52 protein-coding genes (1 of these 52 running past the window's edge) are annotated in these 57,671 nt (G+C 69.0%); 30 read left to right on the plus strand and 22 right to left on the minus strand.

Features of this window, described 5'->3' with window-relative positions:
- Positions 1–36: 36 nt before the first annotated feature.
- The 6 genes from lspA to PV766_RS07210 all read left to right on the plus strand — a co-directional run bounded on the left by lspA (position 37) and on the right by PV766_RS07210 (position 8,074).
- Positions 37–657 (plus strand): signal peptidase II, encoded by a 621-nt coding sequence (lspA, locus tag PV766_RS07185; protein ID WP_016935470.1) that lies wholly within the window; start codon positions 37–39, stop codon positions 655–657.
- A gap of 14 nt (positions 658–671) precedes the next feature.
- Entirely contained in the window at positions 672–1,580 is a 909-nt protein-coding gene (locus PV766_RS07190) for an RluA family pseudouridine synthase (RefSeq protein ID WP_016935471.1), read from the plus strand.
- A 3-nt stretch (positions 1,581–1,583) separates the two neighbouring features.
- Positions 1,584–2,231, plus strand: coding sequence for a hypothetical protein (locus PV766_RS07195; protein ID WP_255161222.1), 648 nt, complete (start codon positions 1,584–1,586; stop codon positions 2,229–2,231).
- A 64-nt stretch (positions 2,232–2,295) separates the two neighbouring features.
- Positions 2,296–3,237, plus strand: coding sequence for an EamA family transporter RarD (gene rarD, locus PV766_RS07200; protein WP_371053742.1), 942 nt, complete (start codon positions 2,296–2,298; stop codon positions 3,235–3,237).
- A 38-nt stretch (positions 3,238–3,275) separates the two neighbouring features.
- A complete protein-coding gene (dnaE, locus tag PV766_RS07205) occupies positions 3,276–6,812 on the plus strand; it encodes a DNA polymerase III subunit alpha (RefSeq protein WP_129976185.1) in 3,537 nt (1,178 codons plus the stop codon).
- 122 nt (positions 6,813–6,934) lie between these two features.
- Positions 6,935–8,074 (plus strand): carboxylate-amine ligase, encoded by a 1,140-nt coding sequence (locus tag PV766_RS07210; protein WP_064062932.1) that lies wholly within the window; start codon positions 6,935–6,937, stop codon positions 8,072–8,074.
- A gap of 101 nt (positions 8,075–8,175) precedes the next feature.
- Here PV766_RS07210 and PV766_RS07215 read toward each other — a convergent pair whose 3' ends face one another.
- Positions 8,176–8,403: a hypothetical protein gene (locus PV766_RS07215; RefSeq protein WP_016935389.1), complete on the minus strand. Its 228-nt coding sequence runs from the start codon at positions 8,401–8,403 to the stop codon at positions 8,176–8,178.
- A gap of 122 nt (positions 8,404–8,525) precedes the next feature.
- Between PV766_RS07215 and PV766_RS07220 the strand changes: the two genes are divergently transcribed.
- Positions 8,526–8,999 carry a nitroreductase family deazaflavin-dependent oxidoreductase gene (locus PV766_RS07220; RefSeq protein ID WP_421096752.1) on the plus strand — a complete coding sequence of 158 codons (474 nt, stop codon included), beginning with the start codon at positions 8,526–8,528 and terminating at the stop codon, positions 8,997–8,999.
- A gap of 127 nt (positions 9,000–9,126) precedes the next feature.
- Positions 9,127–10,446, plus strand: a complete 1,320-nt coding sequence (gene ilvA / locus PV766_RS07225; protein ID WP_026003284.1) for a threonine ammonia-lyase IlvA — start codon at positions 9,127–9,129, stop codon at positions 10,444–10,446.
- Between the two features lie 35 nt (positions 10,447–10,481).
- Here the strand turns inward: ilvA and PV766_RS07230 are convergent, their stop codons facing one another.
- Together PV766_RS07230 and treZ are read right to left on the minus strand one after the other, a co-directional pair.
- Positions 10,482–10,757, minus strand: coding sequence for a hypothetical protein (locus PV766_RS07230; protein ID WP_016934122.1), 276 nt, complete (start codon positions 10,755–10,757; stop codon positions 10,482–10,484).
- Positions 10,758–10,843: 86 nt separating this feature from the next.
- A complete protein-coding gene (treZ, locus tag PV766_RS07235; RefSeq protein WP_421096753.1) occupies positions 10,844–12,592 on the minus strand; it encodes a malto-oligosyltrehalose trehalohydrolase in 1,749 nt (582 codons plus the stop codon).
- A 111-nt stretch (positions 12,593–12,703) separates the two neighbouring features.
- Here treZ and PV766_RS07240 point away from each other — a divergent pair, with 111 nt between their 5' ends.
- Positions 12,704–13,372: a TetR/AcrR family transcriptional regulator gene (locus tag PV766_RS07240; RefSeq protein WP_016934124.1), complete on the plus strand. Its 669-nt coding sequence runs from the start codon at positions 12,704–12,706 to the stop codon at positions 13,370–13,372.
- Between the two features lie 39 nt (positions 13,373–13,411).
- Here PV766_RS07240 and PV766_RS07245 read toward each other — a convergent pair whose 3' ends face one another.
- The gene (locus PV766_RS07245) at positions 13,412–13,825 is read right to left on the minus strand and encodes a YchJ family protein (protein ID WP_421096754.1); all 414 of its coding nucleotides are present in this window, start codon (positions 13,823–13,825) and stop codon (positions 13,412–13,414) included.
- Positions 13,826–13,983: 158 nt separating this feature from the next.
- Here PV766_RS07245 and PV766_RS07250 point away from each other — a divergent pair, with 158 nt between their 5' ends.
- Positions 13,984–14,469, plus strand: coding sequence for a TIGR00725 family protein (locus tag PV766_RS07250; protein WP_016934126.1), 486 nt, complete (start codon positions 13,984–13,986; stop codon positions 14,467–14,469).
- 149 nt (positions 14,470–14,618) lie between these two features.
- On the opposite strand, the gene treY is transcribed toward PV766_RS07250, so the two are convergent.
- The 3 genes from treY to PV766_RS07265 are packed head-to-tail and all read right to left on the minus strand — an operon-like array spanning position 14,619 to position 21,417.
- The gene (treY, locus tag PV766_RS07255; protein ID WP_421096755.1) at positions 14,619–17,021 is read right to left on the minus strand and encodes a malto-oligosyltrehalose synthase; all 2,403 of its coding nucleotides are present in this window, start codon (positions 17,019–17,021) and stop codon (positions 14,619–14,621) included.
- The gene (gene glgX / locus PV766_RS07260) at positions 17,018–19,291 is read right to left on the minus strand and encodes a glycogen debranching protein GlgX (protein WP_064062936.1); all 2,274 of its coding nucleotides are present in this window, start codon (positions 19,289–19,291) and stop codon (positions 17,018–17,020) included. The genes treY and glgX overlap by 4 nt, the downstream gene beginning before the upstream one ends.
- A gap of 47 nt (positions 19,292–19,338) precedes the next feature.
- Entirely contained in the window at positions 19,339–21,417 is a 2,079-nt protein-coding gene (locus tag PV766_RS07265; RefSeq protein WP_421096756.1) for an acyltransferase family protein, read from the minus strand.
- Between the two features lie 150 nt (positions 21,418–21,567).
- On the opposite strand from PV766_RS07265, the gene PV766_RS07270 reads away from it, so the two are divergent.
- The 7 genes from PV766_RS07270 to PV766_RS07300 all read left to right on the plus strand — a co-directional run bounded on the left by PV766_RS07270 (position 21,568) and on the right by PV766_RS07300 (position 28,714).
- Positions 21,568–22,857 (plus strand): adenosylmethionine--8-amino-7-oxononanoate transaminase, encoded by a 1,290-nt coding sequence (locus tag PV766_RS07270; RefSeq protein WP_064062938.1) that lies wholly within the window; start codon positions 21,568–21,570, stop codon positions 22,855–22,857.
- Positions 22,858–22,949: 92 nt separating this feature from the next.
- Entirely contained in the window at positions 22,950–24,089 is a 1,140-nt protein-coding gene (locus PV766_RS07275) for an 8-amino-7-oxononanoate synthase (protein WP_064062939.1), read from the plus strand.
- Positions 24,086–24,799, plus strand: a complete 714-nt coding sequence (gene bioD / locus PV766_RS07280) for a dethiobiotin synthase (RefSeq protein ID WP_064062940.1) — start codon at positions 24,086–24,088, stop codon at positions 24,797–24,799. Before PV766_RS07275 ends, bioD begins: the two co-directional genes overlap by 4 nt.
- Positions 24,800–24,875: 76 nt before the next feature.
- Positions 24,876–25,163 carry a hypothetical protein gene (locus PV766_RS07285; protein ID WP_421096757.1) on the plus strand — a complete coding sequence of 96 codons (288 nt, stop codon included), beginning with the start codon at positions 24,876–24,878 and terminating at the stop codon, positions 25,161–25,163.
- On the plus strand, positions 25,160–25,996 hold the full coding sequence (locus tag PV766_RS07290) for a hypothetical protein (protein WP_064062941.1): 837 nt from the start codon (positions 25,160–25,162) through the stop codon (positions 25,994–25,996). The genes PV766_RS07285 and PV766_RS07290 overlap by 4 nt, the downstream gene beginning before the upstream one ends.
- Positions 25,997–26,049: 53 nt before the next feature.
- Positions 26,050–27,966 (plus strand): fumarate reductase/succinate dehydrogenase flavoprotein subunit, encoded by a 1,917-nt coding sequence (locus tag PV766_RS07295; protein ID WP_064062942.1) that lies wholly within the window; start codon positions 26,050–26,052, stop codon positions 27,964–27,966.
- 1 nt (position 27,967) lies between these two features.
- The gene (locus tag PV766_RS07300; RefSeq protein ID WP_016935037.1) at positions 27,968–28,714 is read left to right on the plus strand and encodes a succinate dehydrogenase/fumarate reductase iron-sulfur subunit; all 747 of its coding nucleotides are present in this window, start codon (positions 27,968–27,970) and stop codon (positions 28,712–28,714) included.
- 19 nt (positions 28,715–28,733) lie between these two features.
- On the opposite strand, the gene PV766_RS07305 is transcribed toward PV766_RS07300, so the two are convergent.
- A complete protein-coding gene (locus PV766_RS07305) occupies positions 28,734–29,729 on the minus strand; it encodes an iron-siderophore ABC transporter substrate-binding protein (protein WP_421096758.1) in 996 nt (331 codons plus the stop codon).
- A gap of 23 nt (positions 29,730–29,752) precedes the next feature.
- Here PV766_RS07305 and PV766_RS07310 point away from each other — a divergent pair, with 23 nt between their 5' ends.
- Positions 29,753–31,444 (plus strand): MFS transporter, encoded by a 1,692-nt coding sequence (locus PV766_RS07310; RefSeq protein ID WP_421096759.1) that lies wholly within the window; start codon positions 29,753–29,755, stop codon positions 31,442–31,444.
- A 37-nt stretch (positions 31,445–31,481) separates the two neighbouring features.
- Here the strand turns inward: PV766_RS07310 and PV766_RS07315 are convergent, their stop codons facing one another.
- From PV766_RS07315 to PV766_RS07340, 6 genes are all read right to left on the minus strand, one after another.
- Entirely contained in the window at positions 31,482–32,639 is a 1,158-nt protein-coding gene (locus PV766_RS07315; RefSeq protein WP_255161206.1) for a VWA domain-containing protein, read from the minus strand.
- Positions 32,636–34,837 (minus strand): DUF5682 family protein, encoded by a 2,202-nt coding sequence (locus PV766_RS07320; RefSeq protein WP_421096760.1) that lies wholly within the window; start codon positions 34,835–34,837, stop codon positions 32,636–32,638. The genes PV766_RS07315 and PV766_RS07320 overlap by 4 nt, the downstream gene beginning before the upstream one ends.
- On the minus strand, positions 34,834–35,946 hold the full coding sequence (locus PV766_RS07325) for an ATP-binding protein (protein ID WP_064063028.1): 1,113 nt from the start codon (positions 35,944–35,946) through the stop codon (positions 34,834–34,836). The genes PV766_RS07320 and PV766_RS07325 overlap by 4 nt, the downstream gene beginning before the upstream one ends.
- A 77-nt stretch (positions 35,947–36,023) precedes the next feature.
- Positions 36,024–37,433: a DUF5691 domain-containing protein gene (locus tag PV766_RS07330; protein ID WP_421096761.1), complete on the minus strand. Its 1,410-nt coding sequence runs from the start codon at positions 37,431–37,433 to the stop codon at positions 36,024–36,026.
- Complete coding sequence (locus PV766_RS07335; protein WP_421096762.1) at positions 37,430–38,722, minus strand: SWIM zinc finger family protein; 1,293 nt, start codon at positions 38,720–38,722, stop codon at positions 37,430–37,432. The genes PV766_RS07330 and PV766_RS07335 overlap by 4 nt, the downstream gene beginning before the upstream one ends.
- A gap of 42 nt (positions 38,723–38,764) precedes the next feature.
- Positions 38,765–39,391 carry a TetR/AcrR family transcriptional regulator C-terminal domain-containing protein gene (locus PV766_RS07340; protein ID WP_129976151.1) on the minus strand — a complete coding sequence of 209 codons (627 nt, stop codon included), beginning with the start codon at positions 39,389–39,391 and terminating at the stop codon, positions 38,765–38,767.
- A gap of 161 nt (positions 39,392–39,552) precedes the next feature.
- Between PV766_RS07340 and bioB the strand changes: the two genes are divergently transcribed.
- Complete coding sequence (bioB, locus tag PV766_RS07345) at positions 39,553–40,566, plus strand: biotin synthase BioB (protein ID WP_421096763.1); 1,014 nt, start codon at positions 39,553–39,555, stop codon at positions 40,564–40,566.
- On the plus strand, positions 40,566–40,766 hold the full coding sequence (locus PV766_RS07350; protein ID WP_421096764.1) for a hypothetical protein: 201 nt from the start codon (positions 40,566–40,568) through the stop codon (positions 40,764–40,766). The genes bioB and PV766_RS07350 overlap by 1 nt, the downstream gene beginning before the upstream one ends.
- 13 nt (positions 40,767–40,779) lie before the next feature.
- Here PV766_RS07350 and PV766_RS07355 read toward each other — a convergent pair whose 3' ends face one another.
- A complete protein-coding gene (locus PV766_RS07355; RefSeq protein ID WP_064063029.1) occupies positions 40,780–41,346 on the minus strand; it encodes a DUF488 family protein in 567 nt (188 codons plus the stop codon).
- Between the two features lie 27 nt (positions 41,347–41,373).
- Positions 41,374–42,348, minus strand: a complete 975-nt coding sequence (locus PV766_RS07360) for an SDR family NAD(P)-dependent oxidoreductase (protein ID WP_421096765.1) — start codon at positions 42,346–42,348, stop codon at positions 41,374–41,376.
- A 110-nt stretch (positions 42,349–42,458) separates the two neighbouring features.
- On the opposite strand from PV766_RS07360, the gene PV766_RS07365 reads away from it, so the two are divergent.
- Both PV766_RS07365 and PV766_RS07370 read left to right on the plus strand, forming a co-directional pair.
- A complete protein-coding gene (locus tag PV766_RS07365; RefSeq protein WP_421096766.1) occupies positions 42,459–43,088 on the plus strand; it encodes a TetR/AcrR family transcriptional regulator in 630 nt (209 codons plus the stop codon).
- A gap of 62 nt (positions 43,089–43,150) precedes the next feature.
- Positions 43,151–43,291: a hypothetical protein gene (locus tag PV766_RS07370; RefSeq protein WP_016934221.1), complete on the plus strand. Its 141-nt coding sequence runs from the start codon at positions 43,151–43,153 to the stop codon at positions 43,289–43,291.
- Positions 43,292–43,306: 15 nt separating this feature from the next.
- On the opposite strand, the gene PV766_RS07375 is transcribed toward PV766_RS07370, so the two are convergent.
- Entirely contained in the window at positions 43,307–44,017 is a 711-nt protein-coding gene (locus tag PV766_RS07375) for an NUDIX hydrolase (RefSeq protein ID WP_064062953.1), read from the minus strand.
- An 82-nt stretch (positions 44,018–44,099) separates the two neighbouring features.
- Here PV766_RS07375 and nadA point away from each other — a divergent pair, with 82 nt between their 5' ends.
- From nadA to PV766_RS07395, 4 genes are all read left to right on the plus strand, one after another.
- Complete coding sequence (nadA, locus tag PV766_RS07380) at positions 44,100–45,131, plus strand: quinolinate synthase NadA (protein ID WP_064062954.1); 1,032 nt, start codon at positions 44,100–44,102, stop codon at positions 45,129–45,131.
- Positions 45,128–46,723 (plus strand): L-aspartate oxidase, encoded by a 1,596-nt coding sequence (locus tag PV766_RS07385; RefSeq protein WP_421096767.1) that lies wholly within the window; start codon positions 45,128–45,130, stop codon positions 46,721–46,723. Before nadA ends, PV766_RS07385 begins: the two co-directional genes overlap by 4 nt.
- Position 46,724: 1 nt before the next feature.
- Entirely contained in the window at positions 46,725–47,591 is an 867-nt protein-coding gene (nadC, locus tag PV766_RS07390) for a carboxylating nicotinate-nucleotide diphosphorylase (protein WP_064062956.1), read from the plus strand.
- A 197-nt stretch (positions 47,592–47,788) separates the two neighbouring features.
- A complete protein-coding gene (locus PV766_RS07395) occupies positions 47,789–49,231 on the plus strand; it encodes a WS/DGAT/MGAT family O-acyltransferase (RefSeq protein ID WP_421096768.1) in 1,443 nt (480 codons plus the stop codon).
- 70 nt (positions 49,232–49,301) lie between these two features.
- Here PV766_RS07395 and PV766_RS07400 read toward each other — a convergent pair whose 3' ends face one another.
- On the minus strand, positions 49,302–50,774 hold the full coding sequence (locus PV766_RS07400; RefSeq protein WP_421096769.1) for an MDR family MFS transporter: 1,473 nt from the start codon (positions 50,772–50,774) through the stop codon (positions 49,302–49,304).
- 115 nt (positions 50,775–50,889) lie between these two features.
- On the opposite strand from PV766_RS07400, the gene PV766_RS07405 reads away from it, so the two are divergent.
- Both PV766_RS07405 and PV766_RS07410 read left to right on the plus strand, forming a co-directional pair.
- A complete protein-coding gene (locus PV766_RS07405) occupies positions 50,890–51,504 on the plus strand; it encodes a TetR family transcriptional regulator (RefSeq protein ID WP_421096770.1) in 615 nt (204 codons plus the stop codon).
- 67 nt (positions 51,505–51,571) lie between these two features.
- Positions 51,572–51,865 (plus strand): DUF2470 domain-containing protein, encoded by a 294-nt coding sequence (locus tag PV766_RS07410; RefSeq protein ID WP_421096771.1) that lies wholly within the window; start codon positions 51,572–51,574, stop codon positions 51,863–51,865.
- Positions 51,866–51,902: 37 nt separating this feature from the next.
- On the opposite strand, the gene PV766_RS07415 is transcribed toward PV766_RS07410, so the two are convergent.
- The 4 genes from PV766_RS07415 to PV766_RS07430 all read right to left on the minus strand — a co-directional run bounded on the left by PV766_RS07415 (position 51,903) and on the right by PV766_RS07430 (position 55,858).
- The gene (locus tag PV766_RS07415) at positions 51,903–53,021 is read right to left on the minus strand and encodes an alpha/beta fold hydrolase (RefSeq protein ID WP_421096772.1); all 1,119 of its coding nucleotides are present in this window, start codon (positions 53,019–53,021) and stop codon (positions 51,903–51,905) included.
- Between the two features lie 68 nt (positions 53,022–53,089).
- A complete protein-coding gene (locus PV766_RS07420; RefSeq protein ID WP_129976137.1) occupies positions 53,090–53,500 on the minus strand; it encodes a hypothetical protein in 411 nt (136 codons plus the stop codon).
- Positions 53,501–53,608: 108 nt separating this feature from the next.
- The gene (locus tag PV766_RS07425) at positions 53,609–55,363 is read right to left on the minus strand and encodes a PHA/PHB synthase family protein (RefSeq protein ID WP_421096773.1); all 1,755 of its coding nucleotides are present in this window, start codon (positions 55,361–55,363) and stop codon (positions 53,609–53,611) included.
- 111 nt (positions 55,364–55,474) lie between these two features.
- Positions 55,475–55,858, minus strand: coding sequence for a helix-turn-helix domain-containing protein (locus PV766_RS07430; protein WP_129976135.1), 384 nt, complete (start codon positions 55,856–55,858; stop codon positions 55,475–55,477).
- A gap of 122 nt (positions 55,859–55,980) precedes the next feature.
- On the opposite strand from PV766_RS07430, the gene hisD reads away from it, so the two are divergent.
- The gene (gene hisD / locus PV766_RS07435; protein ID WP_064062959.1) at positions 55,981–57,303 is read left to right on the plus strand and encodes a histidinol dehydrogenase; all 1,323 of its coding nucleotides are present in this window, start codon (positions 55,981–55,983) and stop codon (positions 57,301–57,303) included.
- Positions 57,300–57,671, plus strand: the 5' portion of a protein-coding gene (locus tag PV766_RS07440) for a histidinol-phosphate transaminase (protein ID WP_421096774.1). Its footprint extends 756 nt past the window's final position; only the first 372 of its 1,128 coding nucleotides appear in the window; it begins with the start codon at positions 57,300–57,302; its stop codon lies beyond the right edge, outside the window. The genes hisD and PV766_RS07440 overlap by 4 nt, the downstream gene beginning before the upstream one ends.

Raw genomic sequence — 57,671 nt, forward strand, 5'->3', positions numbered from 1 at the left:
ACCGCCGCGGTCGTCCGGGTAGGGGATGATGGAACGGTGACGAACGAAGCTCCCCGACCCGACCGCGACGCGGATCCGCCGGTTCCCGGTGGTGCCGACGAACCGGCGCCGTCCCCGTCCACCGGCGTCGGCAGGCGCATGCTGCGACCGCTGCTGCTCGTGGCGCTCGTCGTCTACCTCGCGGATCTGGCGACGAAAGTGCTCGCCGTCCACTACATCGACCCGGCCGACCCGATCTCCATCGTCGGCGACACGGTCACCCTGACGCTGATCCGTAATCCCGGCGCCGCGTTCTCCATGGCCACGGGCATGACCTGGCTGCTCACGCTGGTCGCGATCGCTGTCGTCGTCGGTGTCGTGAAGATCGGCCGGACCTTGAGATCGGGGTGGTGGGCGCTCGGTCTCGCCCTGGTCCTCGGGGGAGCGCTCGGCAATCTCACCGACCGTCTGTTCCGCTCGCCCGGACCGCTCCAGGGCCACGTCGTCGACTTCGTGTCGGTCGGATGGTGGCCGGTGTTCAACGTCGCCGACTCGGCCATCGTGTGCGGAGCGATCCTGCTCGTCGCCCTGACCGTGTTCGGCATCGAACCCGACGGTGGTGCCTCGAAGGGCCGGGACGCGGCACCGGACGAAACGAGAAAGGAATCACACCAGTGAGGGAAACCCGCGCGATGCCCGTACCCGACGGGCTCGACGGGATGCGTGTCGATGCAGGCCTCGCGCGCCTGCTCGGTCTGTCCCGGACCGTGGTCGCCACGCTCACCGAGGAGGGCGCCGTCGTGGTCGACGGTGCGGCCGTGGGCAAGTCCGACCGATTGTCCGGCGGCTCGTGGCTCGAGGTCGAGCTACCCGAGCCGCCCCGCCCCCTGACCATCGAGGCCCAGCCCGTCGAGGGCATGGAGATCCTCTACGCCGACGACGACATCGTCGCCGTCGACAAGCCCGTGGGTGTCGCCGCCCACGCGAGCGTCGGATGGACCGGCCCGACGGTGATCGGCGGTCTCGCCGCCGCCGGATACCGGATTTCCACGTCCGGCGCCCACGAACGGCAGGGCATCGTGCACCGGCTCGACGTGGGTACCTCCGGCGTCATGGTGGTCGCGACATCCGAACGGGCCTACACCGTCCTCAAGCGTGCCTTCAAGGAGCGCACGGTCGAGAAGCGGTACCACGCGCTCGTCCAGGGGCATCCCGACCCGAGCAGCGGTACCATCGACGCGCCCATCGGCCGGCACCGCAGCAGCGACTGGAAGTTCACGGTCACCGCCGACGGGAAACCCAGCGTGACGCACTACGACACGATCGAGGCGTTCCAGGCCGCGAGCCTGCTCGACATCCACCTCGAAACCGGTCGCACCCATCAGATCCGCGTGCACTTCTCGGCGCTGCGTCACCCGTGCTGCGGCGACCTCACCTACGGCGCCGACCCGCGTCTCGCGGCACGTCTCGGTCTCGAACGGCAATGGCTGCATGCCTGCACACTCGGGTTCTCGCATCCCACCCGCGGACATTGGGTCGAGATCACCAGCAAGTACCCGCCGGATCTCGAACACGCACTCGCCGTGTTGCGCAGCGCCTGACCGATGGGACGCGTCCTGCCCTGGGCGGCGGTCGTCGCCCTCGTGGTCGCCGTGCTCGTCGCCGGGTGGACCGCCCCGCCCCGGCCGGCCCCGGTCGGCACCGACACCCTCGGCCCCGACAACGGTGAAGCGGTCGCCGACTACCTGACGCGAGCCGCCGACAGTCTGACCGAGGCGGACGCGGCCGGAGACCTCGAACACTGGGGACTGGTGTCGTTCGCCGACACCGTGGCCGTCGACCGGGTCGTCGAACTCGCCGACGAGGTGCGGGTGGGGCAGGTGCTGCTCCGCGTCCCGCTCGATCGTGTCCAGACACCCCTCGTGCCGGTCGCGGTGCCGGAGAATCCGGAGGCCGTGCGGCGCGCCCCCTCGGTCGCCGCAGGCCGGCTGGGCCTGGTGGAGTTCGGAACGGAACGCGCCGAGCGGATCGCCGCGGTCTCCGCAGAGCGGCTCGCCGCGGGATGCGAGTGCGTCGTCGCGGTGGTCCTCCGCGGTACCGCAGCACAGTTCCGGGCCGTCGCCGACGAACCGGACGTGCGCGCCGTGGAGGTCCTGCCCGCCGACGCGGTCGCGGGACGCTTCGCGGTGACCCCGCTGCTCCCCACCCATGTCGAGACGGTCGTGCCCGGCCCCGACGACGGGGAGGTGTGATGTCACCGCGGGACGACGGTCCCTTCGGGACGACAGTGCACCGGCGACTCCGTACGGTGATCCGGTGACCGACTCGGGGCGACACGGCGACCCGGGACAACGGAGCCTCGTGCGCACGGGCGTGCTGTGCGGACTCGGCGCCTACGGGTTGTGGGGACTGTTCCCCGCCTACTTCGGTCTGCTCGAACCCGCCGGCGCCGTCGAGATCCTCGCGCATCGCGTGCTGTGGACTCTCGTGCTCATGCTGGTCGTGCTCGGTGTCATGGGCCGTCTGGCCACCCTGCGCGGCCTGTCCGCCCGCACGTGGGGTCTGGTCGCCGCGGCCTCCACTGCGATCGCGATCAACTGGGGCGTGTACATCTACGGTGTGGTCTCGGGCCGGGTGGTCGAGACGGCGCTCGGCTACTTCGTCAACCCCCTCGTCAGCGTGGTGTTCGGGGTCCTGTTCTTCCGCGAACGACTGCGGCCGGCGCAGATCGCCGCGCTGGTGCTGGCGGTGTGTGCGGTGGTGGTGATCACCGTCGACTACGGCAGACCGCCGATCATCGCGCTGACCCTCGCGCTGTCGTTCGCGTCCTACGGAGTGATCAAGAAGATCGTGCCGCTGGACCCGCGGACGTCCCTGGCGGGGGAGGGAGTCGTCGCCGCTCCGTTCGCACTCGGATACGTGATCTTCCTCGCGGTGACAGGTACCGGGACCTTTCTCGGGCACGGGGTGGATCACACCGCCCTGCTCGTGTCGACGGGTCTGGTGACCGCGGTGCCGCTGCTGCTCTTCGGTGCGGCCGCGCAACGGGTCCCCCTCGCCACGCTCGGCATGCTGCAGTACCTCACGCCGAGTCTGCAGATGGCATGGGGTGTATGGGTGCTCGGGGAGGACATGCCCGCCTCGCGGTGGATCGGTTTCGGACTGATCTGGATCGCGCTGGCGGTGTACAGCACGGACGCACTCGTGCGGGCCCGTCGTCAGCGTGCCGTGGTCACCGCGGAGCCCCGCGCGGCTTAGACTCGTCTCTGCCCACAGACATCCCGGGAGAGGCACGCGTGGCTGACTCGTTCGTTCATCTGCACACCCATACCGAGTACTCGATGCTCGACGGTGCCGCCAAGGTCGGACCGTTGTTCAAAGAGGCCGAACGGCTGGGGATGACGGCCGTCGGCATGACCGACCACGGGAACATGTACGGCGCCAGCGAGTTCTACAACGTCGCGAAGAAGTTCGGTATCAAGCCGATCATCGGTATCGAGGCGTATGTGGCGCCGGAGTCGCGGTTCTCCACCAAGCGTGTGCTGTGGGGCGACCGCAGCCAGAAGTCCGACGACGTCTCCGGCTCGGGTGCCTACACCCACATGACGATGGTCGCCGAGAACTCGACGGGTCTGCGGAACCTGTTCAAGCTGTCCTCGCTCGCCTCGATCGAAGGTCAGCTCGGCAAGTGGGCGCGGATGGACGAAGAGCTCATCGCCCGGCACCACGAGGGCATCATCGCCACCACCGGCTGCCCGTCGGGCGAGATCCAGACGCGTCTGCGCCTCGGCCACGACCGCGAGGCGCTCGAGGCCGCCGCGAAGTGGCAGGAGATCTGGGGCAAGGACAATTTCTTCCTCGAGCTGATGGATCACGGCCTGTCGATCGAGCGTCGGGTGCGTGAGGGTCTGCTCGAGATCGGCCGCAAGCTCGACATCCCGCCGCTGGTGACCAACGACTGCCACTACGTCACCAAGGATGCGGCCGCGAACCACGAGGCGCTGTTGTGCATCCAGACCGGTAAGACGCTCTCCGATCCCACCCGCTTCAAGTTCGACGGCGACGGCTACTACCTCAAGTCGGCCCGGGAGATGCGCGAGCAGTGGGACCGCGAGGTGCCCGACGCGTGCGACAACACGTTGCTCATCGCCGAGCGTGTGCAGTCCTACGACGAGGTGTGGGCCCACCGCGACCGGATGCCCGTCTTCCCGGTGCCGGAAGGGGAGACACAGGCGAGCTGGTTGCACAAGGAGGTCATGCGCGGCCTCGACCGGCGCTTCCCGGCCGGCCCGCCCCGCGAGTACGTCGAGCGCGCCGAGTACGAGATCACGGTCATCAACCAGATGGGCTTTCCGGCGTACTTCCTCGTCGTCGGCGACCTGATCAACCACGCCCGCGAGGTCGGTATCCGCGTCGGACCCGGTCGTGGTTCGGCCGCCGGTTCGCTCGTCGCCTACGCGATGGGTATCACCAACATCGACCCGATCCCGCACGGTCTGCTGTTCGAGCGGTTCCTCAATCCCGAACGTGTGTCGATGCCCGATATCGATATCGACTTCGACGATCGCCGCCGCGGGGAGATGGTGCGGTACGCCACCGAGCGGTGGGGCAACGACAAGGTCGCCCAGGTCATCACGTTCGGCACCATCAAGACCAAGGCCGCGATCAAGGACTCCGCGCGGGTGCAGTTCGGTCAGCCCGGTTTCGCGATCGCCGATCAGATCACCAAGGCGCTGCCGCCGCCGATCATGGCCAAGGACATTCCGGTCTCGGGCATCACCGATCCGAGTCACGAGCGGTACAAGGAGGCCGCCGAGGTCCGTCAGCTGATCGAGTCCAACCCGGACATCAAGAAGATCTACGACACCGCGCTCGGCCTCGAGGGCCTGATCCGCAATGCGGGCGTGCATGCGTGCGCGGTGATCATGTCGTCCGAGCCGCTCATGGACGCGATCCCGCTGTGGAAGCGCGCGCAGGACGGCGCGATCATCACCGGCTGGGACTATCCGTCCTGCGAGGCCATCGGCCTGCTGAAGATGGACTTCCTCGGTCTGCGCAATCTCACCGTCATCGGCGACGCGATCGAGAACATCAAGGTCAATCGCGGGATCGATCTCGACCTCGACACCCTGCCGCTGGAGGATCCGGCGACCTACGAACTGCTCGCGCGCGGCGACACGCTCGGCGTGTTCCAGCTCGACGGCAGCGCCATGCGCGACCTGCTGCGCCGCATGCAGCCCACCGGCTTCGAGGACATCGTCGCCGTGCTCGCGCTGTACCGCCCCGGCCCGATGGGCATGAACGCGCACAACGACTACGCCGACCGGAAGAACGGGCGGCAAGAGGTCAAGCCGATCCACCCCGAACTCGAGGAACCGCTGAAGGACATCCTCGCCGACACCTACGGCCTGATCGTCTACCAGGAGCAGATCATGCAGATCGCTCAGAAGGTGGCCGGGTACTCCCTCGGGCAGGCCGACCTGCTGCGTCGCGCGATGGGCAAGAAGAAGAAGGAGATCCTCGACGAGGCCTACGACGGCTTCGCGCAGGGCATGAAGGACAACGGCTTCTCGCAGGCGGCGATCACGGCGCTGTGGGACACCGTTCTGCCCTTCGCCGGTTACGCGTTCAACAAGTCGCACGCCGCCGGCTACGGCCTCGTGTCGTTCTGGACCGCCTACCTCAAGGCGAACTATCCGGCCGAGTACATGGCCGGGCTGCTCACCTCCGTCGGCGACGACAAGGACAAGGCCGCGGTCTACCTGTCCGACTGCCGCAAGATGGGCATCACCGTACTGCCCCCGGACGTCAACGAGTCGCACACCAACTTCATGTCGGTGGGTGAGGACATCCGGTTCGGCCTCGGCGCGGTCCGCAACGTGGGCGCGAACGTGGTCGCCTCCATCATCAAGGGACGGGAGGAGAAAGGCCGCTACACCGACTTCTCCGACTACCTCAACAAGATCGACACCGTCGCATGCTCGAAGAAGGTCACCGAATCCCTCATCAAGGCAGGAGCTTTCGACTCGCTCGAACACCCGCGTAAGGGATTGATGCTCGTCCACGCCGACGCGATCGACGCGGTGATGAGCACGAAGAAGGCCGAGGCGATCGGCCAGTTCGACCTGTTCGGCGGGGCCGACGCCGACGAGTCCGTCGCCGCGGTGTTCAACGTCCGTATCCCCGAGGAGGAATGGGACACCAAGCATCTTCTCGCTCTCGAACGGGAGATGCTCGGTCTCTACGTCTCCGGGCACCCGCTCAACGGCGTCGAACACGTCCTCGCGTCCCAAGCCGACACCCAGATCCCGGCGATCCTCGAAGGCGCGCTCAAGGACGGCACCCAGGTCACCGTCGGCGGCATTCTCGCCTCCGTGAACCGCCGCATCAACAAGAACGGTCTCGCCTGGGCGTCCGCGCAGCTCGAGGACCTCACAGGTGGCATCGAGGTGCTGTTCTTCCCGCAGTCCTACGCCGTCTACGGTATGGACGTGGTGGAGGACTCGGTGGTCCTCGTCAAGGCCCGGGTGTCCATCCGCGACGACCGGATCTCCCTGATCGCCAACGATCTCGTCGTCCCCGACCTGTCGCAGATCGGGGTGGCGAAACCGGTCTCGGTGTCCATGCCCACCCGGTTGTGCACCCCCGACAAGGTCGGTGCCCTCAAGAACGTGCTGACGCGTCATCCCGGTTCGTCCGACGTGCATGTGCGGCTCATCACCGGCAGCAAGGTCACGGTTCTCAAGCTCGACGACAGTCTGCGGGTCGAAGCGTCGTCGGCGCTCATGGGCGACCTCAAGGCGCTGCTCGGGCCGGGTTGCCTGGCTACCTAGCGGTCTCGCCGCGCGGTCCGAGCACCTCGGCCGGCCGATACGGTTCACACCGAGCACCCTGTACACCCACGCCGAACCGTTGTCCCTTCGTAGAGTGAAAGATCTCGAGTGGGGAGAACGCCATGACCGCCACAGGACCGACGATCACCCCCGCCGTGCGCGGTGGGGCGGCGGCAACGATCGGCGTGGAAGAGGAATTCGTCCTGGTCGACTTCCGTACCGGCCGTCCCCACCTGCGCAGTCTCGAGGTGATCGAGGCCGGACGCGAACTCGGCATCGACCTCACCGTCGAGCTCTCCCGATGCCAGATCGAGACCGCCACCGCGGTGTGTACCCATCCGCAGGACCTACGCGCACAGTTGCACCGCACTCGCGCGGCCGCAGCCGATGCCGCAGCGCGCGCCGGATGCCGGCTGGTCGCGGTCGGAACACCGATTTTCGAGCCTCCGGCGGGATCGATCACCGCCACGCCGCGCTATCAGCGCATGGCACAGCACTTCGGGGGCATCGCCGACGGCGTGATCTGCGGATGCCACGTGCACATCGGTGTCGATGATCGTGACCGCGCGGTACAGCTCATCAACCATCTGCGACCGTGGCTCCCCACCCTGCTGGCGTTGACCGCGAACTCCCCGATCGCCGACGGCCGGGACACCGGCTATGCCAGCTGGCGATACCTGCGATGGGGGCGCTGGCCGAGCGCGGGAGTGCCCCCGCAGTGCACCTCGGCCGCGGATTACGACGCGGCGGTCGAATCGCTGCTCGCCACCGGCACGATCCTGGACCCCCGCATGGTCTATTGGGATGCGCGGATCTCCGCTCGTCATCCGACCGTCGAGATCCGCGTCGCGGATGTACCTGCGACCGTCGAGGAAACCGTCACGCTGGCCACCTTGGTCTATGCGCTGGCCGCCCGGGCGACAGCGGCGATCGAGCGCGGTGAGGCGGCGCCCTCGGTCGGCCGGGAGTTACTGCGCGCAGCGTGCTGGAGAGCCGCCCGGGACGGTCTGGCCGGGCGCGGCGTCGATGTTCACTCTGCGCAGCTGGTTCCGGCTGCGGAATTGATCCGCCGACTGCTCGTCCAGGCAGGGCCGGTCCTCGAGGAACTCGACGCCTATCGATCCGTGCACGACACTCTGGCATCGATCCTGGACCGCGGCAACGGCGCGATCCGGCAACGGCGCATCCGCGAGCATGGCGGCTCCTTCGCGGATGTGATCGCCGATGCGGCACGGCGCACCGTCGAGGGCTGTACGTCCTGATCCACCTCGGACGGTCGGGGATCTCGGGTACTCGGGGATCCAACCGATCGGGCTGCACGAAGCCCGGCCGGACGTCACGGGTGCAGATGGGGACGGTTCGTTCACGAACGGAACACGCGCCGCTGGAACCGGCGGACCCACCACACGGCGACGGTGACCGCGGCCGCGCCGAGCACGGCACTCTGTGCGCTGGCGGTGACGACGAGGACCACGAGCAGGGTGAGGACGCCCATCGCGAGAGCTTCGAGCTTGTACAGGGGCCAGATCGTCCCGGCGATGTCGACACCGTCGGTGCGCTCGCGAGGGACCCGGGTATCGAGCACGGACATCGCGGTGCACCTCCTGAAGGTCGAGCGGAATACTTCTTCAGGATAGACGCAGGGAAGAGTTCGGGCCACCGAACTCGGCAATCGAGCGGCGACCGTCACCACGAGCGTGTTGACTGATCGGCATGCCACTGCACGGAGAGTACGAACCGAGTCCCGTCGAATGGAGCGCGAAGCAGGTCGAGGAGTACGAGTCGTCGGGCGGTACCCGCGGCACGACCCTCCAGGGTCGGCCGGTGATCATCCTGACCACGGTCGGGGCGAAGTCCGGCAAGCTCCGCAAGATCCCTCTCATGCGCGTCGAGCACGAGGGTGCCTATGCCGCCGTCGCGTCGCTGGGCGGCGCTCCGAAGCATCCGGTCTGGTACCACAACGTCCTGGCGAATCCGCACGTCGAGTTGCGGGACGGCACCGAGATACGGGACATGATCGCTCGCGAGGTCCACGGCGACGAGAAGGCGCAATGGTGGGAACGTACCGTCGAGGCGTTCCCGCCGTACGCGGAGTATCAGGAGAAGACCGACCGTGAGATCCCGCTCTTCGTCCTCGAGCTCGCCGAAGACCCGGAATCGATCGCCGGGGGTGCTGCGGGCGCGTAGCCGATCACGGCGAAGAATCCGAAGATGCTGCCGTCCCCGTGAGGCGGGTCCCGCCGTGGTGGGCGATTCGGGGGAGTGGCAGCATTGACGGGTGACCTCCACTTCGCGAACAGCAGAACCGACGACTGTGACTGCCGTGCCCGGCGCGGCCGACATCGATGCGGCTGCCGAGCGAATTTCGGAGGCGGTCGCCCCGACCCCGCTCGAGCTCAGCCCCCGGCTCTCGGCCCTCGTGGGTGCGAACGTCTACCTCAAGCGTGAGGATCTCACTCGCGTGCGGTCTTTCAAGCTCCGCGGCGCATACAACGCGATGGCACAGCTCGACGCGGCCGAACGCACCGCAGGTGTGGTCACGGCGAGCGCAGGAAACCACGCCCAGGGTGTGGCCTACGCGTGCCGGGTGATGGGAATCCAGGGCCGAATCTACGTGCCCACCCGCACGCCCAAGCAGAAGCGCGACCGGATCCGCGTGCACGGCGGGGACAGCGTCGAACTCATCGGCGTCGGCGACACCTTCGACGCCGCGGCCGCGGCGGCAGCGGACGATGCGCTCCGTACCGGAGCGACGATGATCCCGCCTTTCGACGACGCCCGCACGGCCGCCGGGCAGGGCACGATCGCGCGCGAGATCCTCGAACAACTCGACGGCGATCTCGATGTCGTGCTCGTCCCCGTGGGCGGGGGTGGCCTCGTCGCCGGCGTTGCCGCGTATCTGCGCGAGCGGTCCCCGCGCACGTCGATCGTCGGCGTCGAGCCGGCGGGAGCAGCATCGATGACGGCCGCGCTGGTCGCGGGCGGTCCGGTGACGCTGCCGGAGGTCGAGCCGTTCGTCGACGGCGCCGCGGTCAAACGGATCGGCGACGTTCCCTACGCGGTCGTGTCCGAACTCGGCGCGGAGGTCGTGTCCCATTCGAGCCTGCCGCTCGTGGCCACGCTGCGCCGCGAAGGGCTCGGCCGCGCACCGTTCGGGATGACCCAGATCGACGAGGGTGCACTGTGCACCACGATGCTCGACCTGTACCAGAACGAAGGCATCATCGCCGAGCCCGCCGGCGCGCTGTCCGTCGCCGCCCTCGACGCGATCTCGGTGCAGCCCGGAGCGAACGTGGTGTGCCTGGTGTCGGGCGGCAACAACGACGTCTCACGCTACGGCGAGATCATCGAGCGGTCGCTCGTCCACCGCGGACTCAAGCACTATTTCCTCGTGGACTTCCCACAGGAGCCCGGTGCGCTGCGCCGGTTCCTGGACGAGGTCCTCGGGCCGGACGACGACATCACCCTGTTCGAGTACGTCAAGCGCAACAACCGGGAGACCGGTGCCGCCCTCGTCGGTATCGAACTGGGTGCTGCAGAAGGCCTTTCGTCGCTGCTCCATCGCATGGACGCATCGCCGATCGACGCGCAGCGACTCGAGCCGGGGTCGCCGGCCTATCGTTATCTGACGTAACCGGACGCCCCGGCCGCGTCAGGGGTGATGTGCGGTCACCAGTGATTGCACACCCACCACGGGCCCCACCAGTAGCAGTCGGGCCGCCAGTAGTTGTCCCGGTGATGGTCGCGGTCGTAGTTCTTGTCGTGACGGTTGTAGTACTGGTCGTGATCGTGGTGGTCGTAATTTCCGTGGTCATCGTGTCCGCCGCCGACATTCACGATCCCGGGTGCGGTGTCGACGGTCGGGGACGCCGATGCGACTCCGGCGGGAACGAGAACGAGGGCGGTGCCGAGAAATGCGCTCGCCAGAATCTTCCTGGTCTTCATGGGGATTCACCTCGAGAATTCGACGGTACCCGAGACGGTACTCGCTCACTCGTGGCATAATCAACGACTTTTTCGCTCGACAAACGTTATCGCTGGGGCGTGTCCGGAGCCTCGAGGACGGCGAAGGACCAGCCCGGGACGAGCACCGCGGATTCGGTGCGGTTGACGACCGGTTCGTCCCACCACAGCAGCGGCTTCCCGCCGACCGGCACGGTGACGGGATCGGGTCCGAGATTGCAGGCCACGCGGAGCGCCCCGCGGTGCACGACGAGCCACTTCTCCTCGTCGTCGTAGGTCACGTGCACGTGCTCGAGCCAGGGATCGGTGAGCTCGGCGCGGGCTCGCCGGAGCGCGATGAGCGCCCGGTAGCACTCGAGCAACCGGGCGTGCCCGTCCTCGCCGCGTTCGTCCCAGCGCAGTTTCGATCCGACGAAGGTCTCCGGATCCTGCGGGTCGGGTACGTCGGCGGCGTCCCAGCCGTGTTCGGCGAACTCGCGTCGGCGACCCTCGACGACGGCCGCGGCGAGTTCCGGTTCGGGATGCGACGTGAAGTACCGGAAGGGTGTGCTCGCACCCCATTCCTCGCCCATGAACAACATCGGTGTGAACGGTGAGGTGAGTACGAGCGCGGCCTTCAGGGCGAGCTGTCCGGGTTCGAGATAGGCCCCCGGCCGGTCGCCGAGTGCCCGGTTGCCGACCTGGTCGTGCGTGCAGGTGTAGGCGACCAGTCCGCTCGCCGGCGTGCGCCGGGTGTCGAGCGGACGTCCGTGGACGCGTCCGCGGAAGGTGGAGTACGTCCCGGCGTGGAAGAAGCCGTGCCCGAGGGTGTACGCGAGGCAGTCCAGGGAGCCGAAGTCGCCGTAGTAGCCCTGTCGTTCACCGGATACCGCCGCGTGGATCGCGTGGTGGACGTCGTCGGCCCACTGCGCGTGCAACCCGTAACCGCCACCGGGCCGCGGGGTGATCATCCGCGGATCGTTCAGGTCCGATTCCGCGATCAGCGACAGGGGACGACCGAGATGGGCGGACAGGCGGAACGTCTCGACCGCCAGTTCTTCGAGGATGTGCGTCGCAGTGTGGTCGACCAGCGCGTGCACGGCGTCCAGGCGGAGCCCGTCGATGTGGAAGTCGCGGAACCAGCGCAGCGCGTTGTCGAGAATGTACTTGCGCACCTCCCCGGAACCCGGACCGTCGAGGTTGATGTTGTCGCCCCAGACGCCCGGTGCCGCGGAGAGATAGGGACCGAAGCGGCCCAGATGGTTCCCGGACGGGCCGAGATGGTTGTAGACGACGTCGAGGACGACCCCGAGACCGCGCGCATGAGCGGCGTCGACGAAACGCTGCAGCGCGTCGGGGCCGCCGTAGGGCTCGTGGACCGCGTACCAGAGCACCCCGTCGTAACCCCACCCGTGGGTGCCGTTGAACGCGTTGAGCGGCATGAGCTCGACGAATTCGACCCCCAGTTCCACGAGTTCGTCCAGTCGGCCGATCGCGGAGTCGAGGGTGCCCTCGGGGGTGAAGGTCCCCACGTGCATCTCGTAGACGATGCTTCCCGTCAGTTGCCGACCGGTCCAGCCGCGATCGGTCCACTTCGCTCCGTCCACCACGTGCAACTGCGACGGCTCGTGCACGCCCTCGGGCTGCCGGGGCGACCGCGGGTCCGGGAGGACCGCCCCGGTGTCGTCGTCGAGCACGAAACCGTATCGGGCGTCAGGGGCGACATCGACGGTGGCACGCCACCAGCCGTCGTCGTCGCGTTGCATGTCGTGGAGCGTTCCGTCGGCGAACAGGCGGACGGACGACGGGATCGGAGCCCAGACCTCGAAGGTGTGCACCCGACCAGCATGCCGTGTCGGCGGCCCCGGTGCAGCGGATGAGGCCGTCGGGAGCCAGGGCTGCGGTGCATCAAATTTTGCTGCAGCTGCAATGCACTCGATACTGGGGAAGTGAACCCGAATCCCGAGCGAGCCCGCCGACGGTACATCTCACCGTTGCGGGAGGAGTCGGCGCGTCGTACCCGCGAGACGATCCGCGACGCCGCGGCGCGCCTGTTCGTCCGCGACGGCTACGTCAGCACCACCGTCAAGAACATCGCGGACGAAGCAGGTGTCGCCGTACGGACCGTATTCACCGCCTTCCCCGGCGGCAAGGCGGAGATCTTCCGCGAGGCACTCGACCACGCGGTGGCCGGCGACGGCGACCCGCGGGCGGCCACATCGGATCCGGAGCCCCACAAGGGAAGCGGCACGGTCTCGCACGTGGATCTGGTGGTCGAGCAGCTGGTCCGCTACGGCACCGCGATGCTCGAACGTGCGGGTGGGCTGCTCATGACCTCCGTGGAATCGTCGGGGGCCGACCCCGACATGCGTCGATTCGCGGCGGACGACGCGAAGGCGACGGCCGAGAACGCCCGTACCCTCGCCGAAGGGCTCGAACACGCCGGCTGGCTGCGCGAGGACGTCACCGTCGAACACGCCGCCGACGTCCTGTTCACCCTGAGTTCCCCGCAGGTACATGCCCTGCTGCGACGCGAGTGCGGATGGGATGTCGATCGGTACCGGCAATGGCTCTCCGGCACTCTCCGCACGACGTTGCTGCGCACACCCGCGCCGTGACGTCGGTGCTCTGCCCGATCGCACCGTGACGGAGTCGATTCAGTCGTCGCCGTGATCGTCGAGGTAGAGCCACTCGCCGTTCTCCCGCACGAACCGGCTGTGTTCGCGCACGGAGTCGGGCATGCCGGACGTCGTCCAGTGCGCGCGGAAGTCCACCCTGCCGGTGGTGTGCAGGAATCCGCCACCGGTGGTGTGCACTATCTCGAGCCCCGTCCAACGCTGCTCGGGGTCGAACTCGATCGAGCGCGGGCGCGTGGTCGGATGCCAGGTCCGCATCAGGTGCGCCGCATCGCCCACCGTGAATGCCGTGTACCGCGAACGCATCAGCCGCTCCGCGGTCGGGGCGTTCGCGCCGGCCAGCAGTGGCCCACAGCATTCGGACAGGGGTACCCCGCGACCGCACGGGCACGGGGAATCCGGGCGGGTCTCGGCTCGGCGCTCGGCTCTGCTCATGGCCACAGTGTCCCCCAGCCGGTCGCTCGGCCGGCTTCGGGGCGGTGGCTGCGGAGGATCGCCACTGCCGGCGACGAGCGCGGTGTTGTGGAGCGACCGATGCCGGATCGCGAATGATGTTCTCGGACCGCGCGCTCCGGAGCGTTCCATGATGCACAATGCCGAACATGAACGCGCAGCGCTATGTCGGGGTCGTGGGTCCGGGTGAAGCCACGCCCGAACAGCGACGTATCGCCCGGCAGGTCGGGGGGCTCCTCGCCGGCCGCCGGGCCGTCGTGGTCACCGGCGGCCTGGGTGGGGTGATGGCGGCGGCCTGTCGCGGCGCTGTGGAAGCCGGCGGGACGACCCTCGGTCTGCTACCCGGGGACGACCGTGCCGAGGGCAATCCCTATCTGACGGTGGCCGTTCCCACCGGTCTCGGAGAGATGCGCAACGCGCTGCTCGTGCGCAGCAGCGACGCGTTGATCGCGGTGGGCGGCAGCTGGGGCACGATGAGTGAGATCGCGCTCGCGGTCCGGATCGGCGTTCCGGTCATCGCCATCGGGGGCTGGAAGATGCCCGCTGCGGGAGTGCTCGACGTCGAGTCGCCCGCCGAGGCCGTCGAGTGCCTGCACGCACTGTTGTGGCGTAAGGATCCGGTGTGATCCGACCGTGGACACGACGAGGGGCGCGAATCTACGAGTCGGCGTCGGCGGGTTCGTACCGTCGGCGGGTTCGCCTGGAACCGGCGGCGGACCCGCCGGCGCCAGGCCGAAGAAGACGCGCGCGACGCCCTCGACCCTGAACGGCACCTCTATCCGGAATTCCGAACCCGCACGAGCGCTGCCACCGGCAGGGGATCGAGCAGATCGACGATCCGGACCGGCCCGGTGAAGGTGCGTCCGGTCAGGGCATCCGACCATTCGCCGTCCGGCAGGTGAAGAGCCGTGTCCTTCCATCCGGAACGCGACAGCGCCACGGTGTGGCGAGCGGACACCGCGAGCACGTCGAGATCGTCCGGTGCGGGACCACGGCCGAACGCGAGAAGATGCTCGGCGGCCGGGCCGGTGGCGAGTATCGGCACGTAGGCCCCGCCGACGAAGCTCTCCGGACGTTCGCGGCGCAACCGGAGCGCCGTGCGCACGAGCGTGAACTTCGCCGGGGCCGAATCGGGGGCGTCGAGCAGTCGCCGTCGGGCGTCGAAGTCCACCGGCCGCCGATTGTCCGGGTCGACGAGCGAGTCGTCCCACAGTTCGGTGCCCTGATAGACGTCGGGTACACCCGGACCCAGCAGCTGCAGCAACTTCTGGCCGCACGAGACGGCCGCGACGTGCGGTTCGACCTCCGCGACGAACGAGGTCAGCTCGCCCGCGACGGGTCCGTCGAAGATCGCGTCCAGCCAGCCGTCCACGGCGGCCTCGAACTCCTCGTCGACCTGGGTCCACGTGGATCGGGTCCCGTTCTCCCGCAGCGCCTTCTGTGCGTAGGCGTGAACCCGGTCGCGCAGTTCGGCGGTCACCACTCCGTCGAGTGGCCACACCCCGAACAGGGTCTGCCACAGGAACAGTCCGATCGCCGGATCCGGCGCGGGCGCACGGTCGTTCCACGACCCGAGCCGCCGCGACCACTCGTCGGCGACCTGCGAGAGCACACCGATCCTCGCCCGGACGTCCTCGCTGCGCTTGGTGTCGTGGGTCGACAGGGTGGTCATCGCCCGCGGCCAGTGCCGAGCCCGCTGGGTCCATGCAAGGTGGAATTCGGCCGGGGAGAGGGAGAAACGGCCGGGTTGCCCGCCCACCTCCTGCAGCGAGATCAGCCGCGCCGCACGGTAGAACAAGCAGTCCTCGACCGCCTTGGCCGTCGCGGCCCCGCACACCTGGCCGAAGCGGGTCGCGGATTCGTCCCCGAAGGCCATCGCCCGGGCGAACACCGCGAGCGCGGGACCGAGCGAGGGGTGCGAACGGGCGAGATCGCCGACGATGCGCGGCACCAGGGTCGCGAGCGGCGCGTAATCGGCACGATAGACGGGAAGCTGTGCGGCGACGGCGATCACGGCCTCGTGCAGCGTCCCGTCGTCGCATTCGGTGTCGCCGGTCTCACGCCGGATCGCCCGCACGAGCCGGCGTACCTCCGGTGCGAGCCCGTTCCCGAGCACCGACCGCTTGAGGTCGTGTTCGCGTGCGTGCAGCCACGATACGTCGCCCTCTGCGCCGGTGAACCTGCGCGACAAGGCGTTCAGTTCCGGCTCGCCGGACGGATCGACGAAGACCGCCGACAGTTCGCCGAGCGCGTCGTAGCCGGTGGTGCCGTCCACCGGCAGGGTGGCGTCCAACGGCTCGGCGTCGCCGAGGATCTTCTCGATCACGAGCCACCGCTCGGGGCCGATCACCTCGCGCAGACGCGCGAGATAGCCGGCGGGATCGGCGAGACCGTCCGGATGGTCGACGCGGATCCCGTCGACGAGATCGTCGGCGATCCACGACGCGACCTGCTCGTGCGTCGCGTCGAACACCTCCGGATCCTCCACCCGCACGGCGGCGAGATCGTCGACGGTGAAGAAGCGGCGATATCCGATCAGCCCCGAGTTCCACGCCACGAGACGGTAGGCCTGTCGCGCGTGGACCTCCTCGCCGGTGCCGGCGTCGGTTCCGGGGGCGATGGGAAATCTCTTGTCGTAGTAGGCGAGCAGAGGTTCGTCGCCGGAACGGTCGACGGTCAGGTCACGGATGTCGTCGTCGGACCCGAGCACCGGCAGGGCGATCCGTCCGTCCGCGCCGTTGTCGTCGGCGAGGTCGAGATCGAAGAAGGACGCGTACCGGGACCCGGACCCGTGTTTCAGGACGTCCCACCACCAGGCGTTCTGGCGCGGGTCGCTCACACCGACATGGTTGGGGACGATGTCGACGACCAGTCCCATGCCCCGCGCGCGCGCCTCCCGCGACAACCGCTCCAGCCCCTCGCGGCCCCCGAGCGACTCGGAGACCGTGCCGGGATCGACCACGTCGTAACCGTGGGTGGACCCGATCGTCGCGCTGAGGACGGGGGAGAGGTAGACGTGCGAGACCCCGAGGGCGTCGAGGTAGTCGAGCACGGCGACGGCGTCGGCGAAGGTGCACTCGTCGCCGCGCATCTGGAGTCGGTAGGTGGACAGCACCGACGCAGGGTTCCCCGCGCCGCCGCCGCTCACACCTGCCGACTCCGTGACATCCGAGGTCACCGGGTTCTCCGGAGCACCAGCACCGAACGCGCCTGCACCCGCACCGGTTTACCGGCGACGACCGTCTCCTCCCGCAGACCGTCGGGGACGTCGGTGTCGAGCGCGACCGTCCACTCCTCGGCGTGCGGGCCGTCGGGGGTGACGAACTCGATCGGTTCGTGATGGGCGTTGAAGCACATCAGGAACGAGTCGTCGACGACGCGCTGCCCCCGCTGATCGGGCTCGGGGATGCCTTCGCCGTTGAGGAAGACCGCGAGGGACTTGCCGAAGCCGCTGTCCCAGTCCTCCGGCATCATCTCGTCGCCGGCCGGGGTGCGCCACGCGATGTCGCGGGACTGATCACCGCTGCGGATGGGCCGGCCCTCGAAGAACCTGCGCCGCCGGAACACCGGGTGCTCGGTCCGCAGCGCGATCACATGGCGGGTGAACGCGAGCAGTTCGGCGTTGGACTCGGCGAGCGACCAGTCCACCCACGACAGTTCGTTGTCCTGGCAGTACACGTTGTTGTTGCCCTGCTGGGTGCGACCGAACTCGTCGCCATGGGCGAGCATCGGCGTGCCCTGGGACAGGATCAGCGTCGCGAGCATGTTGCGTTGCTGGCGCCCGCGCAGCGCGAGGACCTCGGGATCGTCCGTGGGACCTTCCACCCCGCAGTTCCACGACCGGTTGTGCGACTCGCCGTCGCGATTGTCCTCACCGTTGGCGTCGTTGTGCTTCTCGTTGTACGACACCAGATCCGCGAGGGTGAAACCGTCGTGGGCGGTGACGAAGTTGATCGACGCGCCGGGGCGGCGGCCGGTGTCCTCGTACAGATCGGACGAGCCGGTCAGGCGCGACGCGAACTCACCGAGGGTGGCCGGTTCGCCGCGCCAGTAGTCGCGGACCGTGTCGCGGTACTTGCCGTTCCATTCCGTCCACTGACCGGGGAAATTGCCCACCTGGTAGCCACCCTCGCCGATGTCCCACGGCTCGGCGATGAGCTTGACCTGCGAAACCACCGGATCCTGCTGGACGAGATCGAAGAAGGCCGACAGGCGGTCGACGTCGTGCAGCTCGCGCGCCAGAGTCGACGCGAGGTCGAAGCGGAAACCGTCGACATGCATCTCGGTGACCCAGTAGCGCAGGGAATCCATGATCAGCTGCAGGGTGTGCGGGTGACGGGCGTTGAGGCTGTTGCCCGTTCCCGTGTAGTCCATGTAGTAGGCCTTGTCGTCGTCGACGAGGCGATAGTAGGCGGCGTTGTCGATGCCGCGGAAGCTGATGGTGGGACCGAGATGGTTCCCCTCGGCGGTGTGGTTGTAGACCACGTCGAGAATCACCTCGATGCCGGCCTCGTGGAAGGTCCGCACCATCGCCTTGAACTCGGCGACCACCGCGCTCGGCTTGTTCGACGACGAGTACTCGGCGTGCGGCGCGAAGAACCCGAAGGTGTTGTACCCCCAGTAGTTCCGCAGGCCCTGGTCGAGCAGCACCTGGTCGTGCATGAACTGGTGCACCGGCATCAGCTCGATCGCGGTGACCCCGAGGTCGAGGAGATGGTCGATGATCGCCGGATGCGCGAGCCCGGCGTAGGTGCCCCGCATGTGCTCGGGGACGTCCGGGTGCGTCGCCGTCATGCCCTTGACGTGAGCCTCGTAGATGACGGTCTCGTTGTAGGGACGCCGGGGCTGGCGATCCATCGCCCAGTCGAAGAACGGGTTGATCACCACCGTCGTCATGGTGTGGCCCAGCGAGTCCAGTGCGGGCAGATCCGCGGCCGCGTCGGAGGTCCGTCCCGTCGCGATCGCCTCGGGTTCGGCGGTGTCGTCGGGCGCGGTGGCGCCGCCGTCGGTGTCCTCCGATGCCTCGTCCGTGGCCGGGCCGGTCTCGGGCTCGGCGCCGGGCAGCGGGTAGGAGAACAGCGACGGATCGCCGTCGAACGAGCCGTCGAATGCCTTCCCGTACGGATCGAGGAGCAGTTTGCTCGGATCGCATCGGTGTCCGTTCTCGGGGTCGAACGGGCCGTGCACGCGATAGCCGTAGCGCTGGCCGGGTGAGACCGTGGGAAGGTATGCGTGCCAGACGTATCCGTCGACCTCTTCGAGAGGGATGCGGGTCTCCGTCCCCTCGCGTGAGATGAGGCACAGTTCGACCTTCTCGGCGATCTCGGAGAACAGCGCGAAATTCGTGCCGGCCCCGTCGTAGGTCGCTCCGAGGGGGTACGGGGATCCCGGCCACACTTCCAGCGTCTCGGGCATCTCGTCGGTAGCACTCGCTTCGGTGGACTCCATGCCCGCCAACAGTAGTCTTCCGGCGGCCCGGGCACCGGGTGAGCGCGTCACCACCAGCCGGTGGCGGGACCGAGTTGTCTGCCGAGCTCGGGCGTCAGCGTGCGGACGTAGGTGGTGGTGAGGTGGTTCTCGTCGCGGTAGATGAGGATGTTGCCCTCCACCGCCCGGCACAGGTCCGGGCGGCAGAACTGGTCGGACAGGTCGAGCAGCGACACGGTGGGCAGGTGCGCGGAGGCGGCGATGGCCGGGTCGACCGGGTCCAGCGCCTCGCCCCGGGGCACCCCGCACGTCTCGGCGTTGCCGCCCCCGGCGAGGCAGTCGGCGGCCCGGTACGCGACATCGTCGCGGAAGAGCCACGGGTTGTCGCGGATCGCGATCACCGGGATGCCGTAGTCGGCGAGCGTCTGCCACAGGTCGATGTACCAGAACGGAACGAAGTCGCCCGGCCCTTCGCCCTGATCCTTGGTGCGCGTCGAGGTGGTGAACACGTAGTCGGGCGGATCCGCGCGCAGTTCCGCGAGCACGGCGGTCGACCACGTGTCGCACTCGATCGTCGGGGACTCCTCGACGAGCGGGGCGAGCGGATCGGACAACGGGCACCCCACCTTGAGATAGGTGTCGAGGCGGAAACCGTGTTCGATACCGAGCGCGTCGAGCGCGGCGAGCCAGTGCTCCGAATGCGACCCACCGGCGAGCACCATGCGGCGCGTCGCGAGCGGATCGCCGTAGGTGCAGGTCAACGGCGTGCGATTGGTGTGCTGGGCGATGCAGTTGTCGAGTGTCGCAGGAGGCAGGTCGCGATGGGCGACCAGTAGCGGTGGTTGCACCGGCTGCGGCTCGGTGGAGACGGCGGGATCGAAGACGGCGGCGCCCGGATACAGCTCCGCCGGCAACGCCGAGGTGCGCTCGACCGTCTCGGCCGAGCGGTCGACGTAGGTGTGCCAGAGATTGCCGGCCCCGACGAGCGCGACGGCCGCGACCGTCACGAGACCGAGCACGGCCGTCCGGGACGGCCGAGGAGGGGCGACGCGACGGAGAGGCTCCTCGAACCACCGGGTCGACGCCTCGGTGAGCAACAGCGACAGGACGATCACACCGAGCCCGCCCACGAGACCGACCGACGGGTGCCCGCGCACGATCAGGTAGCCGATGAGGAGCGGCCAGTGCCACAGGTACAGCGAGTAGGCGATCGCCCCCAGACGCACCATCGGTGCGGACGCCAGCAGTCGCGCCGACGGGGTGTCGTGGTCGGGACCGGAGCCGACTCCCGCCACGACGAGAGCCATCGCCGCGCCGACGGGCACGAGCGCCCACGGACCGGGGAACAGGGCGTTGCCGTCGAGGACGAAACCGCACGCGAGCAGCACGACGAGTGCGAGCCCACCGAGCACGATCCGCAGCACACGCGGAACCCGCAGCCACGGTGACAGGCACACGAGCAGTCCGCCGAGGGTCAACTCCCAGGCGCGGGCGGCACTGTCGTAGTACAGCCACGACTGCGCCCGGTCGGACAGCACCGCGTACGCCAGCGAGGATGCGGTGAGTGCCGTGAGCAGCACCGTCAGCGGGATACGCACCGGCATCGACATCCGGCGCAGCAGCCATGCGAAACCGAACACCACCACGAGCGCCGCGACGTAGAACTGGCCCTGCACCGCGATCGACCACAGGTGCTGGAGCGGGCTGACCATGGGATCCGCGGCCAGATAGTCACTGGCGGTGAGGGCGAGGTACCAGTTCTGGACGAAGAGCAGCGACGCCCCGGTCTGGTCGGCCACCGCGAGCCACTGTGTGAACGGCTGCAACACGACCGTGGCGACGGCGACGGCGCTGAGCACGAGGACGAGCGGGGGCAGCAGACGCCTGCCGATCCTCCGCAGGACGGGACGCGGGTCGAGCGGCGCCGGGGATTCGGCGGTCCGCAGCAGCGAGCCCACGAAGAAGAAGCCGGACAGTGCCAGGAAGACGTCGACCCCTCCCGAGACGCGGCCGAACCAGACGTGGAAGATCACCACGAGCGCGATCGCCAGTCCGCGCAGTCCGTCGAGATCGGCGCGCCGCGCGGGGCGGGTGCCCGCCGTCCGCGCGGCACTCTCGAGTTCTCGTCCCGAGGTGTGGACGGACATGTGACGGATACCCCCGGTGTCATGCGTGTTCGGCTGTACTGTCGCCCGGCGCCGATCGGTGCACCGGACGATTGCCGTGAGTGTTGTTCACGGCAACTCGGCAGACTACGCGGCTGCGGTGGGGGGCGGCCAACCGCCTACAGTCTGGGCGTGAGCAACTCCTCCCTCTCTCTCGAACGGATTCGCACTCTCGACAGCCGGCACCTGTGGCATCCCTACGGCGCGTTTCCGGCGCCCGCCGAATCGCTCGTGGTCGACCGCGCCCACGGTACCCGGCTCGTTCTCGCCGATGGACGCGAGCTGATCGACGGGATGAGTTCGTGGTGGGCGGCAGTGCACGGATATCGCCATCCGGTTCTCGACGCCGCGGTCCGGGACCAGCTCGAACGGATGAGTCACGTGATGTTCGGCGGCCTCACCCACGAGCCCGCCGCGCGGCTCGCGGAACTGCTCGTCGACATCACCCCCGAGGGTCTCGACACGGTCTTCCTCGCCGATTCGGGCTCGGTGGCGGTCGAGGTCGCCGTGAAGATGGCGGTGCAGTACCAGCGCGCTGTCGGCAGGCCCGGACGGCGTCGTCTGCTCACCTGGCGGGGCGGCTACCACGGCGACACCTTCGCCCCGATGAGCGTGTGCGATCCGGAGGGCGGCATGCATGCGCTGTGGACCGACATGCTGGCGCGGCAGATCTTCGCTCCCGCCCCACCGGCGCATTTCGATCCCGGCTACGTCGCGCAGTTCGAGGCGGTCCTGCTCGAGCACGCCGACGAGCTCGCGGCGATCGTCGTCGAACCGGTCGTCCAGGGCGCCGGCGGTATGCGCTTCCACGACCCGCTCTATCTGCGTGAGCTACGCAGGATGTGCGACGAGCACGGACTGGTGTTGATCTTCGACGAGATCGCGACCGGTTTCGGGCGCACCGGGGAACTGTTCGCGGCCGACCACGCGCAGGTGAGCCCGGACGTGATGTGCGTGGGCAAGGCGCTCACCGGCGGGTACATGACACTCGCCGCGACGCTGTGCACCCGGGCCGTCGCCGAAGCGATCAGCGCCGGCGAGGGCGGCGGCGTGATGCACGGCCCGACCTTCATGGGCAACCCGCTCGCGTGCGCCGTCGCGGTCGCGGCGGTCGAATTGCTGCTCTCCCGCGACTGGCGCGCCGAGGTGGGGGCACTGAACGCGGGCCTGACGGAGGGGCTCGTCCCGGCCCGCGAGCTGCCGGGGGTCACGGATGTTCGGGTACTCGGGGGTATCGGTGTGATCGAACTCACCGACCCGGTGGACATGCGTGCGGCGACCGACGCGACGGTCGCGGCCGGTGTGTGGCTTCGTCCGTTCCGCAATCTCGTCTACGCCATGCCTCCTTACGTGTGCTCCACCGCCGACGTCGCGGAGATCACGTCGGGGATGATCGCTGCGGCGGGCGCCCAGGTCGGGTAAGCCGCCGCGGGGGCATGCCGCGGGACGTTCGACGCGGCATCGACGCGGGCTGCCGCGCCGACTTGAACAGCGTTCAAGTATGGTTACCGTTCATGACCGCACATCCCGCCCTGGCGTGGCTCGACGACACCGCGGCGGCGCGACGCGCAGCGGGTCTGCACCGGGAACCCGTCGTCCGAACCCCCGGCTCGGCCGTCGTCGACCTCGCGTCCAACGACTATCTCGGTCTGTCCCGTCATCCGGAGGTCCTCGCGGGGGCCACCGCCGCACTGCGGCGCTGGGGAGCCGGTGCCACCGGATCGCGGCTGGTCACCGGCACCACCGCCGAACACGAACTGCTCGAACGCGAACTCGCCGACTTCGTCGGGGCGGACAGCGGTCTGGTGTTCTCGAGCGGATACGCCGCGAATCTCGGTGCTGTCGCCGCCCTCGGCGGCAAGGACGCGCTGATCGTCTCCGACGCCGGGGGGCACGCGTCGCTCGTCGACGCGTGCCGGCTGTCCCGCTCGAGAATCGTCGTCACTCCCCACAACGACGTCGGCGCGGTCGCGCACGCCCTCGCGACCCGCACCGAGGCGCGCGCGCTCGTCCTGACCGACTCGGTGTTCAGTACCGACGGAGACCTCGCCCCGTTGCGGCGGCTGCACCGCATCTGCCGCTCGCACGACGCGTTGCTCCTCGTCGACGAGGCCCACGGTGTGGGAGTCCGCGGCGCGGGGGGCCGCGGACTCGTCCACGAAATGGGTCTCGCCGGCGAACCCGACGTGGTCGTCACCGCGACGCTGTCGAAATCCCTTGCGTCCCAAGGAGGAGTGGTGCTGGCCGACCGGCGTGTGCGCGAACACCTCGTGGACACCGCCCGAACGTTCATCTTCGACACCGGCCTGGCACCGGCCGCGGTCGGTGCCGCCCGGGGAGCGTTGAAGGTGTTGCGCGCCGAACCCGCCCGTGCCGCGGCCGTACTCGAGCAGGCCGCGCACCTCGCGCGCGTCACGGGCGTCGACGCACCGCCGTCCGCGGTGGTGTCGGTGATCCTCGGCGACCCGCATGTCGCCGCCGATGCTGCTGCGCAGTGCCGCGAACGCGGTGTGCATGTCGGCTGCTTCCGGCCGCCGTCGGTACCGGCCGGCACCTCGCGGCTGCGGCTGACCGCCCGCGCGAACCTCACCACCGACGAACGCGCACTCGTCGACGAGGTGCTCACCGATGTCCTCGCGGGGGCCCGGGCGTGAGCATCCTCGTCGTCACCGGTACGTCGACCGATGTGGGAAAGACCGTCGCGACCGCCGCGCTGGCCGCGAGCGCCGTGGCGGCGGGGCTGCGGGTCGCGGTGTGCAAGCCCGCCCAGACCGGAGTGGCGGACGACGGCCCGGGCGACCTGCAGGAAGTCCGCCGGCTGGTCGGGGGCTCCGTCCACCTCGTCGAACTCGCTCGGTACCCCGACCCGCTCGCACCCGATACCGCCGCGCGGCGCAGTGGACGCCGGTTGCTCGACCTCGACGAGGTCGTCGACGCCGTCCGGAGTCTCGACGCCGGATACGACCTCACCCTCGTCGAAGGCGCCGGCGGCCTGCTCGTCCGCCTCGGCGCCGGGGGCTTCACTCTCGCCGACGTCGCTGCGGCGCTGGGCGCACCCGCGGTGGTCGTCGCGGCGGCAGGGCTGGGCACGCTCAACCACACGGCGCTCACCGTGGCCGCACTCCGCGCGGCGGGGATCGCCTGTCCGGGAGTGATCATCGGATCCTGGCCCGCCGCACCGGATCTGGCGGAGCAGTGCAATCTCGACGACCTCCCGGCCGTCACCGGCGTCCCCGTGGTCGGCAGGATCCCGGCCGGCAGCGGGGCGATCGACGCGGCCCGCTTCGCTGTCCGGGCCTCCGAGTGGCTGGCGCCGCCGCTCCGGACGAAACGGCATGCGAGCGAAGCTTCCGCTGTACTGTGATGGATGCCACACTGCAACGGCCTGTCCCATCGTGTCGGCCGGCGCGACATGCCGACCGCTCGGCCCGGAGGTACGGATGTCCACCAGCGAAGTGCAGGAACTCCAGCGCACCGCCGCCCACCTGCGCCACTGCCTCGGATCACTACGATCGCGCTACGGGGACGCAGCCCCCGTCCGGAGGCTGGCGAACGACTTCGAACGCCTCGACATCGACATACGCGACTTCGCCGAACATCCTCCACGCGAGGCCGTCAACAGTCTCGGTGAACGCATCCCGATCCCCGACACGCCGTACGACGACTCGTTGTTCCGCGGAACGGATACGGACGACGAAGGTCTCGGCGGGCTGCACGGCTCGCGGTGAGCACGTCCGAGGCGTCACCGGCGGCCCGCGGCACACCCGCGACCGGCGTGCGCTCCGCGGGCCGCGCACGGATCGCCGCACGTACGCTGCGGAACGACCGCTGGTGGCAGACCCCCGCACTCACCGTGCTCGGCCTCGGTGTGTTCGTGGTGTACGCGACGATCCGCTCGTTCGTGCGCAGCGCCTACTACGTCGAGGACTACCACTATCTGACGCCGTTCTACTCTCCGTGCGTGAGCGCGTCCTGCGTGGACGGTGCCCGCCATTTCGGAACGTGGGTCGGCGAACTCCCGATGTGGATTCCGCTCGCGTTCCTGTCGCTCCCGCTTCTCCTCGGTTTCCGACTGACCTGCTATTACTACCGCAAGGCCTACTACCGCTCGTTCTGGTTGTCGCCGCCCGCGTGCGCGGTGGCCGAACCCCACCGGCGCTACACCGGCGAAACGCGGTTGCCGCTGATCCTGCAGAACTCGCACCGCTACTTCTTCTACGCCGGTTTCGTGGTGTCACTGATCAACACCTACGACATGATCGCGGCCTTTCGTAGTCCGAGCGGATTCGGCATCGGGCTCGGCAACCTCATCCTGCTGATCAACGTGATACTGCTCTGGGGATACACGCTCTCGTGCCATTCGTGTCGGCACGTCACCGGAGGGCGGCTGCGGCACTTTTCGAAACATCCTGTGCGGTACAGGATCTGGACGTTCCTGTCGAGGCTCAACGTCAGGCACATGCAGTTCGCGTGGATCACGCTGGGCACCCTGATCCTCACGGACTTCTACATCATGCTCGTGGCGAGCGAGACCATCACGGATCTCCGGTTCGTCGGCTGACGGACCCGAGCAGTACGGCGGAAGGGCAGGCGACCGGAAGAGGGGAAGCTCAGATGGTGGATGTCGAACGGCACAAGGTCGACGTCGTGGTGATCGGAGCGGGTGGCGCCGGACTCCGCGCGGTCATCGAGGCGCGGCAACGCGGTTTCTCCGTCGCCGTGGTGTGCAAGTCGCTGTTCGGTAAGGCCCACACCGTGATGGCCGAAGGCGGGTGCGCCGCCGCGATGGGCAACGCCAATCCCCGCGACTCCTGGCAGATCCACTTCCAGGACACGATGCGCGGCGGCAAGTTTCTCAACAACTGGCGGATGGCCGAACTGCACGCGCGCGAAGCGCCCGACCGGGTGTGGGAACTGGAAACCTACGGAGCCCTGTTCGACCGGACACCCGACGGACGGATCAGCCAGCGCAATTTCGGTGGCCACACCTATCCACGACTCGCCCACGTCGGCGATCGCACCGGACTCGAACTCATCCGCACGATGCAGCAGAAGATAGTGTCGCTGCAGCAGGAGGACCACGCCGAACACGGGGATTACGAGGCGCGGGTGCGGGTCTTCGCCGAATGCACCATCACCGAACTGGTGAAGGACGCGGAGGGTCGCATCGCCGGAGCGTTCGGATACTGGCGTGAGACCGGGCGATTCGTGTTGTTCGAGGCGCCCGCCGTCGTCATCGCCACCGGCGGCATCGGCAAGTCGTGGAAGGTGACGTCGAACTCGTGGGAGTACACGGGCGACGGTCATGCGCTCGCCCTGCGCGCCGGTGCCGCCCTGATCAACATGGAGTTCGTCCAGTTCCACCCCACCGGGATGATCTGGCCGCCCAGCGTCAAGGGCATCCTCGTCACGGAGGGCGTCCGCGGCGACGGCGGGGTGCTGAAGAACTCCGAGGGGGAGCGGTTCATGTTCTCCTACATCCCTCCGGTGTTCAAAGGCCAGTACGCCGAAACCGAGGAGGAGGCCGACCGCTGGTACGACGATCAGGAGAACAATCGCCGTACCCCCGATCTGCTCCCGCGCGACGAAGTGGCCCGCGCCATCAATTCGGAGGTCAAGGAGGGCCGCGGCACCCCGCACGGCGGAGTCTTTCTCGACATCGCCTCGCGGATGCCGGCCGCCGAGATCATGCGGCGGCTGCCGTCGATGCACCACCAGTTCAAGGAACTCGCCGACGTCGACATCACCGCCGAAGCGATGGAGGTCGGCCCGACCTGCCACTACGTGATGGGTGGAATCGAGGTCGACCCCGACACCGGCGCGGCCTCCGTGCCGGGACTGTTCGCGGCCGGGGAGTGCTCGGGCGGGATGCACGGGTCGAACCGCCTGGGCGGAAATTCGCTGTCGGACCTGCTGGTCTTCGGCCGCCGGGCCGGTATCGGCGCGGCCGACTACGTCCAGGGCCTGACGACGCGACCGGCCGTGATCGAAGCCGACGTCGACGCCGCGGCACGCGCGGCACTCGCTCCCTTCGATCCGGCCGAGGCCGACCGCGCCGAGAACCCGTACACCCTGCACACCGATCTGCAGCAGGTCATGCAGGATCTCGTGGGCATCATCCGCCGCGCGGACGAGGTCGAACGCGCGCTCGCCGAACTCGACGGGCTACGGTCCCGGATCCGAAACGTCGCAGTAGAGGGACACCGCCAGTTCAACCCGGGCTGGCATCTCGCCCTGGACCTGCGGAACATGCTGCTCGTGTGCGAATGCGTCGCACGAGCTGCGTTGCAGCGCACCGAGAGTCGCGGAGGGCACACCCGCGACGACTATCCGTCGATGGATGCGCAGTGGCGTCGCACACTGCTCACCTGCCGCCTCGACGGGGGCGACCCGTTCGTCCCGGACGTCTCGGTCACCGCCGAGCGGCAGGAGCCGATGCGCCCCGACCTGCTGGAACTGTTCGACATCGACGAACTCGGCAAGTACTACACCGACGAGGAACTCGCGGATCATCCCGGACGGAGGGGTTGAGATGGGATATCGGGCGGCGTTCAGGATCTGGCGGGGCGACGCCGACGGTGGACAGTTGCGCGACTACACCGTCGAGGTCAACGAGGGTGAGGTCGTCCTCGACATCCTGCACCGCCTGCAGGCCACCCAGGCACCGGATCTCGCCGTGCGCTGGAACTGCAAGGCGGGCAAGTGCGGATCCTGCTCGGCGGAGGTCGACGGCCGCCCGCGCCTGACGTGCATGACCCGCATGTCGCTGTTCGATCCCGACGCGACCGTCACGGTGACGCCGATGCGCACCTTCCCGATCATCCGCGATCTCGTCACCGACGTCTCGTTCAACTACCGGAAGGCACGCGAGATACCGGCCTTCGCGCCGCCCCCGGATCTCGCGCCGGGGGAGTACCGGATGCAGCAGGTCGATGTGCAGCGCTCTCAGGAGTTCCGCAAGTGCATCGAATGCTATCTGTGCCAGAACGTCTGCCACGTGGTGCGCGACCACGAGGAGAACAAGGAGGCCTTCGCCGGTCCCCGCTATCTCATGCGCATCGCGGAACTCGAGATGCACCCGCTCGACGTCGCCGATCGGCGCGACGTGGCGCAGGACGAGCACGGCCTGGGCATGTGCAACATCACCAAGTGCTGCACCGAGGTGTGCCCGGAGAACATCCACATCACCGACAACGCGCTGATCCCGATGAAGGAACGCGTCGCCGGCCGCCGCTACGACCCGATCGTCTGGCTCGGCAACAAGCTGTTCCGGCGCTGAGCCACAAGCAGAGAGGGGCTCAGTTCACGCGTTCGGCGACCAGCGGAACCAGCTCGTCGAGCGCGAACGGCACCGACAGCACCGAGTTCGTCGAGAACGCCGCAGAGATGTCGGAATCACTGTCGAGCACGAGGAACCGGCCGTCGCGCACCGCCGGGATCTGCCGGAAGACCGGATTGTCGGTCACCTCCGCCGCCGGTACGTAGATCGGCAGCACGATCAGTAGATCCGCATCGAGCAGGTTCAGGTTCTCGTCGGAGACGGTGATGAAGAAGTCGTCCGACGCCGCGGCCTGCACCTGCGGATTGTTCACGAAGCCGAGTTCGGTCATGAAGTCCACGCGCGAATCGCCGACGACGTAGGCGCCCCACCCCTCCGACGTGTACGAGGCGACGGTGACGGTCCTGCCCGCGAACTCGGGATTGTCGGCCGCGGCCTGCTCGAAATCCGCATCGATCTGCGACAGCAACTCGGCACCCTTGTCCGGGACACCGAGAGCCGCTGCCACGGTGGTCACCTGGTCGTCGAGCGACGTGAGGTAGGCGTCGCTGCCTTCCGGGCCGGCGACGGTCGGGGCGATCCCCGAGAGCGTCTCGTAGCGGGCCGGCTCACCGGAGCTCTTGGTGTCGAGGATCAGATCGGGCTCCTGTGCCGCGAGCAGCTCGAAGGACGGCTCGATCGTGCCGATGAGCTCCGGCGGCGAGTCGTACAGCCCCTGCGCCCACGGCCCGACGCCGTCGCCACCGAAGTCGAGCCAGTCGCTCGCGGCCACCGGCCGAACACCGAGTGCCAGTGCGGTTTCCGCGTCGCCCCAGCCCAGAGCCGCGACACGCTCGGGGGCGGACTCGACGGTGACCTCCCCGAACTTCGTGTCGACGGTGACGGGGAAGGCGCCGTCGGACGCGGCCGAGCCGGACTCCGTCTCCGTGTCGGACGATCCGCACGCGGTCAGCGCGATCGCGGTGGCCGTGAACAGGGCGGCGGAACGGAGCAGCGCGGCGGATCGGCGTGTCATCGGGGCCTCGAGTCTGTCGAACAATGAGTGAGGTGATCCTAACCCGGCAGGATGGGCAAGGTGAAAACCCGTCGGAAACCGCGCAGGACAGCGGCCCGAGCGCGCACTATGTGTCCGTGACCCCACCCGAGGACGGTCGTCCTGCGCAGGCGAGCCTGGTGCTGGCCTCGCTGATCCTCGTCGCCGCAGTGGCGAACCTGAACCTCGCCGTCGCGAACGTGGCGCTACCCGACATCGGGAAAGCGTTCGACGCGAGCCAGACCGAACTGAATCTCGTCGCGGTCGGCTATTCCGTCGGCCTCGCTGCGTCGGTGCTGTACTTCGGGGCCGTCGGCGACCGCTACGGGCGCAAGACGATGCTCCTTATCGGCATGGCGTTGTCGGTGCCCGCCTCGGCGGTCGCCGGGTTCGCACCGAACGTCGATGTACTGTTCGCCGCCCGGGTGCTCGGCGGCGTCTCCGCCGGTCTGGCGTTCCCCACCACCCTGGCGCTGATCACCGCGTTGTGGTCGGGCGCAGCACGGACCCGCGCGATCGCACTGTGGTCGTCGATCGGGGGTGGTCTCACCGCATTGGGCCCGCTCGTCGCCGGCACCCTGCTCGAACAGTTCTTCTGGGGATCGGTCTTCCTCGTGACGATCCCGCTGGCGTTGATCGCCCTTGTGTCGACCTGGGTGTTCGTGCCGAGTCACGTCAACGAGTCGACCGAGCCGGTCGATCATCTCGGCGGGATCGTCTCGGTGGTGCTCGTCGGCTCGCTCGTCCTGGGCATCAATTTCGTGCCCGTCGACGGGATGGAGACCATCGCGGTGTCCGCCCTCGTGATCGCTCTCGTCGCGGTGATCCTCTTCGTGATGCGCCAGCTGCGCGCGGCGAATCCCCTGTTCGACCTGCGCGTCGCGCGGCGCCGGGTGTTCTGGGTCGCGGCCGTGGCGGGCATCATCGTGTTCGGCACCCTCATGGGAACGATGTACATCAGCCAGCAGTACCTGCAGAACGTGCTCGGCTACTCGACGCTCGCGGCCGGATCGGCGGCGCTGCCCGCCGCATTCGTGATGGTGCTGGTGGCACCGCAGTCGGCGAAACTCGTCGGGTCTCGCGGTTCTCGTTTCACCCTGCTGTCGGGTTACGTCGCGATCGTGGCCGGACTCGTCGTCGCGCTGATTCTGTGGGACGAGGACGCGCACTACTGGGTGATCGCCCTCGGATACATGTGCCTGGGAGCCGGTGTCGGTCTCGCCGGTACCCCGGCCTCGCATTCGCTCACGGGATCGGTGCCGGTTTCCCGCGCCGGAATGGCCTCCGGCACGGCCGATCTGCAACGCGACCTCGGTGGAGCGATCGTCCAGTCGATCCTCGGCGCGCTGCTCACGGCCGGATACTCGGCCTCGCTCGCGGCGACGATCGCGGCGAGTCCGCAGGCCGCGTCGGTCGACGAGCAGACCGAGACCGCGTTGGAGAAGTCGTTCGCGGGCGCCGTCGGCATCAGCGAGCACTATCCGCAGTACGCGCCACAGATCATTGCGGCCGCCCGCACGGCGTTCCTCGACGGCGACACCCGCGCCTACACCGCCGCGATCGCCATCGTGCTGATCGGAGCGGCACTGGTGGCCTTCGCCTTCCCCTCCCACACGGCCGAGACGGCGCTGCTCGCCCGGTACGCCGAGGAGGACGGTGACGCGCAGGCCGATTCCTCCGGCGAACCGGCCCGCTGATCCCGGGCCGTCACGCCGTTCGGGGCCGGTCCGGCGTTCACCTCGACTGCGACCAGCGCCCGACGTCGCCCCGTTCGAGCGCGACGGCGAGCAGCTCCGGGAAACGGTCGGGTGTGCACGCGAAGACGGGCACGCCGAGTGCGGCGAGCGCCGCCGCGTTGTCGCGGTCGAAGGACGGCGCCCCGTCGTCGGACAGGGCCGGCAACACCACGACCTGCACACCTGCCCCGACCATCTCCCGGATACGGGAGAGCATCTCGGCGCGGATACCGCCCTCGTACAGATCGGAGATGAGCACGAACAGCGAATCGGCCGGCCGGGTGATCAGCGACCTGCTGTAGGCGATCGCCCGATTGATGTCGGTGCCGCCACCGAGCTGGGTGCCGAACAGCACATCCACCGGATCGGCGAGCATGTCGGTCAGATCCACCACGGAGGTGTCGAAGACGACCAGCGACGTGCGCAACGCCCGCATCGAGGCCAGGACCGCCGCGAACACCGACGCGTACACGACGCTCGACGCCATCGACCCGGACTGGTCCACCGCGAGCACCACATCGCGTTTCACCGCCCGGGAACGACGCCCGTAGCCCACCAGCTTCTCGGGCACCACCGTGCGATGCTCCGGCAGGTAGTGGGCGAGGTTCGCACGAATCGTGCGGTCCCAGTCGATGTCGCGCGGCTTCGGATTCGACGTCCGCGACGACCGGTCGAGTGCACCCGTGACGGCGGTACGGGTGTGCTGCTCGATGCGGGCCTCGATCTCACGCACGACCTTCTCGACGACCGTGCGTGCCGTCGCCTTGGTGGTCTCCGGCATCACACGGTTCAGGCTCAACAGCGTGCCCACCAGGTGCACGTCCGGTTCGACGGCCTCGAGCATCTCGGGTTCGAGGAGCAGCCGGGTCAACCCGAGCCGATCCACCGCGTCGCGCTGCATCACCTGGACGACGGACGTGGGGAAGTAGGTGCGGATGTCGCCGAGCCAGCGTGCCACCCGGGGCGCGGATGCGCCGAGACCGGCGGTGCGCGGCGCGGTGCCGTCGCCCGGCGCGGTGTCGTACAGGGCGGCGAGCGCGGCGTCCATGGCGGTGTCGTCGGCCGAGGACAGGGAGCCCGTGGAGTCCTCGGCGGCCTCACCGAGTGCGAGCCGCCATCGGCGCAGACGTTCGGTGTCTCCGGATTCGGTTGTCATGCCGACACTCCCAGGATCGACGCGGTGGCGGTCAGGGCGATCCGGCCGCGGTCCACCGCGGGCGGTGCCTCCGTGCGACGGGTGCGTTCGCCGCGCACCGTCTGCCCGAGCAGGCGTCGCTCCCCGAAGGCGAAGGACCCGAAGGTGCGTCGGAGGACGGGCAGGACGTCGACGAAATCGTCGTCGGTGAGTCCGCTGATCCAGCCGTCCACGAGATCGAACAGGGCGCCGTCGTGGACCAGCAGGAGCCCGCCGCCGCCGAGGAAACCGTCGATCCAGCGCGCTTTCGCGGGCGCGGGTGACCCCACGGACAACGCTCGCGCGACCCGCACGGCCGCATCGTGCTCGCCGAGCCGGCCGGCGTCGCGCAGCATCCGGGTGGTGCGGCCGACGAGCAGACCGTCGACGTCGTCGCGTTCGCTCACCGATGTCAGCGTGTCCAGCCACCGGACGGTCGCGGTCGGGTCCTCGCGCAACGCGAGCGCGAGATGCACGCCGTCGATCGCGGTGCGCAGCGCATCGGCGGCGTCGTGGTCGAGACCGGTGACCGCCGCCGGGAGGCCGGCGCAGACACGCGCGAGCAGAGCGTCGCAGACGTGGTCCAGGGAGGACAGATCGGTGCCCCGCACGTCGCCGTAACGGACGGTCCGCACGAGGGTCGGTAGTGCGCTCATCAGGTGCAGCACATCGTGATCGAGAGCGGCCGCCGCGTCGATCGCCCTCACCAGCGACGGGATCGTGGTGCGTAGGTCGGCGAGCAACGCCCGTTCGAGGAGTTCGGTGAGGTCGGCGAGCGCGATCCCGGAGCGAGCGGCACGGTCGGCCACCGTGGCACCCGCGGCGGATCCCACCGTCGTGCCCCACCGGGACGCCTCGACGATCGCCACCGACAACTCGGGCTCCCACCGCAACGTCCAGGTTTCGCGGAACGTGCCGGTCGAGCGCACCTCGCTCTGCGTGGGCGTACCCCAGTCGATCCCGAGCAGCGCCAGCCGGTGCAGCAGTCGCGACCGCGCAACGTCGATTTCCCGGCGCAGGTCCAGATCGAGGTTCTTCGCTTCGCTGGACCGCTTGAGACGCAACGACTTCGCCTGTCGCTGCAGGTCGGTGTCGAGCGGGACGGTGGGGGTGTCCTCGGAGACGGATCCGAGTGCCTCCCCGACGACGAGCCGCCGCGTGACGAGGTCGAGCAGGACGTCGTCGCCGTCGCACAGCACCGATCGGGTCGCTTCGACGACCTCGTCGAGTCCGGCCACCGCGCGACCGCGCAGCGCAGCGAGCGTGTCGGCGAGGCGCGTCGCCTCGATGACGTGGGCACTCGAGACGGGCAGATCCTCCTCGCGCAGAACACGGGCCACGCGGGTGAACCAGCGCGCGGTCGTGTCCGCGGGCTGGGTGAACAGGTGGTGGTACCAGCCGGGTGAGGTGATGCCGGCGCCGTAGCCCGACGACAACGACAACCGGGAGTGGCTCCACGGCACCCAGGTGAGGGTGGTCTTCACTTTGGGTAGGCCCTTGAGCAGACGCGCGTCGGGCGCGGCCGGCCCGAGCCGGCCGGTGAGTGCGGGGGCGTGCATCGCCCCGCACACCACAGCGATCGCGCGGGCCCCGGCCTTGACCGTCGCGCGCAGCACCTGCCGCATGTGCGCCTCGCGTCGCGCGGTGTGGTCGTCGATCCCGACGTCCTCTCGCAGCGTCCGCATCGCGTCGGTGATCTCGTCGAAGGCCTGTGCGGTGCCGTGCTCGACCACCGCGTCCCACCACTGCTCGAAGTCCGCGTAGCCGCCGGCGCGGGCGAGCATGCCGAGCAGATCGTCGGTCGCGCGGTCGCCGACCTCGCGTTCGGCGGCGAGCGACATCGCCGCCGGAAGGTCGCAGAACCGCACGTCCGCGTCGTGCAGATACGCCCAGCGCAACGCCTGCCACTCGGGCGAGAAGGCCGCGACCGGCCAGAACGCCGCCCGCGCCGGTTCGTCGCGAGCGTAGGCCAGCAGCGCGACCGGCGGAACCATGTCGTCGGCCGCGGCGAGCGCAAGTACCGGATCGGCGTCCGACGGACCCTCGATGAGGACGGTGTCGGGTTCGAACTCTGCGAGTGCCTGCAGGACCGCGCGCGCCGAACCCGGCCCGTGGTGCCGGATGCCGAAGACCCGGATCTCCGCGGGCGCATCCGCGCGGTCGAAGAGAGCGTCGGTCACCCGGTGATCTCCCGGCACGCCCGGTAGAAGTCGGTCCAGTCGCCGCGTTCCCGGACGACGGCCTCGAGATATTCGTTCCAGACGACGCGATCGGAGACCGGGTCCTTGACCACCGAACCGAGGATGCCGGCCGCGACATCGGACGGACGCAGCACGCCGTCGCCGAAGTGCGCCGACAGTGCCAGACCACCCGTCACGACCGAGATCGCCTCGGCGGTGGACAGCGTGCCCGACGGGGACTTCAGCTTGGTGCGGCCGTCGGTGGTGACGCCGCTGCGTAGCTCGCGGAACACCGTGACGACGCGGCGGATCTCCTCCGCGGCCGCGGGCACGGCGGGCAGTTCGAGTGCGGCGCCGAGTTGTTCGACGCGGCGGGTGACGATCGCGACCTCGTCCTCCTCACTCGCCGGCAACGGCAACACGACGGTGTTGAACCGTCGGCGCAGCGCGGACGACAGGTCGTTGACCCCGCGGTCGCGATCGTTGGCGGTGGCGATGACGTTGAACCCCTTCGTCGCCTGCACCTCGGTGCCGAGTTCGGGGACGGGCAGAGTCTTCTCCGACAGGATGGTGATCAGCGCGTCCTGCACGTCCGCGGGAATGCGGGTGAGTTCCTCGATACGTGCCACGGCGCCGTCGCGCATCGCGGTCATGACCGGGGAGGCGACCAGCGCGGCGGAGCTCGGCCCTTCGGCGAGCAGCCGCGCGTAGTTCCAGCCGTAGCGCACCGACTCCTCGGTCGTGCCTGCTGTTCCCTGCACGAGCCGGGTCGACGAACCGCTGATCGCGGCGGCGAGATGCTCCGACACCCAGGTCTTCGCGGTACCCGGCACACCGAGCAGCAACAGTGCCCGGTCGGTCGCCAGGGTCGCGACGGCGACCTCCATCAAACGGCGCGGGCCGACGTACTTCGGGGTGATGACGGTGCCGTCGGACAGTTCGCCGCCGAGCAGGTAGGTCACCACCGCCCACGGCGACAGCTGCCACGACGGCGGGCGCGGCCGGTCGTCGAGTCGCGCGAGCGCCGCGAGTTCGTGCGCGTACTGCTGCTCGGCGTGCGGGCGCAGCAGGGCGGTGCCGGATACGCCGGTTTCGGTGGTGTCGGGCACGTCGGTCCCGGACGTGCCGGTCTCGGGCGCCGGGGCCTCATCGGTGCCGACAACTGCGGGGGTCGACTCGGTGTCGGTCAACTCAGCTCCTCGTGGATCGTCTTGCGGAGGGTCAGGGTGTCGGCTGCGCTCGCGAACAGGTGCAGGCGACCGAGATCGTCGGTGCGGTTCGCGGCGTCGGCCAGCAGGTCGGCCAGCTCGAAGGGGGCCCGGTGGGCGAGCAGGATCAGGACGTCGCGGACGACACGGGTGGTCGTCGACTTCGTGTACAGCGCGGTGAGCACCTTCTCGGCGATATCACGCGGCCACGGCGCGGGGAGGGCAGCGAGCAGCGCGTCGTCGAGGATCGCGGACGCCGGCGCCTCGCGTAGGTGCGTGAGCAGGACGTCGAGGGGGACGACCCGCGCGAGGTCCGCGTCGACGCTGCCGTCGCGTCGCAGCAATGCTGCGGCCCACTCACCGTTGCGCTGCCGGACCGCCGCGCGGCCCCACGCGGCCGTCAACGCGGTGCGGAAGGTATCGTCGATGTCGAACTCCGGCAGCACCGTGTCTGCGGCGTGGTCGTTCCACACGGACAGCGGGGCTGCCGCGACGGCCGCGACCAGCAGCTCTCGGGCTCCACCGACCGGACTGTCGGCGAGACCGTCGCGGAGAGCGTTCTCGTCCGGCCGGTCGGGCACCGCGAGGGTGACGGTGGAGTCGTCGGCGAGCATCCACTGTCGCACCCGCTCGGCCATACGCTGCGCGAAGGCGGAATCCGGCAGGCGCGGAAGAAGCTCGAGCGCCACGGCGCGGACCTTGCGGCTGCGGTCGTCCAGTGCGCGTTCGAGCAGGGCTTCGTCGTGCGGGCCGAGCCTCACCGCGAGCAGGGCGAGCAACTCGGCTCGCTGGGCGGCGGTCTGCGCGCCCCACGATGCCGCGAGTGTCGCGGTGGCCGCCGCCGGGTCGTGCGTGCGGAGCGTCTCGAACCACCGGCGGCGCCGGGCGGGTGGGCCGGCGTGCCAGGGTGTGTCGTCGAGCGGGTCGGGAGGCAGCAGTTCGGCCCATTCCGGGTTGCGTGCGGCCACCCAGCGTCCCCGTGTGCCGGTGAGCGCGACGAGCCGGTCGCGGTGCACCGCGTCGGTGGTCGCGACGGTCAGCAGATCGACCACGACGTCGTGCGACGCGCGAAATCGGGCGGCCACCTCGAACCACTCGTCGAGCAGCGGGGAGCGGACGGCGAGCAGTGCGCGCAGGCGTTCGGCAGCGGCGCCGGGCAGGACGGGACGGTCGTCGTCCGGGGCCGGTGACGGCAGCTCGCGGACCACGGGCGCGGTCGCTGCGGTGAGGAAGGTCGCCTCCAGTGCGACAGCGGCGAGCAGTGTCGCCGCGGGGTCTCCGGCCAGTCGGCCCGCGGCGTCGGCCGTGTGCAGCGCGTCGAACTCGGGCGCGGAGCGTGCCGCGCCGAGAAGTGCTGCGGTCGTCAGCGATTCGGGCAACGCGGTCACCAGGTCAGCACCTGTCCTTCGGTGAACAGGGACACCGGGGTGAGAGTGGTTCCGTCCCAGTCGCCGCAGACCGTCACCGGACGGCCACCCGCGACCGTGTGCAGCCGCCAGCGGCTGTCGTCGTCTCCGGCCAGCGGCAGTGCCCGTCCGGACGGGTCGACGACGTACCAGCCGTCCTCGCTGGGGGTGGGAGTGACTGCGTCGAGCAACACGGGCCAGGTGCGCAACCACGGGTCGGACCCACGCATGCGGGCGTACTCGCCCAGCGCGGCGTCGAGTCCGGTGGCGGGCAGTGTCGTGAACGGCTCGGCCTCGCCGTGCTGCCGGCCGAGCATGGCACGCAGCGGGGCGGCGCCTGGGCAGAAGTGCAGATCGGCGTCGACGAGCGAACCCGGGAAGGGGATCGGTGTGCCGAAACGTGCTGTGCCGTGCGCGAAATCGAGAACCATGGCCCATCGGCCGCTCGATCGTCCGCGCAACCACGTCCTGCGGGTGAACATCCGGCTCTCCTCGGTGACACGCACCGCGAGGACCTGCCACCGGTCGCGCACGGCCGGTTCGGCACGCACCTCCTCGCTGCGGGTACCGAAACCGAGATGGGTCTGCAGCGAATACAGGAGCGGCCGGGGCAGTTCGTCGCGCCGCCGGTACGCGACGGCCATCAGGTGCAGACGCGCGTATTCGGTGAGCAATCTGGCGGGCCAATCCGTTTCGTCGGTCACGACGGTCGCCAGTGCGCGCAGCGCGGAGGCCGCACCGGGGGCCTGGGCATCGACCATGCGGGCGGCGATCGTCTCGTAGGTCTCGTAGCCGTGGTCGACCGCCCCGAGACCGTGCCTGATCCGGTCGGTCAGCCAGCGGTCGAGATCCTCGAGTCCTGCCGCGACCCGATCCGCGCGACGCTGGGCGGTCGCCGGGTCGGGGGTCCTGACCGGCTCGTCGTCCGCGGGGGCGCGCAGTGCGGTGGACGCGGCGCGGGAGGCGAGCCAGCGGGTGACGGAATCGGGCGCCTGCCCGGCGGGCACGGCGCCCTCCGACCAGCACACGAGCAACGACAGGGCGTGCTTGCAGGGCAGCTTCCGGCTCGGGCACGTGCACGAGTAGGCGGGAGCCCTCGGATCGATCGCGGTGCGGTACGGCGTCGTGCCACGGCCGCGGCACAGGCCCCACAGAGCTGCGTCGTCGTGACCGGTTTCGAGCCATGCGGAGGCGACGCCGCGCGCAGCCGTCATCGAGGACGGATCGGGTGCGACGGCGTTGATCTGCTGGAGGGTCCAGGGTGCGGTCACGAGCGTCGAAGATAGGAGACGGGTCCGACAGGAGTGGCGGGATCAGGATGTCGCACGGGTCTCCAGACGTGCGCGGATGCCGTCGACGAACAACTGAAGACCGAACTCGAACCGGACGGCGGGATCGCCGTCGAGCAGGTCGTCGTCGGCCTCGGCCGGCTGCTCGGTCGCGACATCGGGGGAGAGGGGAGCGCGGGTGAGCGCGCCGAGTTCCTCGAGCTGCGCGCGGGACTGCTCGTCGACGGTGTGGCCGAGCACGTAGTGCAGCAGCGCGTAGCCGGTGAGCTCGGCGTATGCCTGCGACAGGCCGGCACGTCCGGCGGTCCCCACGAAGGCGTCGCGGGCCCGGGAGGTGGTGAGCCGCGATGCGTAGCTCGACGCGACGAGTTCCGCGCCGTCGCGGTGAGCGAGCAGCGCGGCGCGGAAACGGTGCGCGAGTTCGGCGAGCGCGCCGTCCCAGGCGTCGCTTGCGGGAGGTTCGTCGACACCGTCGAGGATGCGGTCGGCCATAGCCCCGAGCAGGGTCTGCTTGTTCGGGAAGTGCCAGTACAGCGCGCCGGGCTGGACGCCGAGCGACGATGCGAGCTTGCGCATCGTCAGGTCGCCGAGTCCGTACTCGTCGAGGATCGCCATGGCGCCGTCGAGGACGTCGCCGCGTCGCAACTGCACTGCTTCTTCGCTCCTGATTCTCCTGCCGTCCGCGGCGGTACCGCTCCGCCGGGGATCCGAACCGATGGATTCGTGCCTTTGACACTATCGGACGGTTCGCTCTAACCTGAACGCTGTTCAATTGAACGATGTTCAAGTTCTCGCCACCCCAGGAGACGGCAGTGACCCAGGCGCCCGCCCGCACCGACATCCTCGACATCGCCCGCGACCAGGTGCTCGCCCGCGGAATCGGATTCGACCGCGACCAGACCCTCGAGGTCCTGCAGCTGCCCGACGATCGCATCGACGATCTTCTGGCGGTCGCCCACGACGTGCGCATGGCGTGGTGCGGACCGGAGGTGGAGGTCGAGGGGATCATCAGCCTCAAGACCGGCGGCTGCCCCGAGGACTGCCATTTCTGCTCACAGTCGGGCCTGTTCGCCTCCCCGGTGCGCGCCGCCCGGCTCGACATCCCGTCACTCGTCGAGGCCGCGAAGCAGACCGCGAAGACCGGAGCCACCGAATTCTGCATCGTCGCGGCCGTGCGCGGACCCGACGAACGACTCCTCGCGCAGGTCGCGGCCGGCATCGAAGCGATCCGCAACGAGGTCGACATCCAGATCGCGTGCTCGCTCGGCATGCTCACCCAGGATCAGGTCGACCGGCTCGTCGCGATGGGCGTGCACCGCTACAACCACAATCTCGAGACCGCCCGCTCACACTTCCCGAACGTCGTCACCACCCACACCTGGGAGGAGCGCTTCGAGACGTTGCGGATGGTGCGCGAGGCAGGTATGGAGGTGTGCTGCGGCGGCATTCTCGGGATGGGTGAAACCGTCGAGCAGCGAGCCGAATTCGCAGCCGACCTCGCGGCGCTCGAACCCGACGAGGTGCCGCTGAACTTCCTCAATCCGCGCCCCGGCACTCCTTTCGGGGACCTCGAGGTGCTGCCCGCCACCGAGGCGCTCAAGGCCGTGGCGGCCTTCCGGCTGGCGTTGCCGCGCACCATCCTCCGATTCGCCGGCGGCCGCGAGATCACGCTCGGCGACCTCGGCGCGCAGAGGGGGATCCTCGGCGGGATCAACGCCGTCATCGTCGGCAACTACCTCACCACGCTCGGCCGGCCCGCGGAGACCGACCTCGATCTGCTCGGCGAACTGAAGATGCCGATCAAGGCCCTGGGCGAGACGATCTGATGTTCGATCCGTTCACCGGCGAAACGATCGTCGACGGGGCGGTCCGAACCCGTTCCGCAGCAGTGCAGCTCGGCCTCGAACCGCCGCGGTTCTGCACGCAGTGCGGCCGGCGGATGATCGTGCAGATCGCACCGGACGGATGGTGGGCGCGGTGTTCGCGCCACGGGACCGTCGACTCCGTGATGAGCGAACAGCGGTGACGAGCGGCAGCGCTCACGAATCGTCGCCGGACTCCCCGGGGTAGGTGACCACGCCATCGGGACCCACCGAGGGCGTCGCACCCCACTGTCCCAGTTCGTGCGGGCGCGGTGTCGCGTTGTTGACGAGATGGACGACGGCCCATCCCCGCGCGGTGAGGGTGTTCGCAATCAACAGGCGGTGACAGCGCCAAGGCATCGGCTCACCGCACATGATGGCGACGTGCCGGTGCTCGGCCAGTTCGGTGAGGCGTCGCAGTCCGGCCTCGAAGTCGTCGGTGAGCGTGTAATCGGCGTAGTTCTTGAAACTCGCGTTCTTCCATCCCGCATTGATCGCCGGATCGACGTCCTTCTGTTTCGGCCGCCTGCCACCGAGTTCGGTGAGGTGCAGGTAGCCGATCCCGGCGCTGTCGAGCCAGGACGGCATCTCGTCGGCGTCGAACTGCGGGCTGCGGCGTGAGCCGGGCATCTTCCGTACGTCGACGACGACGTCGATGTCCGCCGAAGTCAGTGTGTCGAGCAGGACGGACTGCGGACACGTCCAGTGGCCGATGGTCCACAGGACACGGGAGTCGGCACTCATGGTGCCCATCGTCTCATCTCGTGTGCGTCACCCACGCGTAGTTTCTCGGCTCCGTCGCGCTCCGGTCGCGACCACCTGATCTGGGTCCGCCGGACACATGGTTCGCACATTCCGGATCGCGGATCGTTCCCCACTCACGGATTCCGGTGCCGGTACGGGGTCCTCCGCGGCCCGGCTCACCGATTCCCATTCGAGCCAGGTGTCGATCTTCTCCCGGGTGGCGGCCACGACCGCGTCCAGGACGGCGCTGCCCAGGACGATGCGTCGCGGCGGTCGGTCGGCGTCGACGACCGCGAGGAGTGCCCGCGCGGCCAGGGCGGGGTGGCTGTCGATGCTCGTGGACGCGCTCTGCTTCTCGATCTCGGCTCGCAGCGAGTCGTAGTCCGATCGGGGAGTGCTCACCGTCATGGTGGTATAGAGATCGGTCCAGTAGCCGCCCGGCTCGACGATCGTGACGTCGATGCCGAAATGCGCGGCCTCGACGGCCAGTGCTTCACTGAGTCCTTCGAGAGCGAACTTGCTCGCGCTGTAGAGCCCTGTGCCGGGTCCGCTCAGTACGCCCCCGATGCTCGAGATCTGCACGAGATGCCCGCGTCCTCGGCCCCGGAAGGCCGCCATGGCGGCCTGGCTGACCCACATCGCTCCGAAGAAGTTCGTCTCGAACTGCGCACGCGCCTGCTCCTCGGTGAACTCTTCGACGAATCCGTAGGCCATGGTGCCTGCGTTGTCGACGACGATGTCGAGGTCTCCGAAACGGTCGCGCGCCCTGTCGAAAGTGGCGAACACCGCCGTGCGGTCGGTGACGTCGGCCGGGAGCCGGAGGAGGCGCTCCGGATCCCGGGGGAGATCGGCCGACCCGATCGATCGTGAGACGGCCACGACGTTGTCACCTCTCGACAGCGCGGCGCGGACGAACTCCCTGCCGAGGCCGCGGCTCGCGCCGGTGATCAACCAGGTGCGGGGACGCGCAACGGGGTACGCGGTCGTCGGTCGGATGGTCATGCATACCTCCTGATCGATACGAGACGGTCCGTCTCGTTCACTTGAGAATGACTCTTCGAGGAATGCCTGTCAAGACGCAACGTCTCGTCTCGATGGGATATCGTCGACCCATGCCCGCGCGCCCCGAACCCGGAAACTCCCGGCGGAACCCCGCCTCGCGGAAAGCGATTCTCGATGCCGCTTTCGACTTGGTCGCCGAGGTCGGCTACTCGAAACTCGGTATCGAGGCGATCGCCGCCCGGGCCGGCGTGGGGAAGCAGACGATCTATCGCTGGTGGCCGTCGAAAGGAGCCGTGCTCCTCGATGCGTATCTGGCGCACACGCAGGGCGATGCCGGGGACGAGGCGGCGCTGCCCGACACCGGCGACCTCCGCGCGGACCTCATCGCGGTGCTGCAGGCGACCGTGGCGGAGCTGCAGAACCCGAAGTTCGCCGTCCCGCTGCGCGCATTGACCGTCGCGGTGCTCGAAGACCCCGAACTCGCAGCGGAATACGAACGCCGCCTCGACACGCCGATGCGGGAGATGAAGAAGGCCAGGCTCCGGGCTGCGCAGAGTGCGGGGCAACTGCCGGACGACCTCGATCTCGATGTCGCCGTGGACATGCTGTTCGCCCCTGTCGCCCAGAAATGGTCGGCCACCGGCGAACCCCCGTCGAACGACTACGTCCGCACTCTGGTCGAGACCGTCCTCTCCGGCCTGACGCGTCCGTCCGAGGGCATCCCGTCCGCGAGCATGTAACGCACGATTCCTCCTGTCCGACACACACGTCGGAATCACATGACGATCAGGGGAGGGACACCATGGGTTCGGTCGACGTTCTGGAATGGATCCGCGAAGGTTATCTGGCGGGCGATCCGCTGCGCTCGGCGTTGTTCGTCGGCTCGGCCTTCCTGACGATGCCGCTGCAGTTGCTCGAGGTCATCCTGGGCCGGCCTTTCTGACCTCCTCGGGGAGGTTCACACCGGTGGACGCAGGGCGGCGAATTCGTCCGTCACGCGCAGCCGGGAGTCGGTGAAGCGGTAGAGCGCCGGGGGCCGGCCTCCCGCTTTTCCGGAGGGTGCGGTGTTGCCGGTGCGGGTGAGCACGTTCCGCCGCGCCAGCACCCGCTGAAGATTGGTGGCATCCACTTCGTATCCCAGTGCCGCGCAATAGATGTCGCGCAGAGTCGACATGGAGAACTCCGCCGGCGCGAGGCCGAACGCGATGTTCGTGTACGACAGCTTCGCGGCCAGGCGCGCATGGGCGTTCGTCACCATCACTCCGTGGTCGAAGGACATGTCGGGAAGATCCGACACCGGATGCCAGGCGGTGTCGGACGGCAGTTGAGGATCCGAGGTCAGGGGGATCAGACCGAGATAGGTCGACGCGATGGTGCGCGGACCCGGCACGCGCGTCGGGTCGGAGAAGACCGACAACTGCTCGAGATGCGCGACCTTGCGGACGTCGACCTTCTCCGCCAGCTGGCGCCGGGCCGACGTCGTGAGGTCCTCGTCGCTGCGTAGTCGTCCGCCGGGGAGCGACCATGTGCCGGCCTGTGGATCGAGCGCCCGCTGCCACAGCAACACCCCGAGTTCGGGCTCGCCGCGGAAGGCTCCCGAGGCGTCCGGGAAGTGCCGAACCTGGAACACGGCGATGAGCACTTCGTGACGGGTGTTACCATGTGTCATGTTTTCGATCCTAAGTCGAAAACCTCGAACACGGAAATTCCGGTACAACCCGCCGGGATGACACCCTCGAAGGAGCAAGGCCATGACCACGACCGAGTGGGCGGGAGCCTCCACCATCGTCGACGGCCCCGGCGGTTACACGGGCGTCGAGGCGACGCCGGAGTGGGCCGAGGAGGTCCGTCGGTTGGCCCGTGAGCGCAACGCCACGCTGCTCGCGCACAACTACCAGCTTCCCGCGATCCAGGACGTCGCCGATCACGTCGGCGACTCGCTCGCGCTCTCGCGTATCGCCGCCGAGGCCGAGGAGGACACCATCGTCTTCTGCGGTGTGCACTTCATGGCCGAGACCGCGAAGATCCTCAGCCCGAACAAGACGGTGCTCATCCCGGACGAGCGAGCCGGCTGCTCGCTCGCCGACTCGATCACCGCCGACCAGCTGCGCGAGTGGAAGGCCGACCACCCCGACGCCGTGGTGGTCTCGTACGTCAACACCACCGCCGAGGTCAAAGGCCTGACCGACATCTGCTGCACCTCGTCGAACGCCGTCGACGTCGTGGCGTCCATCGACCCCGACCGCGAGGTGTTGTTCCTGCCCGACCAGTTCCTCGGCGCCCACGTCAAGCGCGTCACCGGTCGCGAGAACATGCACATCTGGGCCGGAGAGTGCCACGTGCACGCCGGCATCAACGGCGACGAACTCGCCGCCCAGGCCAAGGCGCACCCCGACGCCGACCTGTTCGTCCACCCCGAATGCGGCTGCGCGACATCGGCGCTCTACCTCGCCGGGGAGGGCTTCGTGCCCGACGACAAGGTCAAGATCCTGTCCACCGGCGGCATGATCGACGCCGCCCGTGAGACGGGGGCGAAGCAGGTCCTCGTCGCCACCGAGGTCGGCATGTTGCATCAGCTCCGCAAGGCCGCGCCCGGCATCGACTTCCAGGCCGTCAACGACCGCGCGTCGTGCCCCTACATGAAGATGATCACTCCCGCCGCGCTGCTGCGCTGCCTGCAGGAGGGACGCGACGAGGTCCACGTCGAGGCCGACGTCGCCGAGCGGGCCCGCCTGTCGGTGCAGCGCATGATCGCCATCGGCAACCCGGGCAGCGGCGAGTGACCACCTCCATCACGGTCGCGTGGGAGGACCACGCCGACCTGGTGGTCGTCGGGGGTGGTGTCGCCGGCCTCACGGCCGCGCGCGCCGCCTCCCGACGTGGCGCGCGTGTGCTCACGGTGAGCAAGGGTGGCCCCACCGACACGGCCACCCAGTACGCCCAGGGCGGTATCGCCGTGGTGGCGCCGGTGGGCGACAGCGTCGACGCCCACGTGGCCGACACCCTCGCCGCGGGCGGGGGGCTGTGCGAGGAGGACGCGGTGCGCTCGATCGTCACCGCCGGTCCCGATGCGGTCACCGCACTGCGCGATCTCGGTGCGGTCTTCGACACCGGGGGTGACGGCGACATCGCCCGCACCCGCGAGGGAGGGCACAGCACCCGCCGCATCATCCACGCCGGTGGCGACGCGACCGGCGCCGAGGTGCAGCGCGCCCTCGGCGCGGCGGCACAACGCGCTCTCGGCGCGGCGGGCCTGCCCGTCCTGTTCGGTGCCGCCGCTGCCCGCGTGCTCACCGACGACCGTGGTGTCACCGGACTTCTGGTCCTCGACGGCCGTGGCTTCGGCATCGTCCACGCGCCGGCCGTGCTCCTCGCGACCGGGGGCCTCGGGCAACTGTACGCGTGCAGTACGAATCCGCCCGGTGCCACCGCCGACGGTGTCGCGCTGGCCCTGACCGCCGGTGCCGGGGTCGCCGACCTCGAGTTCGTCCAGTTCCACCCGACCGTGCTGTTCGCCGAAGGCGGCACCGGACGGCGGCCGCTCATCAGCGAAGCGGTGCGCGGCGAGGGTGCACGCCTCGTCGACTCCCGCGGTCGCTCGATCACCGAGGGCGTGCACCCGCTCGGCGACCTCGCGCCTCGCGACGTCGTCTCGCGGGCCATCGCCGAGCGTCTCACCGCGCTCGGTGAGGATCACGTCTACCTCGACGCTCGTCACCTCGGCGGGTTCGCTAGCCGATTCCCGACCATCACGGCGATGTGCGCCGACGCAGGCCTCGATCCCGCCCGGGATCTGCTGCCCGTCGCTCCCGCCGCGCACTACTCGTGCGGGGGTGTCGTCACCGACGTGCACGGCCGCACCCGCATTCCCGGCTTGTACGCGGCGGGCGAAGTGGCGCGCACCGGCCTGCACGGCGCGAACCGGCTCGCCTCCAACAGCCTTCTCGAAGGACTCGTGCTCGGAGAGAGGGCGGGAGCGGCTGCGGCTCTCGAGCGGGCCGGGCTGCGCTCCGAGTCCACCGGCATTCCCGGTGTCGTCTCGGCCGTGTGCGACCGCGCGCGTCTGCAACACCTCATGACGCGGCACGCGCTCGTCGTGCGCGACGCCGACGGGCTGGCCACTGCCGCAGTCGAACTCGACGGCGCGAGCACGACCGGACCGTGCGCCGACGCGGATCGGCTCGAGGACGCGGCGCTCACCGTCACCGCGCGGGCACTGCTGCTCGCGGCTCGGCGCCGCACCGAGTCGCGGGGATGTCACACCCGCAGCGACCACCGGGACACCGACCCCGCGCAGGCCCGCAGCCTCGAACTACGCCTCGATGGAAACGGCGAGTTGTCCTTCACCACACCGGAACTGACAGGAGTCAACTGAGATGACCACCGTGCTGCCCGACGGACTCGACCTCGCCGAAACCCGCGAACTGGTCCGGAAGGCACTCGACGAGGACCTGCGCTACGGGCCGGACGTCACCACCGACGCCACCGTGCCCGCCGACGCCGTCGCCACCGCCTCGGTGGTCGCGCGGCAGGCCGGCACCCTCGCCGGTCTCGACGTCGGGCTGCTCGTCCTCGACGAGGTCATCGGCGCCGATCACTACCGCGTGCTCGACCGCAGGTCCGACGGTGAGCGGGTGTTGCCCGGGGATTCGGTCCTGACCGTCGAGGCGCCGACCCGTGGTCTGCTCACCGCCGAGCGCACGATGCTCAACCTCCTGTGTCACCTGTCGGGCATCGCCACGGCCACCTCGCACTGGGTCGATGCGGTGACGGGCACCGAAGCGAAGATCCGCGACAGCCGCAAGACCCTGCCGGGAATGCGTGCGCTGCAGAAGTACGCGGTACGGATGGGGGGCGGTGTCAACCATCGCATGGGACTCGGCGACGAGGCACTGATCAAGGACAACCACGTCGCCGCGGCGGGCTCGGTGGTCGCCGCGCTGCGCGCCGTCCGGGACCATGCTCCCGACATCGCGTGCGAAGTGGAGGTCGACACCCTCGAGCAGTTCGACGAGGTACTCGCCGAGAACGTCGAGTTGATCCTGCTCGACAACTTCCCCCTGTGGCAGACGCAGATCGCGGTGCAGCGGCGCAACACCCACGCGCCGAAGACGCGGCTCGAATCCTCCGGCGGCCTGTCCCTCGACGTCGCCGCGGACTATGCCCGCACCGGCGTCGACTACCTCGCGGTGGGCGCGCTCACCCATTCGGTGACCGTGCTCGACTTCGGGCTGGACATGTAGTGCGTAGATCGCGTGTCGCCGGACGGGTGACTCGGACGCGGCACCGGAATATTCGTCGGTGAGACGGTCCCCTTGCTCGCGTCTTCTGAGGTAGAACTGACACACATCGACGTGCCGGGACCGGTCACGTGGGGGCGGGCTCCGGTGGTGGCCGGTGCCGTGTGGGGGAGGAAGACAGAAACGCGATGCGGTTACCGATGGCACCGACCGACTCGATGTTCCTGCTCGGCGAGTCGCGCGATCACCCGATGCATGTCGGCGGTCTCCTGCTGTTCCAGCCGCCGGAAGGCAAGGACGCGAGCGACCTGCGATCGATGTTCGCCGAGGCGCTCGCCCGTGAGGAACCCGCCGGGCCGCTGTGGTGCAAGCGGCCCACCCGCTCGCTGTTCACCCTCGGGCAATGGGCCTGGGAGGACGATCCGCGTTTCTCGATCGACTACCACGTCCGGTTCAACGCGCTGCCGTCCCCGGGCACGATGGACGATCTGTGGGAACTCGTCTCCCGCCTGCACGCCTCGCTGCTCGACCGCACGCGCCCACTGTGGGAGATGCATCTGATCGAAGGGCTGGCAGACGGTCGCTACGCCCTGTACGTGAAGATCCACCACGCGCTCGCCGACGGGGTGGGGGCCATGCGTCTGATGCGCCGCGCGCTCAGCACCGACCCGGAACGCGCCGACATGCCGGCGCCGTGGGCGGTCGACGACGCCCGGTCGCCGAGCCGCTCGGCGATGGGTACCGCGATCGGGTTCCCCGGTGCGGTCGTCCGTGCGGCGACCGGCGTGGTGAACGACGCGGTGAACGTGGTGTCCGAGGCGATGGCTCTGGTCCCGGCGCTCGTCGGCACCGTCGACCGGGCACTGCACAATCGCGGGGGTTCGTTGTCGCTGGGCGCTCCGAACACCATCCTCAACCGTCAGATCTCCGGATCGCGCAGGTTCGCGGCCCGGTCGTGGCCGATCGAACGCCTGCGCATGGTGGCCAAGGCGGCCGACGCGACACTCAACGACGTCGTCCTCGAACTGTCGGGTGGGGCTCTGCGGGCGTTCCTCACCGAACGCGATGCGCTGCCGGACGATTCGCTGGTCGCCATGGTTCCGGTGTCGTTGCGCCAGAGCACGAACTCGTCGGGCAACGAGATCGGCATTCTCATGTGCACGCTCGGCACGCAGTGCGCCGACCCGGTGGAACGGCTTGCGCGCGTGCGGGGTTCGATGATCGAGGGCAAGCATGCGATGAATTCGATGTCGAAGCTCGGTCGTCTCGCGACGAGCGCGGTGGGCGTGGCACCCCTTGCGGTGGGGGTGCTCACCGGCAACCGGGCGCTCCCACGTCCGCCGTTCAACGTGATCGTCTCGAACGTGCCGGGACCCGATTCGCCGCTGTATTGGAACGGCGCCCGCGTCGACGCGTTGTATCCGCTGTCGGTGCCCGTCGACGGACAGGCGCTGAACATCACGTGCACGAGTACCGACGACGAGATCGCCTTCGGGCTGACGGCGTGCGGCCGCACGGTGCCGGACCTCGCCCGGCTGCTCGATCACCTCGACGACGAACTCGGGGCCCTGGAATCCGCTCTCGGAGTCCGGGTGGAGGTCGACGACGAGGGGAGCGGGAAGGGCGACGCCGGGAACGACTGACCGCCTCGTACGAACGAGGCAGGGCCGGCCGGGACGATGCTCCCGGCCGGCCCTGTTGCCCGCCCGGTGATTAGGCGTCGACCGGTTCGAGCGCCGAACGATCCTCGACGCGACGCACGAGCGGCGCCAGGACGACGGCGACGAGAGCGATGCATCCACCGACGACGAAAGCCGTCCGCACGCCGGAGGCCAGGGCACCGGCCTCGCTCGCGGTGTTCGCCTTCTCGGCGCCGATGGTCATGGCGGCGACGAGCACGGCGGTGCCGGCGGCACCGGCGAGCTGCTGCAGCGTGTTCATGATGGCGCTGCCGTGGCCGTACAGGCGCGGGGGCAGCGAACCGAGGGAGGCCGTCATGAGTGGGGTCATGAGCATCGCCATGCCGATGCAGAAGACGACGTGCATCGCTACGACGACACCGAGCGCGGTGTCGGTGCCCAGCTGCGTCAGCCACCACTGCCCGCCCGCGAGCAGCAGCGCACCCGGGATCACGAGGGGACGAGGTCCCACCTTGTCGTAGAGGCGACCGATGATCGGGGAGATCACGCCCTGCACGAGTCCGCCCGGCAGCAGGAGCATGCCGGTGGTGAGCACGGAGACCCCGAGAACCGACTGGAAGTAGATCGGCAGCACGATCACGGTGCCGAGCATCGTCGCCATGCACACGATGACGATGCCCACGGAGAGCCGGAAGGTGGGGACGGTGAACGGCTTCAGGTCGAGCAGGGCCGAGCCCTCCTGCACCAACTTCTGCTGACGCGTGACGAACAGCGCGAGTGCGAGCACGCCGACGACCAGCGACACCACCGGGGTGAGCGCACCGTCCGAGACGAGCGTGCCGATGTTCGCGAGACCGTACACGAGGCCGCCGAAGGCGAACACCGAGATCACGATGGACGCCACGTCCAACGGCGCCCTACGGGTGAGACTGCGGATATGGACGAAGGCGAAGCCCGCGGCGAAGACGACCGCGCCGAGCGCGAACATGATGCCGAACAACCAACGCCAACTGAGCGCGTCGACCACGACACCGGCAATCGTCGGACCGATCGCGGGCGCCACCGAGATGACCACGGAATTCAGGCCCATCACGGTGCCGCGATGCTGCACGGGCACCTCGGAGATCGTCGTGGTCATGAGCAACGGCAGGATGATGGCGGTGCCGGCGGCCTGGACGACACGCGCGAGCAGCATGAGTGCGAAGGTCGGGGCCACCACCGCGAGCGCCGTGCCCACGAGGAACAACACGATCGCGAGGAGGAACAGCGCGCGGGTCGTGAAGCGCTGCAGCATGAAGCCGGTGGTGGGGATGACCACGGCCATGATGAGCATGAAGCCGGTGGTCAGCCACTGCGCGGTGGACGCCGTGACCGAGAAGTCCCGCATCAGCTGTGGCAGCGCGACACTGAGCACCGTCTCGTTGAGGATCATGAGCAGTGCGGCGAGCACCAGCACACCGATCACCTTCGTGAGCGTGCGGGTGGAGGGGATGTTCCCACCCGCGTCACCGGCCGGGGGATCTTCCCGATGTCGGACGTCAGTCATCTGGACCTTTTTCTCGTGGGGATTGCGACCACGAGATGGTGTCACAATGTGACAACTTGTCGTAAGCTGACAATCAAACGATGTGTGCGAGATCGCACCGAACGAAGGGGACCCCATGGCCGCGACCGACGACCGCCCGCCCCGCGATCTCCGGGCGCGCCGACGCCGCGACACACGCAACGAGATCCACAGCGCCGCACTGGATCTGTTCGAGTCGCAAGGGGTGCGGGAAACGACCGTCGCGCAGATCGCCGACCTCGCGGGCGTTTCCTCACGCACCTTCTTCCGCTACTTCACCTCCAAGGAACAGGCCGCGCTCCCGGGGCAGTGGCGCCTGCTGACGATGATCGAAACCCTCGACATCGCCGGTTCGGAACCCGCCGCGATCCTGCGCGCGATCGAGCGCGCCACCGAGAAGGTCGTCGGGCGCGACAGCGACCCCGAACTCGAGGAACATCGTCGCGTCGCCCGCCTGCTCGCCGCCTACCCGGAACTACAGGCGCTGGCAGCGGCCCAGGAGACGTCACTCGTGGAGCGATTGCGAGAGAGGATCGCGGAGCAGACGGAGGAGGTGGATCCGACGACGGTGCGCCTGGTGGCCGAACTGGCCGTGACGGTGTGGCGCACGAGCTGGGACATGTGGGGCGAACTCGCCCTCGCCGGCGACGACCGCGATCCGGTCGAGGTGTATCGCGAGTGCCGAGAGTCGTTGCGGCGCATCGTCGAATGAGTCGTCAGCGGTCGCGACCGGGACCGACGCGCTCGTCGTCCGCCCCGATTGGTTACGCTCAGCGCCCGTGACCGACTTCGACAGCCAGGTGATGGCGGCTGTGACCGCTCACATGAACGACGACCACGCAGCCGACAGCCTGCTCATCGTGCGTGCCTTCGCCGAGCCCGGTGCCGTCGAGGCGCGGATGACCGGCGTCGACCGCGAGGCGGGGGAGTGGGTCGTCGTCATCGACGGTCGCGATCACACCGTGCGCATCCCCTGGCTCGAGCCGGTGACCGACCGGGCCGGACTCCGCACGGCCGTCGTCGATCTCTACAAGGCGGCGTGTACGCGCCTCGGGGTCGACACCCCGTCCTGATCGCTGTCCCGACCGCGCTACGGTCGGGACAGCGCGATCATGTCGACGCTGCCAGCCGTCGGGCGTGCGGCGTCCACACCTCAGTGAGTGCACGACGGCCGATGAACAGCCCGATGTGACCGGCATCGGCGACGGTGGCGGTGATCCTCTGCGGCGGGGTCGACACGTACTCCGCGAGCGCGGTGACCTGCCGGGGAGTCGCGATCGGGTCGGCGGAGCCGGCGATCAGATGGACCGGGCAGTCGACGGCCGCGAGATCGACGACGCGTCCCTCGGCCCTCAGTGTGCCGACGACGAGTTCGTTGCCCACGAACAGGTGGCGCATGATCCATGCGCGGAACGCCGAGGGGATCTCCTGTTTCCAGGCGAACCAGTGTCGTTCGGCTTCCCAGCGTGCGACCTCGTCGGGGTCGTCGAGCAGGCCGAGCAGCGTCATCGCACGCTCGATCTCGCCGATCGGGTCCGTGGTCGGCATCCCTACGGCCCGCGCCGCCCCGTACCAGAAGTCGATCGTCGAGGCCGCCGCCGTGCGGGGCGCATGGGCCAGCACCGACAGCGCGGGCTGGTCGACGTGGAAGTCGATCGGTGCCCCCGCCACGGTCAACGAGTGCACGGTCCCGGGGTGCAGCGCCGCGTAGACGGTGCCGAGCCACCCGCCCTGGCTGTCGCCGATCAGGTTCACCCTGCCGCCGAGATGAGCGACGGCGTCGGCCACGACGGCCAGATGCTCGTCGATCGAGCAATCGTCCGTGGCGGTGGTCGCGGGCGCCCAATCGAGACAGTGCAGACGGGTGAGACCGCCGGCTCTGAGGGCTTCGACCTGACTGCGGTCGGCGGAATGGTCGACGATGCACGAATGGGTGCCGGCCTGCGGCGGCAGCAGCAGCGTCGGGATCTCGTCGCGTGCGGGGTCGGAGGTGCTGCAATCACGCAGACCGCCGAGGGACCACCGGCGCACCACCGGCCAGTCCGTGCTCCAGCGTGGCAGCGTGGCCGAGGTCAGTGCCCGGCTGTACCGGTTCGCGTCGGAGACCAACGTGCACGGTGTGGCGCCGCGTCGTACGAGGCCGGCGAGATAGGCGCTCCAACCGGCGATCGCCGCGGTCCCGAGACGAATCGGGGCCGCGGCGATCCTGGCGGGTGTCAGTGACTGCATGCACTGCACCGGAGAACGCCCGCTGATGCGGTGTTCGGGTTCGACAACTGCATCGAGGGAGTCGTCGATTACTTGAGGAGGTCGCGAGCGGTGCTCGTGACGGTGGTGGTGAGCTCGCGAGCGAAGGAGACCTGAGCCTTGGTGAGCTCGGCGACCCACTCGACGGGGGTGGCCTCGGCGACCTTCTCCTGCAGATCCAGGATGCTCGAGACGGCCTTCTCGTAGGTGTCGACGCCGAGGTTCCCGCTCTGCTTCGCAGCGTCGATGAACTTCGCGTTGAACTCCTGGAAGCGCTCGGTGGCCTCGTCGACGGTCCTGGTGAACTCGGTGGCGGCCTTGTCGGCGACCGCGGCGGCCGTCGAGGTCAGCTTCTCGGCCGACTGCTGGGCCGTTGCGGTGGCCTCGGTGGCGGCCTTCGTGGCGGCTTCGGTGGCCTTGGTGCCGGCGTTCGCGGCGGTGGTCTTGGTCGGTGCGGTCATGATGTGTACCTTCCGTGGGCGCTCGTGACGGGAGCGGAACTTCCCCTGTGGGGTGCGCTCGGATCGGCGCTGTTAGCAGGTTAGCAAGACGATAGCTAACTCGCAATATCACTCGAAGACATAGGTTCCCGGCGCATCACACAGGGGCGGATGCTGCGCGCTGCCCATCGCCGGCGGCGCGACGAGGTCACCGGCACGCTTCGCCGACCACGCCGTCCAGTCCTCCCACCACGAACCGGGGGTGCGGGTGGTCCTCTCGGCCCAGACCTTCGGATCCTCGGGCAGCTTCGGCAGCTCGTCTGCGTCGGGGGTGCCGACGGCGTCGAACCACGCCTTCGGGCTCGGGGGATTGACCGCGCCGGCCACGTGGCCGCCGCTGGTCAGCACGTACCGGACCGAGCCACCGAGCAACCCCGTGGCCTTGTACGACGAGGTCCACGGCACGATGTGATCGTTGATCGCGCCGACCACGTAGGTATCGCACGTGATGTCCGAGAGGTCGAGGACCTCGCCGTCGAGCTCGTACACACCGCGCGCGAGCTCGTTGCGTCCGTACAGCGACCGCAGGTAATGCGAGTGCATCTTCGCCGGCATACGGGTGCTGTCCTCGTTCCACGCGAGGATGTCGAAGGCGGCGGGCTTCTCGCCCTTCATCCATCGCGATACCCAGTAATTGAAGATCAGATCCCGCGCGCGGATCATGTCGAAACTGCCGGCCATCTCGTTACCCGAGAGGAAGCCCTGCCTGCTCATCCGGAACTCGACGCGGTCGAGCGTCGCCGGGTCGGTGAGCAGTGCCAGCTCGCCGACCTCGCTGTAGTCGAGGAGCGTGTTGAGCATGGTGAACGCGCTGATCCGCTCGTCGCCGAGCTTGCCCATCCGGGCCGCCGTCATCGCCGCCATCGCGCCACCGAGGCAGATCGAGAGCACCTCGATTCGTGACGACCCGGTGATCTCCTCGACGACGTCGAGTGCCGCCGAAACACCCTGCCGGTAGTAGTCGTCCATCGTGATCTCGTGCATCGACTCGTCCGGGTTACGGTACGAGATCGCGAACACGGTGCGGTTGTGCTGCACGGCCCACTCGATGAGGCTGCGCTGCGGCGCGAGATCGAGGATGTAGTACTTGTTGATCCACGGCGGCGCGGCCAGGATCGGGATCTCGTGCACCTCGCCGGTCTGTGGCGCGTACTGGATGACCTCGATCAGGTCGTTGCGGAAGACGACCGTGCCCGGGGTCGCGGCCATGTTCTCGCCGAGAGTGAACGCCTCCCGGTCGACCTTGAGCGGCAGGCCCTTCCGGTGCACGACATCCTCGACGGCGTACTTCGCGCCGCGGAACAGGCTCGCTCCACCGGTGTCGAGCGCGCGCACGAGCACACCCGGGTTGATGAGGAAGTTCGACGGCGCGAGCGCGTCGAACATCAGATTCGCGAACTGGCGTGCCTTGCCGTCCTGGACCGGGTCACCTGCGCCGGCGTCGGCGAGATCCTCGACGTATTCGCGGGTGGCGAGATAACTCTGCAGTAGTGAGAAGTAGGCAGGATTCTCCTTCCACGCGGCGTCGGAGAACCGGCGATCCTTCGGATCCGGGGCGACCGGGGCCTGAGGATCGCGGGCACTCCACACGCGCGTCGCCGCCGCCGGGATGTTCGCCAGACGGTAGGCGTAGTCCGTGGTCGCCTCCGCCACGGCCCGCGGATTCTTCGCGGCGCGACCGGCGACCGAAGCGACGGCCGGGCCCCAGCCGATCGGGTCGAGCGAGGAAGTGAGCTTCTTCTGCAGATGGTTGAGCACCGAGCAACTCCAGAACTGGGTGGATGGTCCGGAGCCGAGATTGACACCGCCCGCGAGGGCGCGCACCTTACCCCCAGGTACGTGCTACCTGCATGTTCGTCGCACATGCCGCGAAATCGGGCTGACCTGGATTGCTGCGTGACGAACAGGCCTCGGCACTACTCGATGTGAAAATGCTCACTCTTGATCGGATTCGGGTCCTCCGCCACGCCGCCGGCGCGCGACGGTCACCTCCCGGAATGCCTCGTACATCTCCTCGAGCGAACGCCGCTGGGCGTTGGTGAGGTCGGGATCCTCGCGAATCGCCCGCAGGACCGCGGACTCCGCTCCGTCGTCGGCCTGCGCGTGGGCCGCGAGGGTGTCGGCGGACAGATGCAACTGGTCGGCGATCGCTTGCAGCACACGCTCGCTCGGCGCCCGCAGGTTCCGTTCGATCTGCGACAGGTACGGATTCGAGATGCCCACCATCGACGCGAGCTGACGCATGGGAAGTTCTGCGAGCTCACGCTGGCGGCGGATCAATTCGCCCAAGGTGCTCGGGCGTGACTCGTCCTCGTCCATGCCGACAGCATAAGCACGGTGATCCGTGTCGAGAGACATCCTCACCCGGGTGCAACTTCGAACGGCACCACCCGATGCGGGATAGTAGGGGGTGATCCCTGTTCTGCGAGAGAGGACACCTCATGCTTGCCCGCACCGACCTGCGCGGTCGTACTCCCACCACTGCTGAGCTCAGGGGCGCGCTGCCCCGTGGCGGAGTGGACGTGGACGCGGTGCTCCATCAGGTCCGTCCCGTCGTCGACGACATCCGCGCTCGCGGTGCCGAGGCCGCACTCGACTACTGCGAGAAGTTCGACGGGGTCCGCCCCGCCACGGTGCGCGTTCCCGCCGCGGAACTCGAACGCGCCCTCGCCGAACTCGAACCCGCGATCCGCGCCGCCCTCGAGGAGGCCGTCGAGCGCACGCGCGTCGTGCACGCGGCCCAGCGCCGCACCGATGTCACCACCGAGGTCGTCCCCGGCGGCACCGTCACAGAACGCTGGGTGCCGGTCGAACGTGTGGGCCTCTACGTGCCCGGCGGCAACGCGGTCTACCCGTCGTCGGTCGTGATGAACGTCGTTCCGGCGCAGGCCGCGGGCGTCGAATCGCTCGTCATCGCCTCGCCACCGCAGAAGAACTTCGGTGGACTGCCGCACCCGACCATCCTCGCCGCGGCCGCACTGCTCGGTGTCGACGAGGTGTGGGCCGTCGGCGGCGCCCAGGGCGTGGCGCTGCTGTCCTACGGCGGCACCGACACCGACGGCGCCGAACTCGCCCCGGTCGACATGATCACCGGCCCCGGCAACATCTACGTCACCGCCGCCAAGCGGCTGTGCCGTGCCGTGGTCGGCATCGACGCCGAGGCGGGCCCCACCGAGATCGCGATCCTCGCCGACGACACCGCCGACCCCGTGCACGTCGCCGCCGATCTCATCAGCCAGGCCGAACACGACGTCATGGCCGCCTCGGTGCTCGTCACCACCAGCACCGAACTGGCCGACGCCGTCGACACCGCGCTCGCCGCCCAGCTCGAACTCACCAAGCACCGCGAGCGTGTGACCACCGCGCTGTCCGGCAGCCAGTCCGGCATCGTCCTCGTCGACGACATCGAGCAGGGCCTGAAGGTCGTCGACGCTTACGCCGCCGAGCACCTCGAGATCCAGACCGAGAACGCCTCCGCGGTCGCCGCACGCGTGCGCTCGGCCGGCGCGATCTTCGTCGGGCCGTGGGCGCCGGTCTCTCTCGGCGATTACTGCGCCGGATCGAACCACGTGCTGCCCACCGCCGGTTGTGCCCGGCACTCGTCGGGCCTGAGCGTGCAGACCTTCCTGCGCGGCATCCACGTCGTCGAGTACACCGAGGCGGCCCTGAAGGACGTCTCCGGTCACGTCATCACTCTCGCGAACGCCGAGGACCTGCCCGCCCACGGTGAAGCCGTCCGTCTGCGATTCGAGGCGCTCAAGTGACCCGGATCCCCGGCGCCCGCATCACCCTCGGCGACCTGCCGCTGCGCGAGAACCTGCGCGGTAAGTCGCCCTACGGTGCGCCGCAACTGACGGTGCCGGTCCAGCTCAACACCAACGAGAACCCGCACCCCCCCACGCAGGCGCTCGTCGACGATGTCGCTGAGGCCGTGCGCGAGGCGGCCACGCAGCTGCACCGCTATCCCGACCGCGACGCGGTCGCGCTGCGCACCGATCTCGCCGCCTACCTCAGGCAGGCGTCCGGGGTCCCGATCGGAGTCGAGAACATTTGGGCCGCAAACGGTTCCAACGAGGTCCTGCAGCAGCTCCTGCAGGCGTTCGGTGGTCCCGGGCGCACCTCGATGGGTTTC

It is taken from the genome of Rhodococcus sp. As11 (genome assembly GCF_048957735.1).
Lineage (GTDB): Bacteria > Actinomycetota > Actinomycetes > Mycobacteriales > Mycobacteriaceae > Rhodococcus > Rhodococcus gordoniae.

What these genes read in the sequence shown, in the direction of transcription:
- PV766_RS07415 (WP_421096772.1), bottom strand. Translation starts at nt 53,021, where the DNA reads ATGCAGTCACTGACACCCGCCAGGATCGCCGCGGCCCCGATTCGTCTC.
- PV766_RS07370 (WP_016934221.1), top strand. Translation starts at nt 43,151, where the DNA reads ATGGGTTCGGTCGACGTTCTGGAATGGATCCGCGAAGGTTATCTGGCG.
- PV766_RS07215 (WP_016935389.1), bottom strand. Translation starts at nt 8,403, where the DNA reads ATGTCCGTGCTCGATACCCGGGTCCCTCGCGAGCGCACCGACGGTGTC.
- PV766_RS07220 (WP_421096752.1), top strand. Translation starts at nt 8,526, where the DNA reads ATGCCACTGCACGGAGAGTACGAACCGAGTCCCGTCGAATGGAGCGCG.
- PV766_RS07350 (WP_421096764.1), top strand. Translation starts at nt 40,566, where the DNA reads ATGTTCGATCCGTTCACCGGCGAAACGATCGTCGACGGGGCGGTCCGA.
- PV766_RS07405 (WP_421096770.1), top strand. Translation starts at nt 50,890, where the DNA reads ATGGCCGCGACCGACGACCGCCCGCCCCGCGATCTCCGGGCGCGCCGA.
- PV766_RS07305 (WP_421096758.1), bottom strand. Translation starts at nt 29,729, where the DNA reads ATGACACGCCGATCCGCCGCGCTGCTCCGTTCCGCCGCCCTGTTCACG.
- PV766_RS07360 (WP_421096765.1), bottom strand. Translation starts at nt 42,348, where the DNA reads ATGACCATCCGACCGACGACCGCGTACCCCGTTGCGCGTCCCCGCACC.
- PV766_RS07310 (WP_421096759.1), top strand. Translation starts at nt 29,753, where the DNA reads ATGAGTGAGGTGATCCTAACCCGGCAGGATGGGCAAGGTGAAAACCCG.
- PV766_RS07430 (WP_129976135.1), bottom strand. Translation starts at nt 55,858, where the DNA reads ATGGACGAGGACGAGTCACGCCCGAGCACCTTGGGCGAATTGATCCGC.
- PV766_RS07375 (WP_064062953.1), bottom strand. Translation starts at nt 44,017, where the DNA reads ATGACACATGGTAACACCCGTCACGAAGTGCTCATCGCCGTGTTCCAG.
- PV766_RS07210 (WP_064062932.1), top strand. Translation starts at nt 6,935, where the DNA reads ATGACCGCCACAGGACCGACGATCACCCCCGCCGTGCGCGGTGGGGCG.
- PV766_RS07195 (WP_255161222.1), top strand. Translation starts at nt 1,584, where the DNA reads ATGGGACGCGTCCTGCCCTGGGCGGCGGTCGTCGCCCTCGTGGTCGCC.
- PV766_RS07275 (WP_064062939.1), top strand. Translation starts at nt 22,950, where the DNA reads ATGACCGCACATCCCGCCCTGGCGTGGCTCGACGACACCGCGGCGGCG.
- PV766_RS07355 (WP_064063029.1), bottom strand. Translation starts at nt 41,346, where the DNA reads ATGAGTGCCGACTCCCGTGTCCTGTGGACCATCGGCCACTGGACGTGT.
- nadA (WP_064062954.1), top strand. Translation starts at nt 44,100, where the DNA reads ATGACCACGACCGAGTGGGCGGGAGCCTCCACCATCGTCGACGGCCCC.
- nadC (WP_064062956.1), top strand. Translation starts at nt 46,725, where the DNA reads ATGACCACCGTGCTGCCCGACGGACTCGACCTCGCCGAAACCCGCGAA.
- PV766_RS07300 (WP_016935037.1), top strand. Translation starts at nt 27,968, where the DNA reads ATGGGATATCGGGCGGCGTTCAGGATCTGGCGGGGCGACGCCGACGGT.
- PV766_RS07285 (WP_421096757.1), top strand. Translation starts at nt 24,876, where the DNA reads ATGTCCACCAGCGAAGTGCAGGAACTCCAGCGCACCGCCGCCCACCTG.
- PV766_RS07245 (WP_421096754.1), bottom strand. Translation starts at nt 13,825, where the DNA reads ATGAGCAGAGCCGAGCGCCGAGCCGAGACCCGCCCGGATTCCCCGTGC.
- PV766_RS07420 (WP_129976137.1), bottom strand. Translation starts at nt 53,500, where the DNA reads ATGACCGCACCGACCAAGACCACCGCCGCGAACGCCGGCACCAAGGCC.
- PV766_RS07230 (WP_016934122.1), bottom strand. Translation starts at nt 10,757, where the DNA reads ATGAAGACCAGGAAGATTCTGGCGAGCGCATTTCTCGGCACCGCCCTC.
- PV766_RS07395 (WP_421096768.1), top strand. Translation starts at nt 47,789, where the DNA reads ATGGCACCGACCGACTCGATGTTCCTGCTCGGCGAGTCGCGCGATCAC.
- hisD (WP_064062959.1), top strand. Translation starts at nt 55,981, where the DNA reads ATGCTTGCCCGCACCGACCTGCGCGGTCGTACTCCCACCACTGCTGAG.
- PV766_RS07295 (WP_064062942.1), top strand. Translation starts at nt 26,050, where the DNA reads ATGGTGGATGTCGAACGGCACAAGGTCGACGTCGTGGTGATCGGAGCG.
- PV766_RS07315 (WP_255161206.1), bottom strand. Translation starts at nt 32,639, where the DNA reads ATGACAACCGAATCCGGAGACACCGAACGTCTGCGCCGATGGCGGCTC.
- PV766_RS07190 (WP_016935471.1), top strand. Translation starts at nt 672, where the DNA reads ATGCCCGTACCCGACGGGCTCGACGGGATGCGTGTCGATGCAGGCCTC.
- PV766_RS07400 (WP_421096769.1), bottom strand. Translation starts at nt 50,774, where the DNA reads ATGACTGACGTCCGACATCGGGAAGATCCCCCGGCCGGTGACGCGGGT.
- glgX (WP_064062936.1), bottom strand. Translation starts at nt 19,291, where the DNA reads ATGGAGTCCACCGAAGCGAGTGCTACCGACGAGATGCCCGAGACGCTG.
- PV766_RS07365 (WP_421096766.1), top strand. Translation starts at nt 42,459, where the DNA reads ATGCCCGCGCGCCCCGAACCCGGAAACTCCCGGCGGAACCCCGCCTCG.
- PV766_RS07250 (WP_016934126.1), top strand. Translation starts at nt 13,984, where the DNA reads ATGCCGAACATGAACGCGCAGCGCTATGTCGGGGTCGTGGGTCCGGGT.
- PV766_RS07265 (WP_421096756.1), bottom strand. Translation starts at nt 21,417, where the DNA reads ATGTCCGTCCACACCTCGGGACGAGAACTCGAGAGTGCCGCGCGGACG.